General features: G+C 73.3%; 50 protein-coding genes and 1 pseudogene (1 of these 51 only partly in view). 23 read left to right on the top strand and 28 right to left on the bottom strand.

The annotated features are described in order from the left end of the window. On the bottom strand, positions 1 to 134 hold the start of the coding sequence (locus IF29_RS0128590) for an ROK family protein (protein ID WP_030260846.1). Its footprint begins 1,075 nt before the window's first position; the window shows 134 of its 1,209 coding nt (coding positions 1-134); it begins with the start codon at positions 132 to 134; its stop codon lies off the left edge, out of view. A 17-nt stretch (positions 135 to 151) separates the two neighbouring features. Here IF29_RS0128590 and IF29_RS0128585 point away from each other — a divergent pair, with 17 nt between their 5' ends. Beyond that, the gene (locus IF29_RS0128585) at positions 152 to 1,414 is read left to right on the top strand and encodes an MFS transporter (RefSeq protein ID WP_037597018.1); all 1,263 of its coding nucleotides are present in this window, start codon (positions 152 to 154) and stop codon (positions 1,412 to 1,414) included. Positions 1,415 to 1,554: 140 nt separating this feature from the next. On the opposite strand, the gene IF29_RS0128580 is transcribed toward IF29_RS0128585, so the two are convergent. From IF29_RS0128580 to IF29_RS0128565, 4 genes are all read right to left on the bottom strand, one after another. Further along, complete coding sequence (locus IF29_RS0128580) at positions 1,555 to 2,337, bottom strand: acyltransferase (protein ID WP_380524797.1); 783 nt, start codon at positions 2,335 to 2,337, stop codon at positions 1,555 to 1,557. A 65-nt stretch (positions 2,338 to 2,402) separates the two neighbouring features. After that, positions 2,403 to 2,918 carry an NUDIX hydrolase gene (locus tag IF29_RS0128575; protein WP_030260841.1) on the bottom strand — a complete coding sequence of 172 codons (516 nt, stop codon included), beginning with the start codon at positions 2,916 to 2,918 and terminating at the stop codon, positions 2,403 to 2,405. Positions 2,919 to 2,974: 56 nt separating this feature from the next. After that, positions 2,975 to 3,739 carry an enoyl-CoA hydratase family protein gene (locus IF29_RS0128570; RefSeq protein WP_030260833.1) on the bottom strand — a complete coding sequence of 255 codons (765 nt, stop codon included), beginning with the start codon at positions 3,737 to 3,739 and terminating at the stop codon, positions 2,975 to 2,977. An 85-nt stretch (positions 3,740 to 3,824) separates the two neighbouring features. Further along, positions 3,825 to 5,492, bottom strand: a complete 1,668-nt coding sequence (locus IF29_RS0128565; protein ID WP_051726138.1) for an LCP family protein — start codon at positions 5,490 to 5,492, stop codon at positions 3,825 to 3,827. Between the two features lie 205 nt (positions 5,493 to 5,697). On the opposite strand from IF29_RS0128565, the gene IF29_RS0128560 reads away from it, so the two are divergent. The 6 genes from IF29_RS0128560 to IF29_RS0128535 all read left to right on the top strand — a co-directional run bounded on the left by IF29_RS0128560 (position 5,698) and on the right by IF29_RS0128535 (position 13,342). After that, positions 5,698 to 7,698, top strand: a complete 2,001-nt coding sequence (locus tag IF29_RS0128560) for a mannosyltransferase YkcB-related protein (RefSeq protein ID WP_051726137.1) — start codon at positions 5,698 to 5,700, stop codon at positions 7,696 to 7,698. A gap of 78 nt (positions 7,699 to 7,776) precedes the next feature. Beyond that, entirely contained in the window at positions 7,777 to 9,087 is a 1,311-nt protein-coding gene (locus IF29_RS0128555; protein WP_030260829.1) for a DUF6716 putative glycosyltransferase, read from the top strand. Positions 9,088 to 9,149: 62 nt separating this feature from the next. Then, positions 9,150 to 10,385, top strand: coding sequence for an acylneuraminate cytidylyltransferase (locus IF29_RS0128550; protein ID WP_030260827.1), 1,236 nt, complete (start codon positions 9,150 to 9,152; stop codon positions 10,383 to 10,385). Continuing rightward, positions 10,382 to 11,389, top strand: a complete 1,008-nt coding sequence (locus IF29_RS0128545; RefSeq protein ID WP_051726136.1) for an N-acetylneuraminate synthase family protein — start codon at positions 10,382 to 10,384, stop codon at positions 11,387 to 11,389. The genes IF29_RS0128550 and IF29_RS0128545 overlap by 4 nt, the downstream gene beginning before the upstream one ends. Further along, on the top strand, positions 11,386 to 12,429 hold the full coding sequence (locus tag IF29_RS0128540; protein WP_030260816.1) for a hypothetical protein: 1,044 nt from the start codon (positions 11,386 to 11,388) through the stop codon (positions 12,427 to 12,429). Before IF29_RS0128545 ends, IF29_RS0128540 begins: the two co-directional genes overlap by 4 nt. A gap of 1 nt (position 12,430) precedes the next feature. Then, a complete protein-coding gene (locus IF29_RS0128535) occupies positions 12,431 to 13,342 on the top strand; it encodes an ABC transporter permease (protein ID WP_030260814.1) in 912 nt (303 codons plus the stop codon). A gap of 49 nt (positions 13,343 to 13,391) precedes the next feature. Here the strand turns inward: IF29_RS0128535 and IF29_RS0128530 are convergent, their stop codons facing one another. The 6 genes from IF29_RS0128530 to IF29_RS0128505 form a co-directional block, all read right to left on the bottom strand. Beyond that, on the bottom strand, positions 13,392 to 14,060 hold the full coding sequence (locus IF29_RS0128530) for a response regulator transcription factor (RefSeq protein ID WP_030260812.1): 669 nt from the start codon (positions 14,058 to 14,060) through the stop codon (positions 13,392 to 13,394). Continuing rightward, positions 14,057 to 15,301 (bottom strand): sensor histidine kinase, encoded by a 1,245-nt coding sequence (locus IF29_RS0128525; protein ID WP_051726156.1) that lies wholly within the window; start codon positions 15,299 to 15,301, stop codon positions 14,057 to 14,059. The genes IF29_RS0128530 and IF29_RS0128525 overlap by 4 nt, the downstream gene beginning before the upstream one ends. An 87-nt stretch (positions 15,302 to 15,388) precedes the next feature. Beyond that, positions 15,389 to 16,699, bottom strand: a complete 1,311-nt coding sequence (locus IF29_RS0128520; RefSeq protein ID WP_084715120.1) for a geranylgeranyl reductase family protein — start codon at positions 16,697 to 16,699, stop codon at positions 15,389 to 15,391. A gap of 11 nt (positions 16,700 to 16,710) precedes the next feature. Then, positions 16,711 to 17,565, bottom strand: a complete 855-nt coding sequence (locus IF29_RS47030; protein WP_030260803.1) for a DUF4184 family protein — start codon at positions 17,563 to 17,565, stop codon at positions 16,711 to 16,713. After that, positions 17,493 to 18,467 carry an EamA family transporter gene (locus tag IF29_RS47025; protein ID WP_037597015.1) on the bottom strand — a complete coding sequence of 325 codons (975 nt, stop codon included), beginning with the start codon at positions 18,465 to 18,467 and terminating at the stop codon, positions 17,493 to 17,495. Before IF29_RS47025 ends, IF29_RS47030 begins: the two co-directional genes overlap by 73 nt. Positions 18,468 to 18,550: 83 nt before the next feature. Next, positions 18,551 to 19,840 (bottom strand): MFS transporter, encoded by a 1,290-nt coding sequence (locus IF29_RS0128505; RefSeq protein ID WP_030260798.1) that lies wholly within the window; start codon positions 19,838 to 19,840, stop codon positions 18,551 to 18,553. Positions 19,841 to 19,937: 97 nt separating this feature from the next. Here IF29_RS0128505 and IF29_RS0128500 point away from each other — a divergent pair, with 97 nt between their 5' ends. The 4 genes from IF29_RS0128500 to IF29_RS0128485 all read left to right on the top strand — a co-directional run bounded on the left by IF29_RS0128500 (position 19,938) and on the right by IF29_RS0128485 (position 22,361). Then, entirely contained in the window at positions 19,938 to 20,444 is a 507-nt protein-coding gene (locus IF29_RS0128500; protein WP_030260796.1) for a MarR family winged helix-turn-helix transcriptional regulator, read from the top strand. A gap of 74 nt (positions 20,445 to 20,518) precedes the next feature. Beyond that, entirely contained in the window at positions 20,519 to 21,040 is a 522-nt protein-coding gene (locus IF29_RS0128495) for a DUF1990 family protein (protein ID WP_030260794.1), read from the top strand. Positions 21,041 to 21,129: 89 nt separating this feature from the next. Continuing rightward, positions 21,130 to 21,723, top strand: coding sequence for an RNA polymerase sigma factor (locus IF29_RS0128490; protein ID WP_232242589.1), 594 nt, complete (start codon positions 21,130 to 21,132; stop codon positions 21,721 to 21,723). After that, the gene (locus IF29_RS0128485; protein WP_030260790.1) at positions 21,720 to 22,361 is read left to right on the top strand and encodes a hypothetical protein; all 642 of its coding nucleotides are present in this window, start codon (positions 21,720 to 21,722) and stop codon (positions 22,359 to 22,361) included. The genes IF29_RS0128490 and IF29_RS0128485 overlap by 4 nt, the downstream gene beginning before the upstream one ends. On the opposite strand, the gene IF29_RS0128480 is transcribed toward IF29_RS0128485, so the two are convergent. The 6 genes from IF29_RS0128480 to IF29_RS0128455 all read right to left on the bottom strand — a co-directional run bounded on the left by IF29_RS0128480 (position 22,316) and on the right by IF29_RS0128455 (position 28,403). Continuing rightward, entirely contained in the window at positions 22,316 to 23,347 is a 1,032-nt protein-coding gene (locus tag IF29_RS0128480) for an NUDIX hydrolase (RefSeq protein WP_030260788.1), read from the bottom strand. The genes IF29_RS0128485 and IF29_RS0128480 overlap by 46 nt on opposite strands. 72 nt (positions 23,348 to 23,419) lie before the next feature. Beyond that, entirely contained in the window at positions 23,420 to 24,364 is a 945-nt protein-coding gene (locus tag IF29_RS0128475; RefSeq protein ID WP_030260785.1) for an ROK family protein, read from the bottom strand. A gap of 53 nt (positions 24,365 to 24,417) precedes the next feature. Next, positions 24,418 to 25,815 carry an acyl-CoA synthetase gene (locus IF29_RS0128470; RefSeq protein WP_030260782.1) on the bottom strand — a complete coding sequence of 466 codons (1,398 nt, stop codon included), beginning with the start codon at positions 25,813 to 25,815 and terminating at the stop codon, positions 24,418 to 24,420. Positions 25,816 to 25,916: 101 nt separating this feature from the next. Further along, positions 25,917 to 26,888: an electron transfer flavoprotein subunit alpha/FixB family protein gene (locus IF29_RS0128465; RefSeq protein WP_030260779.1), complete on the bottom strand. Its 972-nt coding sequence runs from the start codon at positions 26,886 to 26,888 to the stop codon at positions 25,917 to 25,919. A gap of 54 nt (positions 26,889 to 26,942) precedes the next feature. Beyond that, positions 26,943 to 27,728, bottom strand: a complete 786-nt coding sequence (locus IF29_RS0128460; RefSeq protein ID WP_030260777.1) for an electron transfer flavoprotein subunit beta/FixA family protein — start codon at positions 27,726 to 27,728, stop codon at positions 26,943 to 26,945. Between the two features lie 258 nt (positions 27,729 to 27,986). Further along, positions 27,987 to 28,403: a TlpA family protein disulfide reductase gene (locus IF29_RS0128455; protein ID WP_030260775.1), complete on the bottom strand. Its 417-nt coding sequence runs from the start codon at positions 28,401 to 28,403 to the stop codon at positions 27,987 to 27,989. A gap of 212 nt (positions 28,404 to 28,615) precedes the next feature. Here IF29_RS0128455 and IF29_RS0128450 point away from each other — a divergent pair, with 212 nt between their 5' ends. From IF29_RS0128450 to IF29_RS0128440, 3 genes are all read left to right on the top strand, one after another. Next, positions 28,616 to 29,089 carry a DUF4395 domain-containing protein gene (locus IF29_RS0128450; RefSeq protein WP_030260773.1) on the top strand — a complete coding sequence of 158 codons (474 nt, stop codon included), beginning with the start codon at positions 28,616 to 28,618 and terminating at the stop codon, positions 29,087 to 29,089. A gap of 150 nt (positions 29,090 to 29,239) precedes the next feature. Then, complete coding sequence (locus IF29_RS0128445) at positions 29,240 to 30,040, top strand: lysophospholipid acyltransferase family protein (protein WP_051726134.1); 801 nt, start codon at positions 29,240 to 29,242, stop codon at positions 30,038 to 30,040. Between the two features lie 94 nt (positions 30,041 to 30,134). Then, entirely contained in the window at positions 30,135 to 31,139 is a 1,005-nt protein-coding gene (locus IF29_RS0128440; protein WP_051726133.1) for a lysylphosphatidylglycerol synthase transmembrane domain-containing protein, read from the top strand. Positions 31,140 to 31,204: 65 nt separating this feature from the next. Here the strand turns inward: IF29_RS0128440 and IF29_RS0128435 are convergent, their stop codons facing one another. The 6 genes from IF29_RS0128435 to IF29_RS0128410 form a co-directional block, all read right to left on the bottom strand. Continuing rightward, positions 31,205 to 31,495: a YiaA/YiaB family inner membrane protein gene (locus IF29_RS0128435; RefSeq protein WP_030260768.1), complete on the bottom strand. Its 291-nt coding sequence runs from the start codon at positions 31,493 to 31,495 to the stop codon at positions 31,205 to 31,207. A 98-nt stretch (positions 31,496 to 31,593) separates the two neighbouring features. Further along, complete coding sequence (locus tag IF29_RS0128430) at positions 31,594 to 32,253, bottom strand: GTP-binding protein (RefSeq protein ID WP_084715118.1); 660 nt, start codon at positions 32,251 to 32,253, stop codon at positions 31,594 to 31,596. Next, complete coding sequence (locus tag IF29_RS0128425; protein ID WP_084715116.1) at positions 32,234 to 32,740, bottom strand: DUF742 domain-containing protein; 507 nt, start codon at positions 32,738 to 32,740, stop codon at positions 32,234 to 32,236. Before IF29_RS0128425 ends, IF29_RS0128430 begins: the two co-directional genes overlap by 20 nt. Positions 32,741 to 32,759: 19 nt before the next feature. Next, complete coding sequence (locus IF29_RS0128420) at positions 32,760 to 33,191, bottom strand: roadblock/LC7 domain-containing protein (RefSeq protein WP_030260762.1); 432 nt, start codon at positions 33,189 to 33,191, stop codon at positions 32,760 to 32,762. Further along, on the bottom strand, positions 33,163 to 35,904 hold the full coding sequence (locus tag IF29_RS0128415) for a nitrate- and nitrite sensing domain-containing protein (RefSeq protein ID WP_051726132.1): 2,742 nt from the start codon (positions 35,902 to 35,904) through the stop codon (positions 33,163 to 33,165). Before IF29_RS0128415 ends, IF29_RS0128420 begins: the two co-directional genes overlap by 29 nt. Positions 35,905 to 36,016: 112 nt before the next feature. After that, positions 36,017 to 36,817, bottom strand: a complete 801-nt coding sequence (locus IF29_RS0128410; protein ID WP_051726152.1) for an MHYT domain-containing protein — start codon at positions 36,815 to 36,817, stop codon at positions 36,017 to 36,019. 209 nt (positions 36,818 to 37,026) lie between these two features. Between IF29_RS0128410 and IF29_RS0128405 the strand changes: the two genes are divergently transcribed. Then, entirely contained in the window at positions 37,027 to 37,791 is a 765-nt protein-coding gene (locus tag IF29_RS0128405) for a MerR family transcriptional regulator (protein WP_030260755.1), read from the top strand. A gap of 67 nt (positions 37,792 to 37,858) precedes the next feature. On the opposite strand, the gene IF29_RS0128400 is transcribed toward IF29_RS0128405, so the two are convergent. Further along, positions 37,859 to 38,728 (bottom strand): SCO6745 family protein, encoded by an 870-nt coding sequence (locus IF29_RS0128400; RefSeq protein WP_037597012.1) that lies wholly within the window; start codon positions 38,726 to 38,728, stop codon positions 37,859 to 37,861. A 155-nt stretch (positions 38,729 to 38,883) separates the two neighbouring features. Here IF29_RS0128400 and IF29_RS0128395 point away from each other — a divergent pair, with 155 nt between their 5' ends. Further along, a complete protein-coding gene (locus IF29_RS0128395) occupies positions 38,884 to 40,446 on the top strand; it encodes an MFS transporter (RefSeq protein ID WP_051726131.1) in 1,563 nt (520 codons plus the stop codon). Between the two features lie 136 nt (positions 40,447 to 40,582). On the opposite strand, the gene IF29_RS0128390 is transcribed toward IF29_RS0128395, so the two are convergent. Continuing rightward, positions 40,583 to 42,004 (bottom strand): ATP-binding protein, encoded by a 1,422-nt coding sequence (locus IF29_RS0128390; RefSeq protein WP_030260748.1) that lies wholly within the window; start codon positions 42,002 to 42,004, stop codon positions 40,583 to 40,585. Between the two features lie 120 nt (positions 42,005 to 42,124). Between IF29_RS0128390 and IF29_RS0128385 the strand changes: the two genes are divergently transcribed. From IF29_RS0128385 to IF29_RS0128370, 4 genes are read left to right on the top strand one after another with little or no spacing between them, the layout of a single operon-like run. Then, entirely contained in the window at positions 42,125 to 42,766 is a 642-nt protein-coding gene (locus tag IF29_RS0128385) for a DinB family protein (protein ID WP_030260745.1), read from the top strand. A gap of 46 nt (positions 42,767 to 42,812) precedes the next feature. After that, positions 42,813 to 43,976 (top strand): exonuclease SbcCD subunit D, encoded by a 1,164-nt coding sequence (locus tag IF29_RS0128380; RefSeq protein ID WP_030260742.1) that lies wholly within the window; start codon positions 42,813 to 42,815, stop codon positions 43,974 to 43,976. Continuing rightward, positions 43,976 to 46,960, top strand: coding sequence for an AAA family ATPase (locus IF29_RS0128375; RefSeq protein ID WP_030260731.1), 2,985 nt, complete (start codon positions 43,976 to 43,978; stop codon positions 46,958 to 46,960). Before IF29_RS0128380 ends, IF29_RS0128375 begins: the two co-directional genes overlap by 1 nt. Before the next feature lie 53 nt (positions 46,961 to 47,013). Next, positions 47,014 to 48,687 carry a glycoside hydrolase family 13 protein gene (locus tag IF29_RS0128370; protein ID WP_157623965.1) on the top strand — a complete coding sequence of 558 codons (1,674 nt, stop codon included), beginning with the start codon at positions 47,014 to 47,016 and terminating at the stop codon, positions 48,685 to 48,687. Positions 48,688 to 48,835: 148 nt separating this feature from the next. Here IF29_RS0128370 and IF29_RS0128365 read toward each other — a convergent pair whose 3' ends face one another. Next, on the bottom strand, positions 48,836 to 51,226 hold the full coding sequence (locus tag IF29_RS0128365; protein ID WP_030260726.1) for a Tex family protein: 2,391 nt from the start codon (positions 51,224 to 51,226) through the stop codon (positions 48,836 to 48,838). A 113-nt stretch (positions 51,227 to 51,339) separates the two neighbouring features. On the opposite strand from IF29_RS0128365, the gene IF29_RS0128360 reads away from it, so the two are divergent. Both IF29_RS0128360 and IF29_RS0128355 read left to right on the top strand, forming a co-directional pair. Beyond that, complete coding sequence (locus IF29_RS0128360) at positions 51,340 to 52,215, top strand: helix-turn-helix transcriptional regulator (RefSeq protein ID WP_030260724.1); 876 nt, start codon at positions 51,340 to 51,342, stop codon at positions 52,213 to 52,215. A 193-nt stretch (positions 52,216 to 52,408) separates the two neighbouring features. Next, on the top strand, positions 52,409 to 53,677 hold the full coding sequence (locus IF29_RS0128355; RefSeq protein WP_051726130.1) for a S53 family peptidase: 1,269 nt from the start codon (positions 52,409 to 52,411) through the stop codon (positions 53,675 to 53,677). 76 nt (positions 53,678 to 53,753) lie between these two features. On the opposite strand, the gene IF29_RS0128350 is transcribed toward IF29_RS0128355, so the two are convergent. Continuing rightward, positions 53,754 to 54,608: a thioesterase family protein gene (locus IF29_RS0128350; RefSeq protein WP_030260720.1), complete on the bottom strand. Its 855-nt coding sequence runs from the start codon at positions 54,606 to 54,608 to the stop codon at positions 53,754 to 53,756. A gap of 87 nt (positions 54,609 to 54,695) precedes the next feature. On the opposite strand from IF29_RS0128350, the gene IF29_RS0128345 reads away from it, so the two are divergent. Next, positions 54,696 to 55,496 (top strand): SDR family NAD(P)-dependent oxidoreductase, encoded by an 801-nt coding sequence (locus IF29_RS0128345; RefSeq protein WP_030260717.1) that lies wholly within the window; start codon positions 54,696 to 54,698, stop codon positions 55,494 to 55,496. 37 nt (positions 55,497 to 55,533) lie between these two features. Here the strand turns inward: IF29_RS0128345 and IF29_RS46310 are convergent. Further along, positions 55,534 to 56,340 (bottom strand): annotated as a pseudogene (locus tag IF29_RS46310) (glucose-6-phosphate isomerase); the annotation flags it as partial.

Here is a 56,340-nt window from a genome sequence, read left to right as displayed (position 1 = left end):
CCTGCTGTGGCCCGGGTGACACCGAGCTCGCCGGTCAGCACGGAGCGGGTCGGCGCCGCCCCGGTGTGGACGAGGGCGAGCGCCGGACCCAGGGCCGCACGGCCCCGCTCGGGACTTGTGTGAGTTGGCTGCACGCTTCTATTCTGACTTTGTGCCGCAAATATACAAAACACCTGCCAGCACCTCCGGCACCACCGACACCCCACGGACCACCGGGAACACCGGTGGCGGACGGCTCAGCGCCTGGCCGCCGGTCCGGATCGCGCTCACCGCCTTCTTCGCCCTCGACGGCTTCCTGTTCGCGGGCTGGGTGGTCCGCATCCCCGCCATCAAGTCCGCCGTGCACGCCTCCGCCGGGGAGTTGGGGCTGGCCCTGCTCTGCGTCTCGGTCGGCGCGGTGCTGGTGATGACCTGGGTCGGCCGGCTCTGCCTGCGCTTCGGCAACCACCCGGTGACCGTCGCCTCCGCCGTGGTGCTCTGCGCCTCCGTCGCGCTGCCCCCTCAGGCGCACTCGGTGTGGTCGCTCGGCGGTGTGCTGCTGCTCTTCGGCGCGGGCTACGGAGCGGTGAACGTCGGCATCAACAGCGCCGCCGTCGACCTGGTCGCGGCGGCCCGACGCCCCGTCATGCCCGCCTTCCACGCCGCCTACAGCCTCGGCGGCCTGATCGGCGCGAGCCTGGGCGGGCTGCTCGCGACCCACCTGTCGCCGGCCCGGCACCTCGGCCTGATGGCCGTCTTCGGACTCGCCGTCACCGTCGCGGCGGGGGTGCCGCTGGTCCGGCACCGGGTCACCGTCCCGGAGGGTCCGACCGCGGCCGAGCCTTCGGCCGAGTCCGCGCCCACGTCCGCCGCGGTCCGCGGTCCGATGCTGCTGGTGCTGCTGCTGGGCGTGGTCGCGCTCTGCGACGCCTACGGGGAGGGCGCGCTCGCCGACTGGGGCACCCTGCACCTCAGCGCGGACCTGCACGCCACCGCCTCGGTCGCGGCCGGCGGGTTCGCCGCGTACTCACTGGCGATGACCGCCGGACGGCTCAGCGGCACCCGGCTGGTGGAGCGCTTCGGCCCGACCCGGGTGCTGGTCACCGGCGCCGCGGTGGCCAGCGGCGGGATGCTGGTCGCGGCGCTCAGCCCGTGGCTGCCGCTGGTCCTGGCCGGATTCCTGCTGGTCGGACTGGGTCTGGCCAACATCTTCCCGCTGGCGATCGACCGCGCGGGGGCCCTGAACGGGCCCAAGGGCGTGGCCACGGCGTCGATGCTCGGCTACGGCGGGATGGTGCTGGGGCCGCCGATCATCGGCTTCCTGGCCCAGGGCGTTGGTCTGCCGACGGCGCTGGTCTCGGTGGCGGTGCTGGCCGGGTTGGCCGGGGTGGCGGCACTGGTGGTGCGGCGGGCTGCGGGAGTGTCCGAGGGATAGCAAGGTGCGGCGGGGTGCATGGCTGGTCGCGCAGTTCCCCGCGCCCCTAGGTAGGTGCAACTGCCCCACCGTGGTCCAGTTGCAGCCCCCCTAGGGGCGCGGGGAACTGCGCGACCAGCCATGCACCCAGCCGCACCCGGCTACCCCACCGGATCCGCCGCACCCGGCTCCTTGGGCAGTCGCAGGTCCCAGCCGATCAGCGCCACCAGTTCCTCATGGGTGATCCCCGCCGGAATCGGCTTGGGGGCCACCGTCCGGATCGGCGGCTGCCAGCCCTCCGCAGGAGTGAAGCGTCGGACGACGCGGGCCGGGGCGCCCGCGACCACGCTGTGGTCCGGCACCTCCCCCCGCACCACCGCGTTGGCAGCGACCACGACGTTGCGACCGATCACCGCCCCCGGCAGGATCACCGCGCCGGTGCCGATCCAGCTGCCGGAACCGATGGACACCGCCTCGTTCCGCGGCCACTGCTTGCCGATCGGCAGCTCGGGGTCGTCGTAGGAGTGGTTCTCGTCGGTGACGTAGACCCCGGGCCCGGTCCAGACGTCGTCGCCGAAGATGATCGAGTGGTGGCCGACGATATGGCTGTCCCGGCCGATCACACAGCCGTTGCCGATCCGCACGATCGGCTCCGGGCCCAGGTCCAGGCCGGGCAGGAAGCCGGCCGACATCGAGACGCCCTCACCGATGATGCAGTGGGTGCCCAGATGGATCCACTGCTCGTTGAAGACCGAACCCAGCGGGAAGGTCAGCCGGGTGCACTCCCCGATGGCGCCGAAGCGCAGCCGCCCGGGGCGGTCGGCGCTCACCGAGCCCGCCTCCTGGATCCACTGCCAGCCCAGGTGCACCAGCGAGGTGGCCGCCCGCCGGGCGCGGGTTCGCGCGGCAGCGACGGTCTTCTCGGCGAAGGACGGCATCAGCATCGGCATGCGGACACGGTAACCGGAGCGGCCGCGCTTGATCCTCCCGGGGTTACCCGCGGGTTCGGTCAGCCGTAGAGCGACTCGTGCAGCGGGAGCCAGGCCGCCCCCGCGCAGCGCCGGGCCACCTCGTCCCGTTCCACCCACTCCGCCGCGGCGCACTCCGACCCGGGGTCGGGGCTGACCGGCGTGCCCCGGTGGTCCAGCCGGACCACGTGGAAGGCCATGAACCCCAGCGCCGGGTACGCGTAGTCGGCCGGCGGGGTCCCGAATATGGTGATCTGCTGCCCGCCGAAGAACTCCACCTGCTCGGGCAGCACCACCAGCCCCGCCTCCTCCGCCAGTTCCCGGACCGCCGCCTGCAACGGCGACTCCCCCGGGTCCAGGTGCCCGCCGGGTACCTCCCAGCCGCGCCCGGGCCGGTCCACCAGGGTCAGCAGGGTCCGTCCGTCGGCGTCCAGGGCCAGCACGAACGCCGTGGAGGCCTGGTACCCCTCCGGCACGGCGGGCGTCCGGACCACGTCCATCCGGTGCGGCAGCGGGATCCAGGGCACGGTCAGCGTCGAGAGCACGGTCGTCGTCATGACCGGCATCCTCGCAGCAGCGGCTGTGCCGACCTCCCGTCGGGTCAACGCCGGGCTCACTCCGCCCAGTTGGGAGGCCGCCGCTCCAGGAAGGCGCGCATGCCCTCGCGCGCCTCGTCGGAGCCGAAGAGCAGCGCGGACTGGGCGACCATGGACTCGCCGTCGCGTGCGAAGGTGCGCAGGACGTCGGCGGTGACCAGGCGCTTGGTCTCGGCCAGGCCCTGCGGGGAGGCCAGCCGCAGCGCCTCCAGCAGCGGCTCCAGCGCCGCCGCGGTGTCGTCGGCGGCCTCGGTGAGCAGCCCGATGCGCTGGGCCTCGGCCGAGTCGAAGACCGATCCGGTGAGGTACCAGCGGGCCGCGCCGCGCGGGTCGAGGCGGGGCAGCAGCGCCAGCGAGATCGCGGCGGGGGCCAGTCCGAGGCGCACCTCGGTGAAGGCGAAGGTGCCCTTGGGCCCGGCGACGGCCAGGTCGCAGGCGCCGACCAGGCCCAGGCCGCCGGCCCGGACATGGCCGTCCACCTGGGCCAGGACCGGCTTGGGCAGCTCCACCACAGCCCGCATCGCGGCCACCAGGCGACGCGGGTTGGCGGTGGGGTCGCCGTTGGTGGCCTCGGAGAGGTCGGCCCCGGCGCAGAAGGTGCCGCCGGTGTGGGTGAGCACCACGGCCCGGACGGACGGGTCCTTGGCCGCGTCGGCGAGCCCCTGTTCGAGCTCGGCGACCAGGGCGCCGGAGAGGGCGTTGCGGTTGTGCGGCGAGTCCAGGGTGAGGGTCGCGACGGCGCGGTCCACGCGGTAGCGGACCAGCGGCTCGGTGGCGGTCATCGGCTTCTCCTCGGAGGGTGGCGGGAGGGCTGTACTGCCTGGTGACGTTACCGCGCACCTGTCGGAAGCCGCCGCCCACCTGCCGCTACCAGATGTAGATGTACTTCCCGTAGCTGTTCTTGGCCGGGTTGACCGTCATGCACTGGCTGCTGTCCGCCGCGTTCTGGGAGACCGTGGTGCTGGGGACCGTGCCGGACTTGGGCAGGGTCTTGGCGTAGTCGGTTCCGGTGCTCCAGTCAGTGCCGATGACCAACGTGAGCTTGGTCGCGGTGCTGGACCCCTTGAGCTCCGCCGACTGGAGTCCCAGCGCCGACGCGACGGCCTGGGCCTCGGCCTTCTGACCCGAGGGGTAGGTCAGGGTGGTCGCCGTCGCCGTGACGTCGGTGGTGTCCACCGTGGCCTTGCTGAAGCCCTTGCCGTTCAGGTACTTGGTGATCGCCGTGCCGCGGCCGTCAACGGTGCCGCCGTTCCGCACCGCGAGGTCCACCTTCGACTTGTCCACCGCGGCCGCGGCGGCACTCGCACTGGCGGAGGCGCTCGCCGCGGCCTCCTTCGCGGCGGAGGCGCTGGCGGCGGCACTCGCACTCGCCGTCTTGGAGGTGCTGGTCGAGGTGAGCGAGGTGTCGTTGCGGATCATCGAGAAGAGCTTGTACGCCTCGCTGGTGGGCTGGACGTGCGCCGGGTCGGAGGCGATGTAGGAGAACGGCATGGTGGTCATGGTGATGTTCTTGGTGGGCACCTTGTTGATGTCCACCGCGAGCGCCGCCAGCTTGGAGATGCTGGCGATCTCGTTGCTCACCGTGAGCGCCTTGGTGGCGGCCTCGGCGAGCGCGTCCACCTTCAGCGGGTTGGCTATGGTGTTGGCTGACTTCAGCTTGCGTATCAGCGAGTTGAGGTAGAGGTGCTGCGCGTGGGTGCGGCCGATGTCGGTGCCGTCCTCGAAGGCGTGCCGGGTGCGCAGCCACTCCAGGGCCTGCACCCCCTTGATGGTGGTGGTGCCGGCCTTCAGCTTGAGGTGCGACCCGTCGGTGTCCTGGACGTTCTCCTTGGTACACACCGGGACCCCGCCGACCGCGTCGGCCATCTGCACCACGCCGGAGAAGTCCACGGTGATGTAGTGGTCGATGCTGATGCCGGTCAGCTTCTCCCAGGTGCCGACGGTGCAGCCGGCCCCGCCGTGCTCCATGCTGTCGGTGATGATGTCGTAGCTCGCGGCGTACGACTTGGTCCCGGTGGAGTCCTTGCAGGCGGGTATGGAGACCTTGGTGTCCCTGGGGATGCTCAGCACCGTGGCGTTGCTGCGGTCGGCGGAGACGTGCAGCAGCATCTCGACGTCGGCGTGGCCGTACCCGGTGTCGCCGCAGGCGCCGCCGAGCTTGCAGTCCGCCGCGCTGGAGCGCGAGTCGGTGCCCAGGATCAGGATGTTGATCGGCTTCTGTCCCGCGGCGTTGGCCTTGGGCTTGGCCACCGTCACCGTGCTGGTGTTCAGCGCACCGTGCTGGATGTTCTTGTTCAGGTGCTGGTAGTAGGCGTAGCCCCCGGCCGCACCGACCACCAGCGAGACTCCCAGCACCCCGGAGGTCCAGCGCAGCACCCGGACCGAACGGCGGGCGCGCTTGCGGCGGTTGCCCCGGCGCCCGCGACCGCGGCCGGAGGGCGCGTCCTGGTCGTGCGGGTGCGTTCCTTCGTCGGGGTCAGCCTGGTCGTGCGGGTGCGCTTCGTCGTCGGCGGGGAGGTGAATCGGCATCGGCATGGGAGTCTTTTCGCCGTCGGTGTTCCGGTCCTGGATTTTGTCGGTGAGCAGCGCGACATGGGCACCGCTCCGGAAACCATAGGCGATGAATTGACCCGGGGAAGCTTAGAGTTTCCCGTGATTTCGCTCCCTTTGCCTTTCGAGTGAGATGGCATTGAAATGTAATTCAGCTGGAACTCACAGCTGAATGCCACAGCATCCTGCCGTGACCACCACTGCAACCGTCGCCGCACCGGCCCTCCCGGAACCCCGGGTCCGCCCGCGGTACGCCCGCCCCGCGCTCCTGCTGATCGCCGCCCTCGCGGCGCTGCTGTACAGCTGGGACATCGGCGACTCCGGGTACCACGCGTTCTACGCCGATGCCGTCCGCAGCATGTCGCTGAGCTGGAAGGCGTTCTTCTACGGCTCCTTCGACCCGAGCAGCTCGGTCACCCTGGACAAGCTGCCCGGCTACCTGTGGCCACAGGCCCTGACGGTGCGTCTGCTGGGGTTCCACACCTGGACCCTGCTGCTGCCCCAGGCGGTCGAGGGCGTGCTCTCGGTGCTGGTGCTGCACCGTGCGGTACGGCGCTGGACCGGTGAGGGCGCCGCCCTGGTGGCGGCCGCCGCCTTCGTGGTGACCCCGACGGTGGCCGGGCTCTTCCGTACCGTGACCGAGGACGCCCTGTTCACCCTTCTTCTGCTGCTGGCCGTGGACGCGGTGCAGCGGGCGGCCAGCACCGCTCGGCTGCGCCCGCTGCTGGCAGCAGGGGCCTGGATCGGTCTCGGCTTCCAGGCGAAGATGATCGAGGCCTGGGTGGCGCTGCCGGTGTTCGGCCTGGTCTACCTGGTGTGCGCGCCGACCCGGCTGCGCCGGCGACTGCTGCACACCGCGGCGGCCGGGGTACTGGCACTCGCGGTGTCGCTGTCCTGGATGACCGCGGTCAGCCTGACCCCGGCCGCGGACCGGCCGTACGTGGACGGGACCACCGACAACTCGGTGTTCAGCATGGTCGTGGGCTACAACTTCCTCAGCCGGTTCGGCGGCCTGGGCGTGAACGCGGCCAGCACCGGCAGCGTCACCGCCGGCGTCGGCCACGACGCGGGCTCGACCGCGACCGGCACATCGGCCGGCACCGCGAACCGAGCCAGAGCCGGCGCCGCGGACCGGACCGACCGGGTCGCGGCCGAGTCCCAGGACCGGTCCGGCTGGTCCAAACTGTTCGTCAAACCCCTCGGCTCACAGGTCGGTTGGCTCTACCCGTCGGCGCTGACGGGTCTCGTCCTGGGCCTGTGGCGGCGGCGCGGCCGGCCGCGCACCGACCGGCAGCGCTCCGGCCACCTGCTCTGGGGCGGCCTGGCCGGCGTCTTCCTGCTGGTGTTCAGCGCCGGCGCGGTCGACGGCCACACCTACTACCTGGGGGTGGTCGCCGCGCCGCTCGCCGCGCTCACTGGCGCCGGGTCCACGCTGCTGCGGCGCGCCCACCGGGCCGGCGGACGGGCCGCGCTGGCGCTGCCCGTGACCGTGGCGGCCGGCCTCGCCTGGGCCTTCGCGGTCTCCCGGGAGTACCCCGGCTTTCTGCCCTGGGCCTGGCCGTCCGCGCTGGCCCTGGGCCTGCTGTCGGCCGTGCTGCTGCTGTGGCAGCGGCTGCGTCCGACGACGCTGCGGCCGGCGGCGGCCCGCCGGATCGCCGCCCTGGGCCTGGCCGCGGCGCTCGCGGCCACCCTGGTCAGCCCCGCCGCCTGGTCGGCCAGCGTGCTCTCGCACCGCTACGGGCACTCCTGGCTGGGCACCGTCGGAGCGCCCGCGCTGAAGTCCACCGGAGCGCGGGCCACCAGCGGCAGCGGCGTCTCCTCCACGCTGACCAGGAGGCAGCGCGAGCTCTACGCCTATCTGACCGCGCACCGGGACGGCGCCGAGTACCTGATGGCCGTGGAGAGCTGGCAGCAGGCCACCCCCTACATCCTCGCCGAGGGCGCCTCCGTGCTGGCCGTCGGCGGGTACACCGGCCTGGCCCCCACGCCCACCGCCGCGCAGTTGGCCTCGCTGGTGGCCGAGGGCAAGGTCCGCTACGTCCTGCTGCGGCACAGCGGCCACCGGACCGCTCCGCGAGCCTCCGTCAGCACCTGGGTGCATACGAACTGCACCCTGGTCCCGGCCGCCGGTTACGGCGGGAGGTCCACAGGGGGCTCAACGGATCTGTACAGCTGTTCAAACCATTTCTAGGCGGATCCACAGAATCGGAAATGCCCCTGCCAGCCGTTCTTAATAGTTTATAAAGAATGGATCCATACCTTCAGGGACATGCCGATGATCAATCCGCCGCGGCGCGTCTCCGTACTGGCCGACTCGGACAGCCGCTGGAAGTGGGGGGCCGCCCTGGCCCGAAGAATCGCCCCCGAGGCGACGCTGGACGCCTACTTCCTGAACGGTCGGGCCACGCCCACCGAACGGCAGCTGGCCGAAGTCGGCGTCGTCCCCGACTCCTCCTGCGAGGTGACCGTCGCCGAGTTCCTCGCCGACCCCAGGGTCGCCGAGGCGGACGTGCTGATCCTCGCCCTGGTCGGCGGGGGCGCACAGGCACTGCTGCACGGAACGGCGCGGGCCTGGTCCGCCCTGCCCAGCCGACCCGTCGTCATCACCGGCTATGTCGGCGTCGTCTACGAGAAGCTCACCGACGGACTGCTGCTGCGGGCCGGCTCCGACATCGTGCTCGCCAACACCACCGCGGACGCCGAGCGCTTCCGCGAGGTGCTGGCGGGGGTCGGCGCCGACCCGGGAAGCGTGGTGGAGACCGCCCTGCCGTTCCTCGGCGGCGAGCAGTACGTGCCTGCCCCGGATTCACGCCGTTTCACCGTGTGCTTCGCCGCGCAGCCGTCGGCTCCGCGCAGCAGATCGGCCCGGAGGGCACTGCTGGAGCGCGCCGCCCAGCACGCCCGGCGCTACCCGGACCGCGACGTCCTGGTGAAACTGCGCAGCCTACCCGGCGAGCAGACCACCCATGTCGAAGACTTTCCTTACCAACGGCTGCTGCACGAGCTCACCATCCCGGCCCCGTTCAACCTCGACCTGGTGTACGGGCACATGAGCGACGTACTGGACCGCACCGACCTGCTGGTCACGGTCAGCTCCACGGCCGCGCTGGAGTCGCTGCACCGCTCCATACCCACCGCCGTGCTCACCGACTTCGGCGTCCGCGAGCCGCTGGGCAACCACTACTTCATCGGCTCCGGCTGCCTCACCTCCTGGGACGAGCTGGACGCCGGGATCGTCCCGGTCCCCGACCAGCAGTGGCTGCGGCGGCACGGGGTGATCGCCGACCAGCCCTACCTGGCCCTGCAGCAGCGGATCAGCGAGCTCCGCAGCCTCCCCGAGATGCCCTCGCTGGTGCCCTACTACTCCGAGTCGCGCGCCAGCGGCTACCAGCCGGCGCTGCTGCGCCGCTACGGCCTGGATCCCAAGGGCGCGCCGCTGGTCGAGGCGCCGCCACCGGACGCCCGCTCCGGAGCGCTCACCCGAATCGTCCGCCGCACCGTCCGCCGTTCCGCCCGCCGCTGCTACCGGCTGGGTGCCCAGCGGGTGGCGCCCGTCATCCGCCGCTGGGGGCAGCTGTGACCCTTGACCAGCCCGAGAACCATCCTGCCGAGAACCGTCCCACCGAGAACCGTCCCGCCGACGTGCCCGACGGCCGTCCCGACGTCCTGGTCGTCATCCCCGCCCGCGGCGGCTCCAAGGGCGTCCCGGGGAAGAACCTGGCGCCGGTCGGCGGGGAGCCGCTGGTGGCCCGTGCGGTCCAGGCCTCGCTGCGGGCCCGCCGCACCACCCGGGTGGTGGTCTCCACCGACGACGCCGGGATCATGCGGGCGGCCGGCGCCGCCGGGGCCGAGGTGGTCCGGCGTCCGGCCGACATCGCCGGCGACACCTCCAGCAGCGAGAGCGCGGTGCTGCACGTCCTGGACGAGCTCGCCCGCAGGGAGGGCCTGGACCCGGAGGTGGTGGTGCTGGTCCAGTGCACCAGCCCGTTCCTGACGCCGGAGGAGATCGACGGCGTGGTCGCGGCCGTGCTGGACGACGGCGCCGACTCGGCGCTGACCGCCGCGCCGTTCCACGGCTTCCTCTGGCGCACCGATGGCCGGGGCGCTCCCTCCAGCCACGGCGTCAACCACGACCACGCCCACCGGCCCAGACGGCAGGACCGCCCCGAGGACCTGCTGGAGACCGGCGCCGCCTACGCGATGCGGGCCAGGGGCTTCCGGGCCGCCGGGCACCGCTTCTTCGGCAACGTCGCGCTGGTGCGCACCGATCCGGCCCGGGTGCTGGAGATCGACGAACCGGACGACCTGGTCCGGGCGCAGGCACTGGCCCCGCTGTTCGTCGACCCGGCCGCCCTCGAACCGGCGCTCCCCGAGCCGCTCGCCCCGGTGCGGCTGCCCGGCCGCGAGGACATCGACGCCGTGGTGCTGGACTTCGACGGCACCCAGACCGACGACCGGGTCTGGATCGACGCGGACGGCCGGGAGACCGTGGCCGTGCACCGCGGCGACGGCCTGGGCGTGGCCCGGCTGGTCCGCGCCGGGCTGACCGTGCTGATCCTCTCCACCGAGGCCAACCCGGTGGTGTCGACCCGGGCCCGCAAGCTCAATGTCCCGGTCCTGCAGGGCATCGCCCGCAAGGACCACGCCCTCGCCCTGTGGGCCGAGACCCATTCGATCGACCTCAGGAGGGTCCTCTACCTGGGCAACGACGTGAACGACCTGTCCTGCTTCAGCCTTGTCGGCTGGCCCACCGCCGTCGCCGACGCCCAACCAGAAGTGCTGGACCGCGCCCGCACCGTGACGGAACGTCGCGGCGGCCACGGCGCAGTCCGCGAAATAGCCTCCTGGCTCCTTGGAAAGGAACTCCTCCACCCATGATCACCAACCGCACCGACGCCAAGCCCGTCGAGACCAAGCTCGCGGACACCACCCGGCTGCGCCCCCTCGGCGACAAGCTGGCCGGCCCCGGACAGCCCGTCTACGTCGTCGGCGAGATCGGCATCAACCACAACGGCGAGCTGGACAACGCCTTCGCGCTGATCGACGCCGCCGCCGACGCCGGCTGCGACGCGGTCAAGTTCCAGAAGCGCACCCCGGAGATCTGCACCCCGCGCGACCAGTGGGACATCGAGCGGGACACCCCCTGGGGCCGGATGACCTACATCGACTACCGGCACCGGGTGGAGTTCGGCGAGGACGAGTACCGCGCCATCGACGCCCACTGCAAGAAGCGCGGTATCGCCTGGTTCGCCTCCCCCTGGGACGTCCCCAGCGTGGACTTCCTGGAGCAGTTCGACCAGCCCGCGTTCAAGGTCGCCTCGGCCAGCCTCACCGACGACGAGCTGCTGCGCCGGCTGCGCGAGACCGGCCGGACGATCATCATCTCCACCGGGATGTCGACGCCCCGTCAGATCCGGCACGCGGTCGAGGTGCTGGGCAGCGAGCGCATCCTGATGTGCCACACCACCAGCACCTACCCGGCCCCCACCGACCAGCTCAACCTGCGGATGCTGGAGACCCTGCGCCGCGAGTACCCCAACGTGCCGATCGGCTACTCCGGCCACGAGATCGGCCTGCAGACCACCCTCGCCGCGGTGGCGCTGGGCGCCGTCTTCGTCGAGCGGCACATCACCCTGGACCGCGCCATGTGGGGCTCGGACCAGAGCGCCTCGGTGGAGCCCGGCGGCCTGGAGCGCCTGGTGCGCGACATCCGCGTGGTCGAGGCGGCCCTGGGCGACGGCGTCAAGAAGGTCTACGACGCCGAGCGCGCCGCCATGGCCAAGCTGCGCCGGGTGCCGGGCAACCTCAGTGCCCTGCCCCAGCAGCGCGGCAACGAGGACAGCACCGGCCCGCAGACCGCAGAGTCGGCAGTCGCGTCGTGACCCCACCCGCGCTCGCGCTGGTGGAGAGCCCGGCCCAGCTGCTGAACGTGCTGGAGTGGGCTCTCGGTGACCGCCGCGGGGCGGACGAGGGGCCGGTGGCCGTCGCCGTGCTGCTGCCCCAGGACGAGCCGACCCGGCGTCAGCTCGCCGCCGTGTCCGGTCTGGCCCGCTCCGCCGGGCTCCGGGTGAGTGCGTACGAGGTGCGCGGCAGTGCCGCCGCCCTGGCCGGCTGCTGCGCCCTGCTGGCGCCGCGGCTGGCCGGGGCCCGCCGGCTGATCCTGGGCGACCCCTTCTCCCGGCTGGTGCAGCTGCTGCTGCCGCTGTCGCCGGCCAGGGAGCTGGTCCTGGTCGACGACGGCACGGCGACCCTGGAGCTGTCCGAACTGCTGCTGGCCGGGCGCCCGCTGGTCCGCTGGCACCGCAGCGGGGCGGCCCGGGCGTCCGGCGCCGCCGACCGGACCACCCGCCGGCTGCTGCCGCGCCGGGGGCACCGGTTGGAGCTCTTCACCGCCATGAGCGGCCCGCTGGAGCTCCCCCCGGGCACGGCGACGAGCTCCAACCAGTACAGCTGGGCGCGCGGACGGTTCGGCCCGCCCACCGTGCTCCCGCTGGTGGACCTGGCCGGCTGCTCGCTGGTGGAGACCGGTCTGATCACCGCCGCGCGCTATGTCGAGGGGGTGGCCCAGCTGGCCCGCCGGCTCGGCGTCTCCCGCTACCTGGCGCACCGCCGGGAGGAGCCGGAGAAGCTGCGGCAGCTGGAGCTGGCGGCTGAGCTGGAGATCGTCCAGCCCCGGCTGCCACTGGAACTGGCGGTACTGACCGAGCCGGTGGGCGGCACGGTGCTCAGCTTCCCGTCCACGATCCTGCACACCCTCCCCAGGATCCTGCGGGGCCACCCGGTCGAGATCACCGCCTGCGAGGAGATCCGCGGCTGGCTGCGCCCCGACGCCCCGGCGCACGCCTCGGCCTTCCTGCACCGGGTCACCGGACTCACCGGACTCACCGCAGTAGACACCGCAGCGGTCAGGAGGCCGCACTGATATGAGCAGCCAGACTCTCGACGCGGGCCCGGCCCGTCCCGAGCGGCTCGTCGAGCCGAGCTCCGCCGAGGTCGCCGCCCGGTACGGGCTGACCGTCCCCGGGCAGCGGCCCCCGTTCTGGTCCTATGTGCGCTCGCTGGTGGCCTACCGGCACTTCACCTTCGCCTACGCCCGGGCCCGGGTCGCCAGCGTCTACTCCTCGGCCCGGCTGGGACCGCTGTGGAACGTGCTGACGCCGCTGCTCCACATCGGGGTCTACTACCTGGTGTTCGGCTGGATGCTGGACCGCAAGGCCGGTTCCGGCGAGAGCTACATCGGCTTCCTCTCCATCGGCGTGTTCGTCTTCAGCTACACCCGCGAGGCCTTCGCGGTCGGCACCAAGTCGGTGGCCGACCGGATGACGCTGATCCGCGCGCTGTCCTTCCCCCGGGCGCTGCTGCCGCTGGCCACCGTGGTGCAGCAGCTCATCATCCTGGGCTTCTCGCTGGGCATCGTGGCCTGGATCCTGGTCGCCGTGGGCCAGATCCCGTCGACCCGGTGGCTGCAGATCCTGCCCGCCCTGGTCCTGCAGACCCTGTTCAACGTCGGTGCGGCCCTGGTCATGGCCAGGATCGGCGCGGTCCTGCGGGACATGCGCGAGCTGGTCCCCTGGGTGCTCCGGGTGTGGATGTACACCTGCGGCGTGATGTACAGCCTCAACAAGCTGACGGCGCACGCCCCGCACTGGGTCCGACTGATGCTGGAGTTCAACCCCGGCGCCATCTACATCGAACTGTCCCGCCACGCACTCCTCGACGGCTACGGCCAGACCACCCCGCACGCCTGGTCCGCAGGCCTGTTCTGGTCCCTGCTGTCCCTGGGCACAGGCCTGGTCTTCTTCTGGCGCGCCGAACACCGCTACGGCCGCGGCTAGCGGAACTCTGCTGCGTCGTCTACGTGCCTTGTCGCGGTCTGCACCTGGGTCATCCGCCCAGCCAGCCCGGGCGGACCAGGCCTGACTCGTAGGCGAGGACGACCAGTTGGGCGCGGTCGCGGGCGCCGAGTTTCACCATGGCGCGGCTGACGTGGGTTTTGGCGGTGAGTGGGCTGACGACCAGTCGGCCGGCGATCTCCTCGTTGGAGAGGCCCAGGCCGACCAGGGCGACCACCTCGCGCTCGCGTTCCGTCAGCCGGGCCAGGGCGGTGGAGCGTTCCGGCTCCTTGGAGCGGGCGGCGAACTCCGAGATCAGCCGGCGGGTCACCCCCGGTGACAGCAGACCGTCGCCGCCGTGCACCGCCCGTACCGCGCGGACCAGTTCGGCCGGCTCGGTGTCCTTGACCAGGAACCCGGCCGCGCCGGCCCGCAGCGCCTCGAACACGTACTCGTCCAGTTCGAAGGTGGTCAGTACGACCACCTTGATCCGGGCCAGCGCCGGATCGCCGGTGATCGTCCGGGTCGCGGCCAGGCCGTCCTGCCCGGGCATCCGGATGTCCATCAGCACCACGTCCGGCCGCAGTTCACCGGCCAGCCGAACGGCGGCGAGGCCGTCGTCGGCCTCGGCGACCACCTCGATGTCGGGCTGTGCGTCCAGCAGCGAGCGGAAGCCGGCCCGGACCAGCACCTGGTCGTCGGCGAGCAGTACGCGGATCATGGCAGCTCCTGGGCGGTGGAGGGCCGGTCGGCCCGGTGCAGCGGCAGTTCGGCGTGGACGCGGAAGCCGGTTCCGGACGGGGCGGCGCTGACGCTGCCGCCCAGCGCGGCGACCCGTTCCCGCATCCCGGTGAGCCCGCTGCCGGACCCTCCGGCGCGGGGCCCGCCGGTGGCCGAGAGCGGTCCGGGGTCCTGGACGTCCAGGGTCAGCGCCTCGTCCGCGAAGACGAGACCGACCTGCGCGGTACGGGCCGAGGAGTGCCGGATGACATTGGTCAGCGCCTCCTGGACGATGCGGAAGGCAGCCAGTTCGACGCCCTGCGGCAGCGCCCTGCGGGTGCCGGTGGTGTGCAGCGCGACGTCGAGGCCCGCGGAACGGGCCTGGGCGACCAGCTCGTCCAGGCGGTCCAGGCCGGGCGCCGGGGTGCGCGGGGCGGCGTCGTCCCGGCCCGGGGTGCGCAGCGTGCCGAGCACCTGGCGGACCTCGCCCAGCGCCTCCTTGCTGGTCTGCTTGATCGTGGTGAGCGCGGTCCTGGCCTGCTCCGGATCGCCGTCCAGCAGTTCCAGCGCCACCCCCGCCTGGATGTTGATCAGCGAGATGCTGTGCGCCAGCACGTCGTGCAGCTCGCGGGCGATGGCGAGGCGCTGCTCGTCGGCGACCCGCTGCTCGCGCTCGGCCCGGACCTGGCGCCGCTGCTCGCGCTGCTCGACCCGGCTGCGGACCACCTCCGCGGCCAGCACCACCAGCAGCAGCCAGGCGATCGTGCCCAGTTCCCTGGCCCAGTCGCGGGCGTCGTTCCAGTGCAGGTCCCCGGTGGCCAGAGTCAGCGTCAGATGGGCGAGGTAGAGTCCGGCGACCGAGATCCAGGCGGCCCTGCGGTGGCCGGTGAGGATCGCGTTGACGAAGCCGACCACCACGCTGAGGAAGATCGGCCCGTACGGGTAGCCGACCAGCAGGTAGACCACCACCACGGCGGCGGTCCCGACGCAGGCGGCGACCGGCAGCCGGTTGCGCAGCAGCAGGATCGCCGGGCCGAGCAGCAGCAGCACGAAGCCGAAGGGGTCAAGCTGGTGCGCCTGCGGCTGGCCGTGCTGGGCCGCGCGGGTGCCGACCACCTGGATCAGGGCCAGCCCGATGCTGCTGAACACCAGCGCGCGGGAGGGCAGCGGGCGCCCGCCGGCGCCGCGCCGCAAGGGCTCCCTGCCCTCCCGGCGCTCCCTGCGGGCTCGGGGATGGTCCATGCCGTCACGGTAGGTCATCATCGGGCCCGGCGGCGTCACCCCGGGGCGGACAGCCGTGCTACTCCCCGGGGAGTACGCGGACGGCGCTCAGGACCGGGTGAGCAGGTCGATGGTCGAGCGGCCGAGGCCCTGCGAGCGGGCCAGCCCGGCGAAGGTGGTGTGGCCCTGGGTGACCCGGGCGAAGGCCCGCCAGGCCGGGCGCAGCCCCAGCGCGGCGAAGTGGAACGCCCGCGGGCGGCTCTCGAAGGCGGTCATCAGCTTGCGGCCGATGCGCATCTCCTCGCCCAGGTCCGCCTTGATGGCGAAGGCGTAGTTGAGCGCCTGCCGGCGCACCTCCACCGGGTCCGGGGCGGCGGCGAGCCTCGCGGCCCACTGCCCGGCCAGCCGTCCGGAGCGCAGCGCGTAGGAGATGCCCTCGCGGGTCCACGGCTCCAGCAGTCCGGCCGCGTCGCCGGCGACCAGGACCCGGCCCTTGGCCAGCGGGGAGTCCTCGGAGCGGCAGCGGGTCAGGTGGCCGGACTCGATCGAGGGGGTGAAGCCGGCCAGGCCCAGCCGGGCGATGAACTCCTTAAGGTAGGCGCGGGTCTCGGCACCCTGGCCCCGGGCGGCGATGACGCCCACGGTGAGGCTGTCCCCCTTGGGGAAGACCCAGCCGTACGAGCCGGGGACGGCGCCGCCCCAGTCCAGCAGCACTCGGCCGCGCCAGGCCGCGGCGACCGAGTCCGGGACCGGGATCTCGGCCTCCAGGCCCAGGTCGACCTGGTCGAAGCTGACGCCCACGTGCGCGCCGATGCGTCCGGCGCTGCCGTCGGCGCCGACCACGGCCAGGGCCCGCACGGTACGGCCGTCCTGGAGGGTGAGCACCACGCCCTCGTCGCCGTTCTCCTGCACGCCGCTGACGGCCACTCCGGTGGCCAGCACCGCACCGGCCTTCTCCGCGCACTGCACCAGCCGCTGGTCGAACTCGTCCCGGTTGACCAGCCCGAACAGCATCTTCTTGGAGCGGCGGGTGCGCTGGAAGCGGCCGTCAAGGGCGAAGGTGATGGCGTGGACGCGGTCCTTCAGCGGCAGCACGAAGCCGGGCGGCAGCGCGTCCCTGGAGGGGCCGATGATGCCGCCGCCGCAGGTCTTGTAGCGGGGCGGGGCGGCCTTGTCGATCAGCAGCACCCGCGGCGAACCGCCGTTCGCACCGGTGGACGACGCGGCCTCGTAGGCGGCGGAGGCGCCGGCCGGACCCGCGCCGACGACCACGACGTCCCACACCCCGCCGAGCTCGCCGCTGCCCTGGTCGCCGTGGCCCTGCTCATCGGTGTCGAGCTGGGAGCCGCTCGGAACGCCGGGAGCCGACGTGTCGGTGCTGGGGGCCTGGTCGCCGCTGGGGCGCTGCGTCTGCGTCACACTTCCTCATATTAGAGGGCGTCGCCGTGAGCACCCGCACCCGCCGGTCGCGCCTGGTCCGGACGGGTCGTCAGCCGGACGGCCAGTGCCACCGCCGCGGCTCCGACGGCCGCTCCGGCGCCGCCGCCGAAGGACGCGGCGGCGACCAGCTCCGCCGGGGCGAGCCGGCCGCCGGACCTCGGCAGCTCCCGCGCGGTCCGGTGCACCGCGCCGAGGACGGTGCTCGCCGCGACGGCGGCGACCGCAGCCCTTCTGACGCCGGGTCGCAGGGTGATCCGGCGCGGCTGCGGCAGCTCCCGGCGCCGCAGCGCCGCGCTCCCGGAGACGGCGATCAGGCCCAGGCCGACGGCGGAGGTGCCCCACTGCAGCGCGTGGTAGACCGGCATCCCGCCGACCGTCCGGCGCAGCGCAGGGAACCGCCGGACCCCGGCCCGGCCGTGGTGGGTGAAGGCGTCCCAGCCGACGTGGCTGAACGCGCCCAGCGCCGCCGAGGCGGCGAACCACGCGGCGTCAGCGGGTTGGCAGGAGCCGAAGCGCCCGGGCCCGGGCTTGCGGCTGGGGGCGGTGAGCGCGTCGGCGCGGTCGGCCCAGGGGTCGGGCAGCAGCGCGACCAGCGGTTCGCGCAGCAGCCCGTGCCAGCCGACGACCAGCCCGGCGGCGATGGCCACGTCCAGGGTGGGCACCGCCCACGCGCGGTGGGCGGTGCCGCCGAGGCCGTAACTGCCGGGCAGCAGGCTCTCCAGGAAGAAGGGCACGTCCGGTGCCAGCGATCCGGCGACCATGGCCGAGGCGATCAGCGGCCCGCGGCCGCGGCCGTCGGCGATGAGGGGGAGGACGGCTGCGGGGTGGCTGAGGGTGAAGGGCACGGGGCCATCCTGCCGGGCCCGGCCCCCTTCGGCACAACGGCACGCGGTCCGGCCAGGGCGCCCAGCAGGGTCCCGGCGAGGGCCAGCGCCATGCCGGTGAGCTGGACCGGTGTCAGCCGCTGGTCCAGCAGGGCCCAGCCGATGACGGCCGCGGCGAGCGGGCTGAGCAGGCCGAGGAAGGCGACCGAGGGGGCGTCCAGCCTGGCGATGCCGCGGAACCAGAGCCAGTAGGCCAGCGCGGTGTTGGCGGTGGCCAGGTAGGCGTAGCCGAGCAGTGCCGTGCCGCCCAGCGCCGGGACCGGGCCCTCGACCGCGAGGGCCACCGGGAGCAGCAGCAGGCCGCCGGCGGTGAGCTGCCAGCCGGTGAAGGGGAGCGCGCCGACGCCCTCGGGACGGCCCCAGCGCTTGGCCAGGACGGTGCCGGTGGCCATGCAGGCGGCTCCGCCGAGGCCGGCCAGCACCCCGACCGCGTCCAGTCTGGCGGTGGCCTGGAGCACCACCAGCGCCACCCCGAACAGGCCGGTGACACCGCCCAGCAGGGCGCGGCGGCTGGGCAGCTGCCCGAGCAGCGGGATCGCCAGCGCCGCGGTGAGCAGCGGCTGCACCGCGCCGAGGACGGCGGCGATGCCGCCGGGCAGGCGGTAGGCGGCCAGGAACAGCAGGGCGAAGAAGACCCCGATGTTGAGCGCACCGAGGACCCCGGCGCGCCACCACCAGGAGCCGTGCGGCAGCCGGCGGGTGGCCAGGAGCAGCAGCAGTCCGGCCGGGAGCGCGCGCAGGGTGGCGGCCAGCAGCGGACGGTCCGGCGGGAGCAGCTGGGTGGTGACCGCGTAGGTGGAGCCCCAGGCCAGCGGGGCCAGCGCGGTGACGGCGAGGGTGCCGACGGCGGTGGTTCGGGGCATGACTGCGACTCCTCGGGTCGGTGCGGCTCGGTGCAGCTCGGTGACGGGTGGTCAATCCGACGGATGGTCGGACCGACGGATGGTCAGGCCGCGGTGGTGGCGACGGCCTGCCCGCGTGCGGCGACGGTCCGTCCGGGGTGGAAGCCGACGGCGTCGGCCGGGAGGGTGCGCTCCAGTCGCAGCAGCAGGGCGCCGCCCAGCAGCGCCGCCGCGGCGACCACCAGCCAGGGCAGCCGCCCGTCGACGGTGACCAGCAGGGTGAACAGGGTGGGCGCCAGCACATTGGCCAGCGACCAGGAGAGCTGGTAGGCGGCCAGGTAGCGGCCGCGCAGCGGCGCCGGCGCGGCGGCCTGGGACAGCGCGCCGGCGGCCGGGCTGTGCACCAGCTCGCCGGCGGTCGCCACCACCACGGCCGCCAGCAGACCCGCCATCAGCAGCGGGACGCTGTGCGGACGGAGGGTGCCCAGCACAGCCTGTCCCAGGAAGGCGACCGCGAACAGTACCGCCCCGGTGGCGGCGGCCCGGTTGCGGGTGGCGAAGCGGCGGCGGGCGAAGGCGGCGACCGGGACGCCGAGGGTGGCGCAGAGCGCGGTGTTCACCGCGAAGGTGATCCCGGTGAGGCCCTGCGGCAGGTGCAGCCAGCCGGTGGCGAAGACCGGCAGCAGCACGCTGAGCGAGGCATAGCCGAGAGCCAGCAGCAGATTGGCGAGGGTGAGCCCGAGGAACGGGCGGTCCCCGGCGACCAGCCGGTAGCCGCCGCTGCGGTCGCCCCGACCGCCGGCGCCCGGCGCGCGGACCGGGGTGCACACCGGCGTACGCGCGGCCAGCAGCGCGGCGACGACGAAACTGGCGGCGTTCAGCCAGGCGGCGGCGAGGTAGCCGGAACCGCCGGCAGTGGCGATCAGCAGCGAGGCGACCAGGGTGCCGGCGCCGAGGCCGGCGTTGCTGAGGCTGCGGGTCAGCGCCTGCATCCGCTCCCGGTCGGCGCCGTCCACCAGCTCGGCGAGCCTGGCCTGCTGGGCGGCTGGGAAGGCCCGGGTGCCGACCGCGGTGACCAGCGCCACCGCGGCGAAGGCGACCAGCCCGTGGGCCAGCGGGTAGCAGGCGAAGCCGGCTCCGCGCAGGACGTACAGCGAGAGCTGCATCCGACGGGCGCCGAACCGGTCGACGGCGGCGCCGGCCAGCGGCAGCGCGACCATGCCGACCAGCCCGGTGCCGGTGAGCACCAGGCCGATCAGCGGCAGCGGCAGCCCGGTGACATGGCGGAAGAAGACCAGGCTGAACGGGACGTACATACCGGAGCCGAGCGCGTCGACGGCGATCCCGGCGACGAGGGCGCGTTCACCGGGGAAGCGGGGGCGCAGCGAGGGCATCGGATCTCCTTGGTTAGCTCGACGGTGATTAGCTTAGCACTAAGCTACTTAGATGTAAGCCACTTCCGACCAAGCGATCCTCTGGCACAATCGGTGCATGGACAGCGAGGCAGCCGACCGCGACCGGGTGGACGCGATCATCGACCAGTGGGCCGCCGTCCGGCCCGACCTGCGGACCGACGCCATGGCGGTCTTCGGCCGGATCAACCGGATCGCGGCCGGCATGGGCCGCCGGATGGACACCGCCTACGCCCGGTACGGCATCAGCCGGGGCGAGTTCGACGTACTGGCGACGCTGCGCCGCGCCGGCGAGCCCTACACCCTCTCCCCGCGCGAGCTCACCGCCACGCTGATGCTCACCACCGGGGGCATGACCGGGCGGCTGGACAAGCTGGAGCAGGCGGGCCTGGTCCGCCGCAACCCGGACCCCAGCGACCGCAGGGGCCTCCGGGTCTCGCTGACCCTCCCCGGGCTGCGGGTGATCGACGAAGCGGTCGGCACCGGCCTGGAGGTGCAGACCGCCGCGCTGGCCGCGCTGGATCCGGCCGACGCCGCCGAACTCGACCGGCTGCTGCGGCTGCTGCTGCCCGCCAGCGAGGACTAGGGACCGTACGTCGGGGCAGACACCCGACGCGGTCCGTCCGCGACACCCCGTCAGGATGCGGAGGCCTTCGCCCGATGAGCGACTTCACCTACCCCGAGGTGGGAGCGACCCTGGAGGGCCCGCCCCTGCCCACCGGCTACGCCCTGCTGGCGCACCGCACCCCGCTGGGCGCCGGACCCGAGGCCTTCGCCGCCGCCGGCGAGGCCGTGCTGAGCTGGCGGCTGCACCGCGCCGCGGGCGTCGGCATCGACGCCACCGCCGAGCGGGCCGCGCCCGGTGTCCGGGTCAGGGTGGTGCTCGGAGTCGGCCGGGTCGGGCTGACCGCCCCCTGCGAGGTGGTGTGGACCCTGGAGGAGCCCACCAGGGCCGGCTTCGGCTACGGCACCCTGGACGGCCATCCGGAGCGCGGCGAGGAGTGCTTCCTGGTGGAACTCGCCGACGACGGAGCGGTCTGGTTCACCGTCACCGCCTTCAGCCGCCCGGCCGCCTGGTACGCCCGCGCGGCCGGACCGCTGGTACCGCTCTTCCAGCACCTCTACGCCCGGCGCCTGGGCGCGGTGCTGCGCCGGATCGCCGAACGCGCGGAGCGGAAGTAGCGCCGGGCTGAAGTAACGCAGTCGGCCCGCGGAGCCAAGTAGGGGTGTAGACAGTCCGTCAGCTCCTATACCGTTCCGAGGAGATGCTTGTGCCCCCGGATCCGTCCCCGGCACCACCCGTGCACGACCCCGACGGTTTCTCCGCCTTCTACGCCGCGCACTTCGACGCGGTGCTGGGCTTCGTCACCAGGCGCACCGACGACCCGCACCTGGCCGCCGACCTCACCTCGGACATCTTCCTGACCGCGCTCGAACACGCCGCCGACTACGACCCGCGCCGCGGCGCACCGATCGCCTGGCTCTACGGCATCGCCCGCAACGTCCTGGCCGCGCACTTCCGCGGCACCGCCCGCGAGTCCCGCGCGGTGGCCAGGATCAACGGCCGCCGACTGCTGGACGACGAGGACATCGCCGCGCTGGAGGAACGGATCGACGCCTCCCGGGCGGCCCGGCAACTGCTCGCGGCCCACGCCGCACTGTCCGAACCGCTGCGCGCCGTCCTCGACCTGGTCGCGGTGGACGGCCTCACCCCGGTCGAGGCCGCGCAGGTCCTCGACATCACCCCCACCGCCGTCCGGGTCCGGCTGCACCGGGCCCGGAGGCTGCTGCGGCACGAGGCCGCGACCCTGCCCCTGCTCTGCCCCGAGCCCTCCCCCGACCACGCTCTGGAGGCCGCACCGTGAACACCCCGACGCACTTCCGGCAGCGCCTCGACGCCGAACTCCGGGAACGGGCCGCCCAGCTCTCCGCCAAGTCGGCGCCGACCCCGGCCCGGCGGTTCCGCCCGCCGCGCCGGATGCTGATGGTCGCGGCCACCGCGGCAGCGGCGGTGGCCGTGGCGCTGGCCGTCCCGCTCTCCACCGGCGACGGCACAAACGGTGCTTTCGCGGTGACGCCACATCCCGACGGCACAGTGAGCGTCCAGTTGTTCGACCCCAAGGCCATCGGCGACTTCCAGGCGGCCCTGCGCAAGCTGGGCATCCCGGCCACGGCGATGGTGACCACGCCGGGATGCACCACAAAACTGTCGGGGACCGCCGGACCTCTGGACAACGTGCTGCTCGGCCCGGAGCACACCTACCCCGAGCGCATGCTGATCCGCCCGAGCGCCATCCCGCACGGAGAGACCCTCCTGTTCGCAGTGAGCGAGGTCCCCATCTACGCGATTGCCGGCCACGGATATGTTCCCTCGGGCCAGAGCGGCGTCGCCTTCGAGTTCCGCCTCGTGTCCAAGGTGCCCTTGTGCGTCGCGCCGATCCAGGCGTACAGCGTTCCTCAGGACCGCTCCGGTCCCCGGGCGGGTTCCACCGCATCCAAGTAGCCGACGACGCGCTCCGCGCGGCAGCGCAGGGCCGCGTCCAGGCGGTCGCGCTTGTTGGCCGGGAGCAGCGCCGCCCACTCCTCGCGGGCCATGAAGCGCCAGCCGCGCAGCTCGTCCTCGGGCAGCGCGAGCCGCCCGCGCTGCTCGGCGTCGAGCGTCCCGCCGTCGAAGACCAGCCGCAGGCCGCCCGAGCGCGGCCCCCGGTGCGGCTCCCAGTCGGTGAGCAGCAGCCGCAGCCGCGCGGCCGGGACGGCGAGCCCCAGCTCCTCGGCGATCTCGCGCACCGCCGCGGTCCGGGGCGACTCGCCGTCCTCGACCACCCCGCCGGGGAACTCCCACCCGGGTTTGTAGACCGGGTCGACCAGCAGCACCCGCTCGTCCTGGTCGAAGAACAGCACCGCCGCGGCCACCGTGTCGCGGCTGCCGCCGACCTGCTCGACGATCCGGCAGCGGGCGGCGCCCGACCGCACCAGCCCGGCGATCCGCTCGGCCGCCTGACGCGGCGTCAGCACCGTGGTGTCCACGGTCACCGCGTCCTGCTCCAGCCAGGGTCTCCCGCGCCGGTAGTCCTCCAGGTGGTCCAGCCGCCACTGCAGGGCCTGGCGCTCGGCCCGGTCACCCTCGATCCGCTTCCGCAGGATCGTTTCCTCGGCGTGCAGCAGCAGATGGTGCACCGGGATGCGCCGCGCGGCCAGCGCACCGAAGATCTCGTCGCGGTAGTCCTGCCGCAGCAGGGTCATCGGCACGATCAGCGTCCCCGGATGCTGCGCCAGCAGCGCGGCCGCGACATCCGGGACCAGACTGCGCCAGGCCGGCAGGTCCTGGAAGTCGGAGACCGCCGCGAAGTCCTCCTCGGGCAGCAGGTGGCGCAGGTAGACGGCCACCGTCTCCGGGTCGAACACCGTGCTGTCGGGGAGGAGTTCCTGCAGCTCCCGTGCCGTACTGGTCTTCCCCGCCCCGAATGTGCCGTTGACCCAGACGATCACTCTGCCCCCGTTCGTCGACTGCTCGGTGCATGGTACGCAGAGGCCACGGGCGGCCGTCGAGGGTGCCGGTGGTCAGAGCCAGCCGTCCAGCCCCAGTTCCTGGGCGGCCGCCGCGGCCGCGCCGACCAGGCCCGCGTCGGTGCCCAACTCGGCTGGGCGCAGCTCCAGGTGCCGGACGAAGGGCAGCGTCGCGTAGTCGTGCAGGGCCTCCCGCAGCGGCGCGAACAGGGTCTCGCCGGACTTGGCGACCCCGCCCCCGATGACCACCACGTCCAGCTCGACCAGGGTGGCGGTGGCCGCGATCCCGGCCGCCAGGGCCTGGGCGGCCCGCGCGAAGGCGGCCAGCGCGATCGGGTCGCCCTCGGCCGCCGAGGCGGCGACGGCCCCGGCCGACGCGTCGTCACCGCGCGGCTGCCAGCCGTCCCGCAGCGCGCGCCGGGCGATGGAGGTCCCCGAGGCGATGATCTCCACGCAGCCGCGCGAACCGCAGGGGCACGGGTCGCCGTCCAGGTCGACGCTGATGTGGCCGATGTGCCCGGCGTTGCCGCTGGGGCCGGGGTAGAGCGCGCCGTCGAGGACCAGTCCGCCGCCGACGCCGGTGGACACCACCATGCACAGGGCGTTGCGGAACCCCCGGGCCGCGCCCTGCCAGTGCTCGGCCGCGGTCATCGCCGGGCCGTCGCCGGTGAGCACCACCGGAAGGTCGTCGGCCAGGTGCTCGCGCACCGCGTCCACCAGCGGAAAGCCGCGCCAGGCCGGGATGTTGACCGGGCTGACCGCGCCCTTGGGGGCGTCCACCGGTCCGGCGCTGCCGATGCCGACGCAGCGCACCGCGGACCACTGGGGGGCGGCGGCCAGTTCGTCGAGCACCTCGGTGACCGCGGCCAGCACCCGCGCCGCGTCCTCCTTAGCGGGGGTCGGCCGCTGGCACTGGGCGAGCATCCGCCCGCCGCGGTCCACCAGAGCGCCTGCGATCTTCGTTCCGCCGATGTCGACGGCTGCCACCATCTCGTCCATGCCGGGAAGTCTCTGCGGACGCGACGGCGTTTGTCCAGTTCAGCCCAGCCGGGTCAGCCCAGCTTCGCCTTGAGGACCTTGCCCATGGCGTTCCGCGGCAGGTCCTCCACCAGCACCACCCGGCGCGGCCGCTTGTGCACCGAGAGCCGCTCGGCGACGAAGGCCGTCAACTGCTCCCCGGTCACCGGCCCGTCCGGAATCACATAGGCGACGACGACCTGCCCCAGGTCGGGGTCGGGCGCGCCGACCACCGCGGCGTCGGCGACGGCCGGGTGGTCCCGCAGCGCCGCCTCCACCTCGCCGGCGCCGATCCGGAAGCCGCCGCTCTTGATCAGGTCCACCGAGGCGCGGCCGACGATCCGGTGGAAGCCGTCCGGACCGATCACGGCCACGTCGCCGGTGCGGAACCAGCCGTCGGCGGTGCGCGACTCCGCGTCGGCGTCGGGTCGGCCGAGATAGCCGTCGCTCAGCATCGGTCCGCGGACCTGCAGCTCGCCCAGCGTCTCGCCGTCGTACGGCACCGGTCCGCCGTCCTCAGCGACCAGCCGGGTGCGCACCCCGGCCAGCGGCAGCCCCACACTGCCGGGACGGCGCTCGCCGTCGGCCCGGGTGCTCAGGGTGATCAGCGTCTCGGTCATGCCGTAGCGCTCGACCGGGGCGTGCCCGCTGAGCGCCCGCAACCGCTCGAAGACGGTCACCGGCAGCGGCGCGCTGCCGGACACCAGCAGCCGCGCCCCGGCCAGCGCCTTGGCGCTCGGCTCGTCGCCGGCCACCCGCGACCACACCGTGGGCACCCCGAAGTACAGCGAGCCGCCGGCCTCCGCGTACGCCTGCGGGGTGGGACGGCCGGTGTGCACCAGCCGTCCCCCGGTGCGCAGCGGGCCGAGCACGCCCAGGATCAGGCCGTGCACATGGAACAGCGGCAGCCCGTGGACCAGGGTGTCCTCGGGCGTCCAGGCCCAGGCCTCGGCCAGGGCGTCCAGCCCGGCGGCGACGGCGCTGCGGCCGAGGACCACGCCCTTGGGCGCGCCGGTGGTGCCGGAGGTGTAGAGCACGAACGCCGCACCGTCGGCGGGCTCCGCGGGCGCGTCGCCGCGCTCGGCCGGATCCACCGTCAGCACCCGCGCCCCGTACGCCTCCACATCACGGTCGGCGGCGGCCACGGCGAGCAGCGGCGCGCCGGAGTCCCGCAGGATGTGCTCCCGCTCCTTGGGCCCCGCATCGGGCGGCACCGGCACAACCGGCACTCCGGCCAGGAGACCCCCAACGGTGGCGATCACGGTCTCCACGGACGGCCGCGCCAGCACGGCCAGCGCGGGCGCTCCCACGATCCGTGCCGCGACAACACCTGCCGCACCGAGGAGTTGCTCCCGCGAAAGGGTCACCCCGTCGACGGCAATGGCATCGGGACCGTCCCCGTAACAACCGTCAAGCGCCTTGAGCAGCACCATGCCCACCCTCCTCAGACACCACAGGGGCGCGGGGAACTGCGCTGCCAACCATGCACCTCCGTAGAGGGCCGGTCGCGCAGTTCCCCGCGCCCCTGAACAACTCAGCCCTTGCGGGCCTTGACCTCCGCGGTCAGCTGCGGCACCACGTTGAACAGGTCACCGACCACGCCGTAGTCGGCCAACTCGAAGATCGGCGCCTCGGCGTCCTTGTTGACGGCGACGATGGTCTTGGAGGTCTGCATCCCGGCGCGGTGCTGGATCGCGCCGGAGATCCCGTTGGCGATGTACAGCTGCGGCGACACCTGCTTGCCGGTCTGGCCGACCTGGTTGCTGTGCGGGTACCACCCGGCGTCGACGGCCGCGCGGCTCGCGCCCACCGCCGCGCCCAGCGAGTCGGCCAGCTCCTCGACCACGCCGAAGCCCTCGGCCGCACCGACGCCGCGACCGCCGGAGACCACGATCGCGGCCTCGGTCAGCTCGGGACGGCCGGTGGACACCCGCGGGGTGCGCGAGGTGACCTTGGTGCCGGTCGCGGTCGCGCCGAAGACGACCTCGACGCCCTCGACCGCGCCCGCGGCCACCGAGGCTTCGGGGCTGGTCGCGTTGGGCTTGACGGTGATCACCGGCACCCCGCGGGAGACCCGCGAGAGGGTGGTGAACGAGGCGGCGAACGCCGACTGGGTGGCGACCGGGCCGCTGTCGCCGGCGTTGAGGTCGACGGCGTCGGTGATCACACCGGAGCCCAGCCGCAGCGCCAGCCGGGCCGCGATCTCCTTGCCCTCGCCGGAGGAGGTCACCAGCACGGCGGCGGGCTCGCCGGCCGCCTTGGCGATCTGCTCCAGCGCGTCCACCTTGGGCACGACCAGGTAGTCGGCGAACTCGGCGGCGTCGGCGGCGTACACCTTCGCGGCGCCGTACTCGCCCAGCTTGGCGGCGATGTCCGCGGCGGCGGAACCCGCGCCGAGGAGCACGGCCGAGGGCTCGCCGATCCGGCGGGCCAGCGTCAGCAGTTCGAGGGTCGGCTTGCGGACGGCACCGTCCACATGGTCGACCAGGACGAGGACTTCACCCATTGCTCAGCTCTCCAGAAGAAATGTCGGACGTGAAGGATGTGGTGAGCGCCGGGCTCAGATGAACTTCTGCGAGGCCAGGAACTCGGCGAGCTGCTTGCCGCCCTCGCCCTCGTCCTTGACGATCGTGCCGGCGGTGCGGGCCGGGCGCGCGGTGGCGCTGTCGACCGCGGTCCACGCGCCGGCCAGGCCGACCTCGTCCGCCTCGATGCCCAGGTCGTCCAGGTCCAGGGACTCCACCGGCTTCTTCTTGGCGGCCATGATGCCCTTGAAGGACGGGTAGCGCGCCTCGCCGGACTGGTCGGTGACCGACACCACGGCCGGCAGCGAGGCCTCCAGCAGCTCGGTGGCCGCGTCGCCGTCGCGGCGGCCCTTGACGGTGCCGCCGTCCACCGAGACCTCGGAGAGCAGGGTGACCTGCGGGACGCCCAGGCGCTCGGCCAGCAGCGCGGGGATGATGCCCATGGTTCCGTCGGTCGAGGCCATGCCGCAGACCACCAGGTCGTAGCCGGTCTTCTCGATCGCCTTGGCCAGGATCGCCGAGGTGCCGATGACGTCGGTGCCGTGGATGTCGTCGTCGTTGACGTGCACGGCCTTGTCGGCGCCCATGGACAGCGCCTTGCGCAGCGCGTCCTTGGCGTCGTCCGGGCCGACGGTGAGCACGGTGACCTCGGCGTCGCCGGAGGCCTCCGCGATCTTCAACGCCTGCTCGACGCCGTACTCGTCCAGCTCCGAAAGGAGCCCGTCCACCGAATCCCGGTCGGTCGTGTTGTCATCCGCGAAGCGACGGTCACCGGTCGCATCGGGCACGTACTTCACACAGACAACGATCCTCAAGCTCACGGCCTGTCTCCTGTACTGGTACTGGTCACGTCGTTTTCGCAGGGTAAAAGATGTGGAGCACGGGCAGCCGTGTTCTTGCTACCCGCCAGTAGCTTACGCCCTGGCTCAGGTCCCTTTGCCGCTCCGGCATGCTCCCAAACCAGTGGTGCACCGCCGTCGCCCCATACTCCCCCACGCAAGAGCATCAGGAGCCGCACCGCAACGCGGAGTCACTGTGACGTTGCACCTATTGACCACGCAGGGAACCCGACCGGAGAGTCAGGCGACGGCCTCGCCCAGCGCCGCGATCACGTCCGCCCGGCGCGGCTGGCCGACCGCACGCCGCACCAGCGCGCCGTCCGCGTCCAGCACCAGCACCGTCGGAGTGCTCAGGATGCCCAGCTGCCGCACCAGCTCCAGCCGGGACTCGGCGTCGATCTCGATGTGGGCCACGCCCTCGACCATCCCGGCGACCTCGCCCAGGATCCGCTTGGTCGCCCGGCACGGCTGGCAGAAGGCCGAGGAGAACTGCACCAGGGTGGCCCGCTCGCCGAGCTCCGCACCCAGCTCGCCCGCCTCCAGCCGCACCCCGCCGTCACGCCCGCGCATCTTCAGCCTTCCCCGCCCACGCATGCGCAGCAGGCCGAAGGCGCCCGAGAGCGCCAGTACCGCCAGGCACACCACCAGTCCAGTCATGCCCCCAAGGATGCCTGCTCACGGCGCCGAAGTGCGCGTAGCATCTCGATCCATGGACCCCAACGGACGGAACGAGGCCGCAGGCCTCACCCGGCGCCTGGTCATCGACCTGTGCCGGGCCGCCGCGTCGCGCTGTCGCTGACCCCTCGCGACCGCCCGCCACCTCCCGTTCCGCTCCCCCGCGACACCCCCGTGACACCCCGGAGTCCACCATGTCCAACCCCACGCCCGCCCCCGCCCGCATCGATCCACGCGGCCCCCGCTTCGCCGCCTCGCTCACCACCGTGGTCCTCGCCGTCGTGCTGATCACCGGCAGCGGCTGGCTGCTGGCGGCGCAGGCGGTGGTGTTCGCCCTCGGCGCCCTGGCCGGGCTCGGCCGTTCGCCCTACGGATGGCTTTACCGCACCTTCGTCCGCCCCAGGCTCGGCCCCCCGACCGAGCTGGAGGACGCCGCCCCGCCGCGCTTCGCCCAGGGCGTCGGACTGGTGTTCGCGCTGATCGGGACGGTCGGCTACCTCTCCGGTGCGACCTGGCTGGGCCTGGCTGCCACCGGCTGCGCGCTGGCCGCGGCCTTCCTCAACGCCGCCTTCGGCTACTGCCTCGGCTGCGAGGGCTATCTGCTGCTGCGCCGCGGCCAGGACCGGCTGCGCACCGTCGGCGCAGGTGGGAGCGGTACCGGACAATAACGGTCCAGAACGTAGGGTGGGAGGCGGTGATGTGACCGCCGTCTCCCCAAGTGCTGGTGCTCCCCGGAGTGACACGGTGCTGTCGGGCAGGGGACGATACATCGACATACCGTCGGACCGGGCGCCAGCCCTTGGGAAGTAGGACAAACCGTGGCTGATCTCGTGTACCCGCCGATCATCGGGGCCGCGCTCACGCTCTTCCGGGCGCTGGACCTCAAGATCGACATCATCGGGGCGGAGAACGTGCCGCGGACCGGCGGGGCCGTCCTGGTCAGCAACCACGTCAGCTACCTCGACTTCATCTTCGCCGGCTGGGGCGCGCTGAAGGCCGGCAAGCGCAAGACCCGGTTCATGGCCAAGGACGACGTCTTCCGGCACAAGGTGTCCGGGCCGCTGATGCGCGGTATGAAGCACATCCCGGTGGACCGCTTCGACGGCCAGCCCGCCTACGACGCCGCGGTCAAGGCGCTGAAGGCCGGCGAGGTCGTCGGCGTCTTCCCGGAGGCGACGATCAGCCGCTCCTTCGTGCTGAAGAAGTTCAAGACCGGGGCGGCCCGGATGGCCGCCGACGCGGGGGTGCCGCTGCTGCCCGTCGCGCTCTGGGGCACCCAGCGGCTGTGGACCAAGGGCCGGCCCAAGACGCTGACCCGCCGTCACACCCCGATCACCATCATCATCGGCGAGCCGATCGTGCTCACCCCCGAGGACAAGCCGGTGATGGTCACCAGGCGGCTGCGCGCCGCCATGACCGAGCTGCTGGACCGCGCCCAGACCACCTACCCGGACGCCCCGGCCGGCCCCGAGGACACCTGGTGGCTGCCGGCCCACCTCGGCGGCAGCGCGCCGACGCTCGAGGTCGCCGAGGCCGAGGACGAGAAGGAGACGGCCGAGAAGGCCGCCCGCCGCGCCGCCCGCGACCAGGCGGCGCGGGACGAGGCCGACGGCGCCTGAGTAGCCGCTGCGGAACGGCAGTGCGGGCGGAGGTTGCGGACCTGCCTCGGACGGGTAGCTGGTAGACGCGTCGAGGCACGGGGGAGCCGTCCGCATGCCGGAAGCAGTGCAGCAGCAGGACCCGCCGGAATCCGCCGAACCGCGCCGGCCGCAGCGGCGACGGCTCCGGGCGCTGCTCGCGCTCTTCGGCGGGGCCGCAGCCGGCTATCTGCTGGTGCTGCAGCTCACCAGCCCCAACAACAACCCGCTGGCCCCGCTGGCCCGGGCCCGCCCGGAGTGGGTCGCCCTGGCACTGCTCTGCGCCCTGGGCGGTCTGGTGGCGGCCACCATGAGCTACGCCGGCTTCGTCCCGGAACGGCTCGATCCCTGGCGGACCTTCCTGCTCCAGGTCGCCGGCGGGTTCGCCAATGTGGTCACCCCCGTCGGCCTGGGCGGACTGGCCATCAGCACCCGTTTCCTGCAACGGATCGGGATCAGCCCCGGGCAGGCGGTGTCCAGCATCGGCGTCGCCCAGGCGGTCGGACTGGTGCTGCACCTGCTGCTCACCGGGGTGTTCGGCTATCTGACCACGGTGCACTACCGGGCCTCGACGACACACGTGTCACCGCTGCTGGTCGATCTCGTCCTCGCCGTGCTGGCCGCCGCCGTCCTGCTCACTCTGGTCGCAGTCGCGGTACCGCGGCTCCGGCGGTGGCTGGCCGGCCGGGTCGCTCCCCTGCTCAACGGGGTGCTGCCGCGGCTGCGCGACCTGCTGCACCAGCCGGGGAAGCTGGCCGTCGGCGTCAGCGGCCAGCTGCTGGTGTCGCTGGCCGCGTCCTCCTGCCTCTACTGCTGCGTCCTGGCGCTGGGGCGGCACCCCGGCTTCGCCGCGGTCGCGCTGGCCACCCTGGTCGGCGGTGCGCTGGGATCTGCGGTGCCCACGCCGGGCGGCATCGGCGGGGTGGAGGTGGTGCTGGCCGGGGCACTGGCGCAGACCGCCGCGCTGTCCTACGACACCGCCCTGGTGGCCGTACTGCTCTACCGGCTGCTGACGCTCTGGCTGCCGGTGCTCCCCGGCTGGCTGGCCTTCGTCTGGCTGCAGCGGCACGAACGGCTCTGATCAGGGCTTATCGATATCAGGGCTTATCGATATCAGGGCTTATCGATATCAGGGCGTGTCGATGATCAGGGCGTGTCGATCCGGAACGGGTCGTGCTCGGCGAGCAGCTTGTCCAGCCGGGCCTGGTCGACCCGGGAGACGACCAGGTCCTCGTCCTGCCGGTCCCTGATCACCTTGGCCAGGGTGAAGGCGGAGGTGACCACGTAGAGCAGGCCGAGGGCCAGGAACGCGCGGATCCAGGCACTGGCCGACAGGTAGGCGATCCCGATCCCCATCGCAAGGACCGAGACGGCGAAGGAGATGATCGCCTGCGCGTAGTAGGCGGCGGTGGTGCTGCGTCTCACGGGAGCAGTCATAGCCGTATGGTCCCCGCCGGGCACCCGCCCGGCATGAGTACGGATACTCAGATCTGATACTCGCTCAGATCAGCTGCCCTACAGATCCGGCTGCCCGGTCAGGCCAGCAGCCTGGCCGTGTGCAGCCGGCTGGCGTGCTCCACCAGCTCGACCAGCACCCGCTTGCCGGACTCCCGCTCCCTGGCGTCGCACAGCAGCACCGGGGTCCCCGGTTCCAGGTCCAGCGCCCTGGCCACCTTCTCCTGGGCGTGCTGCCGCGACCCCTGGAAGCAGTTGACGGCGACCACGAACGGGATGGCCCGGCGCTCGAAGTAGTCCACCGAGGGGAAGCAGTCCTCCAGCCTGCGGGTGTCGGCGAGCACCACGGCACCGAGCGCGCCGAGCGCCAGCTCGTCCCAGAGGAACCAGAACCGGTCCTGCCCGGGGGTGCCGAAGAGGTAGAGCGACAGGCCCTCGCGGATGGTGATCCGGCCGAAGTCCATGGCCACCGTGGTGGTGGTCTTCTGCTCCACTCCCCCGGTGTCGTCCACGCCGCGGCCCGCCTCGGTGAGGCGCTCCTCGGTGCGCAGCGGCCGGATCTCGCTGACCGAGCCGACCAGCGTGGTCTTGCCCACCCCGAAGCCGCCCGCCACCAGTATCTTGAGGGCGAGCGGCGGCTCGCCGCCGGCCACGGTTCCCGGGGCGCGCCGCACCGGTACCGCGGAACCGCGGCCGGGCGCCGTGTCGTCGGCTGTCGGGTCAGAGTGCTCGGAGGCCATTGATCACTTCTCGCAGGATGCGCTCGTCGGGGAGCTGGGCGGGGGAAACCGGACGGCTGACGCGGATCAGTCCCGCGTCCAGCAGGTCGCCGAGGAAGACCCGGACGACACCAACGGGCAGGTCGAACTCGGCGGCGATCTCGGCGACGGACTGGGTCCGGCTGCGGCACAGCTCCAGGGCGGCCGCGGGCTCGGGGGTCAGCCCGGGCACCGGGGCGTAGGGGCCGGCGCCGGCGTGGGCGGGGTGGTCGGGGTCCACGGTGATCAGCGCGATCAGGTCGAACGGCTCCCCGGCGGTCCTGGTCCGCCCCCGGGTCAGCGCGTAGGGGCGGACCACGGGTCCGGCGTCGTCGTCGTACCAGCGGCTGTCGTCGCCGTGCTCGACCGGTTCCTGCTGGTCCCAGCCGTGCGGCGGGTCCCAGCCCGAGGTCTGGTCCCAGCCCGGGGCCGGGTCCCAGCCCTGCGGCGGGAACGGATAGTCGTCCATGTCCAGGTACCGTTCCCGGTCAGCCCGCTGCGGGGTCGTCGGCCGCGTCGGGGCCCGAGCGCGGCGGGGTGTGCAGGTGCTCGCCGACCCGGCGCACCATCCGGGCCATCTCATAGGCGACCAGGCCGATGTCGGCGTCGGCGCCGCTGAAGACGGCCAGGCAGGTGCCGGAGCCGGCGGCGACCACGAAGAGGAAGCCGCCGTCGAACTCGATCATCGTCTGGTGCACGTCGCCGGCCTCGAAGTGCCGGCCCGCGCCCTTGGCCAGGCTGTGGAAGCCCGAGGCGACGGCCGCCAGGTGCTCGCCGTCCTCGCGGGTCATCCCGGCCGAGACGCCGAGCGCCAGGCCGTCCCCGGAGAGCACCACCGCGTGCCGGATCTGGCCGACCCGGGACACCAGCTCGTCCAGGAGCCAGTTGAGCTCACCGGAGTAGTTCATCGTCACGGGCATCGGTCGTCTCGCTCTCCTGCTGGATTCTCAGATGGCGCCGGGGCGGCGCGGGTTGTTGCGGCATCGGCGAGGTCCGGCCCCTGGCCCAGCCCTCGGCGAGGGCGGTCATGGTGGCCCGGGCGCCCTCGGGGCTGCGGGCCGTCCCGGTCGCGCCGGCGTTGCGGGCCGGGCGGTCCTTGGGGGCCTCCCGCAGCTGGCTCGCCAGGCTGGCCTGGCGGACCCGGTGCGGCAGTTCGTCGTCCCCGACCGGGGCGGCGGCCGCCGCGGGACGGGAGGCCGGCGGCGGGGCCGCGCCGGGGCCGCGCACCTGCGCGGGCCGGGGGTCCGGCCCGTTCGCCGGATCCGGCACCGCCCGCGGCACCGGTCCCCCGGGGGCCGCACGGTCGGAGCCGCGGCCGCCGGACCCGGGACCGACCGGTCCCGAAGCGACCGGCTCGGGGCTTCGCGCCCCTGGGACGCCTGGCGCGGGGCCGCGCGGCACCGAGGCCGCCGCCGCGGTGCGAACCGGTCCGGAGCCGCCCGGCACGGCGGCACCCGGCCCGGCGTCCCCGGCCCCGGGGCCGTCCGACGCGAAGGCGCCCGCCAACGGGCCCGGTCCGGCGTGCTCGCGCACCGCCCGCTGCGGCGGCCGCTGCTCCGGTCGCCCGCGCCGGCTCTGCCCCGGCTCCTCCAGCAGGGCGTTCGGCAGCAGCACCACCGCCGTGGTGCCGCCGTAGGCGGAGGTCCGCAGCGAGACCTGGATGTCATGGCGCTTCGCCAGCCGGCTCACCACGAAGAGGCCGAACTGGTCGGTGTCGAACAGGTCGGCCTGCCGAGCGTCGGCGATCCTGCGGTTCGCCTCGGCCACCGCGTCCCGGCTCATGCCCAGGCCGCGGTCCTCGATCTCCAGCACGTAGCCGGTGCCCACCTGCTCGCCGCCGAGGACCACCTTGGTGTGCGGGGGCGAGAAGCTGGTCGCGTTCTCGACCAGCTCGGCGACCAGGTGGGTCAGGTCGGCCACCGCCTTGCCGACCACCGACGCCCCGGGCAGGTCGCGCACCTCCACCCGGGCGAAGTCCTCGACCTCGGCGACCGCCGAGCGGACCACGTCCAGCAGCGGGACGGCGCGCCGCCAGGCCCGTCCGGGGACGGCGCCGGACAGGATGATCACGCCCTCGGCGTGCCGGCGCATCTGGGTGGTGAGGTGGTCCAGCCGGAACAGCCCCTCCAGCTCGGCCGGGTCGTCGGTGGCGCGTTCCATCCCGTCCAGCAGCGAGAGCTGACGGTGCACCAGCACCTGGCTGCGCCGGGCCAGATTGACCAGCACCCGGGCCACCCCGGCGCGTTCGACGGCGGCCCGCAGCGCGGCCCGGTGGACCGTGCCGAGCGCCTCGCCGACCTGCCCCAGCTCGTCGCTGCCGGCCTTGACCTGCGGTGCCTCGGCCTCGACGTCCACCTCGCCGCCGGCCCGCAGCCGGCCCAGCGCGTCCGGCAGCCGGCGCAGCGCCAGGTCGAGCGCGGAGTTGCGCAGCCCGACCAGTTCCTGCACCAGGTCGCGTCCGATCCGCACCGACACCACCAGCGAGACGACCACCGCCAGCAGCCCGAACAGCATGGCCGCGCCGTTGGTGCTGAGGAAGCCGATGCTGTAGGGGTTGGCGCTCGCGGTGGCGCTGGCGCCCGCCGCCGTCTCCACGGCCGCGTACTGCTGCCGGACGTCGTGGACGGTGGCGGACCAGCTGTCCGCGGGGATCTGCCGCACCGGTCCGGTGCCGGCGCCCTCCGTCCTGACCGTGGCCTCCAACTGCGCCAGCGCCTTGGCCTGACCACCGTTCAGCACCGCTGCGAGGCGGTCCCGGTCGGCCGGGCGCAGATCGGCGACGGCGCCGCCGAGCAGGGCCTGCCGGGCGTAGAGCGCACCAGTGAACTCCTGGTACTGGGCCGGGCTCATCCGCCCCGCGGCCTGGGCCGCCTGCTCGGCGGTGTCCTCGCGGGCCAGCAGTTCGTCGGCCCTGGCGAGCTCCAGCAGCACCCTGGGGTCCGAGGCGACCGCGGTGTTCTGCACCGTCCCCTGCTGGACCTCCGCCAGCGCGCCGTCGACCCCGAAGGCGGCCTCGATCACCGATCCGTACCCGCCGGCGATGTCCTGCCAGCCCGCGACCCGGCCGGTGACCTGGCGCCGCAGCGCGGCCAGCCCGTCGGTCGCCGTGCCCAGCGCGTCCAGCCGGGACGGCAGTGTGGGGCTGAGGCCAGCGCTGGCCGCGGCGCCGACCCGGATGTCGGTGTCCAGCACGGCCATGGTCCGGTCGGTGACGGCGGAGGCCGCCGCCAGCGCCGAGGCACGCGCCGGGACGGGGTCGGCGGCGTAGGCGGCGGCCGCGGTGCGCTCGCCCTGGAGCGCGCCGACGGTGGCGCCGACCGGTGTCAGCAGGGTCGCGTCCACCTGCTTCAGCCGTACCAGTGCGTCGACGTCCTGCGCGGTGGTGACGGTGGCGAAGCCCCACAGCGCGATCAGCGAGACCACCGGGACCATCAGCAGGCAGATCACCCGGGCCCGCACCGACCTGGGCGCAAGCGACCGGCGGGGGGCGTCGGCGGCGGGCGGCACCGGGGCGGGCGGCGGCAGCGGCGGCGGCTCGTCGGCGGCGGGCGGGCCGGCGTGGGCGGGGCGGGGACGGCCTCCACGGTCCGGGCCCGTGTCGGTGACCGGGGCAGCCCCCCGTGGTCGGCGCATTCGATCCTCATCTCGCTTCATCGGCTGGTCGGTTGGTGAACCCGGAGGGTGTCGCCCGGACGGCGTGGCTCGGAGGGCGTGGTTCGGAGGGCATGGTTCGGAGGGCGCCGGCTCAGAGCGATGGCGAGGCCGAGGCGGTCGCGGGCGCGGCCTGCGCCCGCAGCTGCTCGGCGCCGGCCGCGGCGGCCCGCTCCCGCGCGGTGGGCGACAGTGCGACGAACGCCGCGGTCAGGAAGAGGAACGAGCCCAGTCCCACCGTCAGCGGGAAGACGAACTGCATCACCGTCGCCCCCGGCAGCGTCCCCTGCTCGGGGCGCAGCGCGACGGTGACCGCGGCCATCCCGGTGTAGTGCATGGAGCTGACGGCGACACCCATGACCAGCGCCGCGGCGCCGGCCGCCACCGGGCCGTGGATGTTCAGCCCGGCCCACAACGCCGCCGTCGCGGCCACCACCGCGATCAGCACCGAGACGGCGACCACCGTCGGCCGGTAGCCGACGGTGCCGTGCAGATGCAGCGCGTACATGCCGAGGTAGTGCATGGCGGCAACGCCGAGCCCGGTGGTGAGACCGCCCAGCAGCAGCGCCCGGCCCCGGTGCCGGCCGTAGCCGACGGCGAAGACGCCCAGGGCCACGAAGCCCACCGCCACCAGCAGGCTGAGCACGGTGAGCGGGACGTCGTAGCGGATCTCCGAGCCGGTGACGGAGAAGCCGAGCATGGCCACGAAGTGCATGGTCCAGATCCCCGACCCGATCGCCGCCGCGGCGGTGAGCAGCCAGTTGCGCTTGGAACGGCCCTCGGCCGCCAGCGCGCGGACCGTGCAGCGCAGGCCGAGCGCGGAGCCCAGGACGGCCATCGCGTAGGACAGGATCGGGGTGAGCCAGCCGTAGCCGAGCTCGGTCATGCTTCCCATTCCGGCCATCACGGCTCCCTGCGTCTCGGGCGTACGCCGGTACGGCGGACTGCTGCACCGGGCGCCGGGGACGCTACTCGCCGTGTTCGCCCGATTACCTGAATTCCGGCGAAAGTTCGGCGCGACCGCTCCGCTTGTGCTGCACTGGTGTGCTTCCGCCGGTGCCGGTGTGCCCGGCGGCCCCGCCCACAAGCACTAGGCTCGTCCGGGTGAGCGACACACCGGCGCACCACCAGCACGAGTTCCGCACCGAGGACCTGGCCAAGGAGGCCGGGATCCCGGTCCGCACCCTGCGCTTCTACCGCGAGAAGCGGCTGCTGCCCCCGCCGCGGCGCGAGGGCCGGATCGCCTGGTACTCCGAGGACCACCTGGCCCGGCTGCGGATCATCGCCGACCTGCTGGAGCGCGGCCACACCCTGGGCGGCATCGCCGAGCTGCTCGCGGCCTGGGAGAACGGCCGCGACGTGGCCGAACTGCTGGGCCTGGAAGCGGCGATAGCCGCCCCGTGGTCCGAGGAGACGCCGGTCCCGCTGACGCTTCAGGAACTGGACCGGACCTACTCGGGCCAGGCCGACGCCGAGGCCCTGGCCGAGGCCGTCGCGCTCGGCTACCTGACCGTGGACGGCGACCGGGTCAGCCACATCAGCCGCCGGCTGCTGGACGCCTCGGCCGAACTGGTCGCCGAGGGCATCCCGCTGAGCGCGGTGCTGGAGGCCGCCCACGGCGTCCGGGCCAGCGCGGACGCCCTCGCCGACCTCTTCGTCGAGCTGGTGGACAAGCAACTGCTGGACAAGCTGGGCACCCGGCTGACGGCGGGTGAGACGGCACGCCTCGCCGACACCCTGGCCCGGCTGCGCCCGGTGGCCAGGACCGTGGTCGACGTGGAGTTCGCGCTGGCGATGGACCGCCGGGTGCACGGCGAGCTGGGCGCGGTGCTCAGCCGCGCGGCACGCGAGGACCCGGCGCCGCGCTGACCCCGGCGCACCCGGCCGGTCCGCCCAACCGATCTGCCCGGCCGATCCGCCCGGCCGGTCTGCCCCGTCAGGCCTCGGGGAAGTCTCCGACCGGCATCCGCAGTCCCATCGACTCGGCCACCCGCGCGCTCAACGGCGCGGCCAGTGCGTGCAGCCGGCGGCAGCGCTCCGGGCCCAGGGCCCGCCAGGGCGCGGCGGCCAGACGGTCCGTCATGGACTCGACCTGCTCCCGCAGTTCGGCGCCGGCCGGGGTCAGCCCGCCCTCCGCGGTGAGCAGCCCGCGCCCGACCAGCCGGTCGATCCCAGCCTGCCAGGCGGCGTCGTCCCAGCCGCGCCGCGGCTGCAGGCTCCGGCGGCGCTCGGATCCGGTGGCGACGATGCTGGTCAGCGCCTCGACGCCGTCCAGCTCCGCGGCGAGCAGCGCGGTGTTGTGGCCGTCCCCGCGCCATTCGCGCAGGGTGGTCGCCGCCTGCCACAGCGCCAGGTGCGGCTGGTCCGGCACCGGCAGCGCCGCGTTGGCCGCGCCCAGCGGGCGTCCGTAGGGCGCGGCGGCGCAGGCAGCCGCGGCCTCGACGGCGAGCTCGGCCGCCTCGGCCAGCTGCGGCGAGGCGAGCAGGTCCGGCTCGAAGGCCGCGCGCAGCCCGGCGTCCACGGCCTCCAAACGCAGGGCGAGCAGCTTCTCCGCGTCGGCCGCACGGATGTGTCCCAGCTCCAGCCCGGTCAGCGCGGGGTCGAAGTGGTAGAAGACCGCGTCGACCACCGAGGTGCTGACCTCGCCGAGCGGTGCGACGCGTCCGGCGAAGTAGGGGCTCCAGGGGCGGTCCAGGCCGGCCTCCTTGAAGACGGCCAGCGCGGCCGGCGCGAAGACCACGGCCAGGTGGTAGGGCTCCAGCAGGTCGCGCATGGCGCGGGCGATGCGCAGGTCCAGGGGTCGCATGGGGGTCAGCGTAGGACAGGTGCTTCGGCATGTGAACACTTTCCGCACTGAACCTTTTAACTTGACTACCTAAAGCATCGGGCCTAAGGTCCTCTTTATTGCTTGATGAACTAAAGCATCCAGTACCTGAACCTTCCGAAGGACCGCTGCCCACCATGAGCCATGCCGTCTCCCCCTCAACCGCCTCCGCGCCGGCGTCCGCGCGGCGCGGCAGCACCCCGCTGATCGCCGCCCTGGGGCTGGCGGCCGTGGTCGTCGCCATGGCGCAGACCCAGGTCATCCCGATCCTGACGCTGCTCGGCACCGACCTGCACGCCGGTGCCGCCGGCATCAGCTGGGTCACCACCGCCACGCTGCTCTCGGCAGCCGTGTTCACCCCGCTGCTGGGCCGGGTCGGCGACCAGTACGGCAAGAAGCGCACCCTGCTGGCCGTGCTGGTGGTCATGGTGGCCGGCTCGGTGCTGGCCGCGGCCACCACCTCGCTGGCCCTGCTGATCGTCGCCCGGGTGCTCCAGGGCTCGGCCACCGCGATCTTCCCGCTGGCGCTGTCGATCATCCGTGACGAGGTCCCCCGGGAGAAGCTGCACGGCGCGATGGCGCTGGTCAGCAGCACCCTCGCCTTCGGCAGCGGCCTCTCCCTGGTGGTCACCGGACTGCTCACCCAGGGCGCCCACCCCGACTACCACTCGGTGTTCTGGTTCTCCACCGGCGTCTCGGCGCTGGCCCTGGTCGCCGTCGCCCTCCTGGTCCCCGACGGCGGTGTCCGCACCGGCGGCCGCATCGACTTCCTGGGCGCGAGCACGCTGGCCGTCTTCCTGGTCCTGCTGCTGCTGGGCATCTCCCAGGGCCACACCTGGGGCTGGTCCTCGGGTCGGATCATCGGCTGCTTCGTCGGCGCCGTGGTGATGGCGGCGGTCTGGGTCCTGGTCGAGCGCAAGGTCGCCAACCCGCTGGTGGACATGCGGATGTTCGCGCACCGCCAGGTCGCCTTCACCAACGTCGCCGGACTGTTCGTCGGCTTCGCCTCCTTCGCCATGTTCATCGGCGTCTCCTACCTGGTGCAGATGCCGGCCCAGCTCACCGGCTACGGCTTCACCGCGTCGGTGCTGCGCGCCTCCACCGAGTACCTGCTGCCCAGCACCCTGGTCTCGCTGGTCGCCGCGCCGGTCGGCGGCATCCTGGTCCGCCGCATCGGCGCCCGCTACACCCTGGCCGCCGGCTCCCTGGTCGGCGTCGCCGGCTTCGCCTGGCTGGCCTGGGGCCACGGCTCCACCCCGAACGTGATCGCCGCCGGAATCCTCGCCGGTATCGCCATCGCCTTCGGCTACGCCTCGATGCCGGCCCTGATCGCGGCCAGCGTCCCGGTCGAGCAGACCGGGATCGCCAACGGCATCAACTCCATCTCCCGATCGGTCGGCAGCTCCATCGCCTCCGCCGTGGTGACCTCGCTGCTGGCCTCCAAGCTGATCAGCGGACTCCCGGCCGGCGTCCCCCCGCTGCCCGCCGAGAGCCAGTTCACCACCAGCTTCGTGCTGGCCGCCGGCGCCCTGCTGCTCACCATCGCCGTCGCCCTCTTCGGCCTCACCCGCCACAGCCGCCCGATGGCCACCACCCCGGTCGCCACCGCGGTCCTCACCGAGGCGGCAGCCGAACTCAAGGCCGAGGCCCACGCCGAGGCCCTGGAGGACGCCCCGGTCCAGGCCGACGCCAAGGCCTGACATCGGCCCGGCTCCACACCCGACGCCCGCTGCTCGCTCCCCCTCACACCCGAGGGCCGCGGGAAGCGGGCGTCTTTCTAAGACAAGTGGATCATGGCATCGATCCGAACCTGCCAGCGACCAGAGCGAGCCACAGTCAGCGAGCACGCCAGGCGCCGAGCAAATCTTCTGGGCCGTAGCTCGCCTGCAGCCCCGAGCAGCTGACGCCGTTTCGGGAGACCGCGACGAGTGGGATCGGATCGTCGCTGAGCGCGGCTCGGTGCTTGTGCAGTGCGGCCAGGTCATGGGCATCGAAGCTCGATGCCTCCAGCCACTTGACCGACCCCAGGAACAACAACTGCTTGGCCACCGGCTGACGGTCGGCCCCGACGATATCGATCTCGACGTCGTTGCTACGGGTCCAATAGCCGCCGACGACGGGTGCAGCAGGCAGGTGACCGTCCGGCAGGATCCGAGCCAGCGATTCGCGGATCAGGGGTTCGACGGCGCGGCCCCGCCAGCTCGTCCACTGCTCCCTTATCCGGGTCAGGGTGAGGTCTCCTCGCATTCGTTCGATCTCCGCCATGTGCGGATCGAGGAAGGCCAGCCAGAAGCGCAGATAGGGATCCGCCACCCGGTAGCGGCGCTCCTTGGAAGGGTGCAGCGAGATCGGGAGCTCTGCCGCGACGACGCGTTTGTCGATCAGCAGGTCGGCCGCCCGGGTGAGGGTGCTGTGGGAGATGCCACCGGCGGCCCGGGCGATATTGGTGAAGGTCCGCTCCCCCGAGCCGATCGCCCGCAGCACTTCCCTGCCCATCGCCTGCGGAGGGAACTCCGCTGCCAGCGACCGTTCCGCCGAGACCAGCAGGGCCGAGATCGGGTTCTGCAGGGCCGTGTCGAGGAAGTCCCACATGGACGTCCCGGCCTGCCACTCACGACAGATCAACGGCAGCCCTCCGGTGATCAGCGCGGCGTCGAAGGCGTCGGCGGGACCGAGCTGGAGCATCTCACCGATGTCAGCCGGGTTGAGGGGGCCCACCACCATCTCGCGCCCCCGCTGGTGGAACGGACGGTCGTAGCTGTCGAGTGCTTCCATCATCGACAGGTCCGAGCCGACCAGCAGCAGCAATACGGGTTTGCGACTGAGCAGTCGATCCCAGGCCCGTTGCAGCATTCCCTCGAAGGCCTCGATGCGCTCCATCAGATAGGGCACCTCGTCGATCACCACCACACTCGGGGTGTCGTCAGGGAGGACCTCCGCGAGCAGGCGAAAGGCCGCATTCCACTGGTTCGGCGCCTCCTCGGCGAAGAGGGAGCGATCCGGCAGCGAGGAACTCAGCACGGCGTCGAGCAGTTCTGCCAGCTCGTCCTCCGAGGAGCCGCCGGCAGCGGTGAAGAACAGGTTGGGCACCCCCTCCCGCCGGAGGAACTCCTCAACCAGGGTCGATTTGCCAACACGCCGTCGACCGCGCATCAGCACGCACTGGCCGGGCTTGGCCGAACCGAGGGCTGCACGAACCTCACCCAGCGCATGGCGCAGCGTCTGCAGCTCGCGGTCCCGACCGATGAAGCGTTGCATGAGAGGAAATCCTGTCGCAGCAGTCCGAGAACCCTAGCCCCTTAGATAGTATCGCAAGAGATACTATCTGCAGAGATAGTATTGCCGGGGATCCGGGGGCTTCGCGGTACGGTCCTGGGCATGACTCGATCTTCAGTGGGTCCGGTGACCCCGGACGACCTCGACCTTGCGGTGCGGCTGGCGGTGCAGCTGCTTCGCGGGGCACCGGCGGCTGCCTGGGACGGGGAGGCCGGGTCGTTGGAGTGGAGTTGCTGGGAGACCGTCGAGCATCTGGCTGACGATCTGTTCGCCTATGCGGCGCAGCTCGGGCCGCGTACGCCGCCGTCGGAGCGGGAGGTGCCGTTCGTGTGGCAGCGGCGGCGGCCGGAGGGGCCGGCCAACGTCGTGTTCGCGGACCGGGAGGCCGGGCCGGACGGGCTGCTGCAGGTGCTGGAGGCCTGCGGGGCGCTGCTGGTGGCGATGGTGCGGGTGACACCGGCGAGCGTCCGGTCCCATCACGTCTTCGGGAAGGCGGACCCGGAGGGCTTCGCCGCGATGGGCGTCGTGGAGACCCTGGTGCACACCCACGACCTGGCCGCCGGGCTCGGCCTGGACTGGCGGCCCCCGGCAGATCTCTGTGCCCGCACCCTGGCCAGGCTCTTCCCCGACGCGCCCGCGGACGCCGACCCCTGGACGGCGCTGCTCTGGTGCACCGGGCGCACCGAACTGCCCGGACGGCCCCGGCTCAGCACCTGGCGCTGGCACGGGGAGCCCGGGTACTGAGCGGTACGGAGTCCGTTGTCAGTGGCGGTTGTTACTGTCGTTGACCATGCGACTGCTGCACACCTCCGACTGGCATCTGGGGCGGACCCTCCACCGGGAGGACCTGCTTCCGGCGCAGCGTGCCTTCCTGGACCACCTGGTCGCCACGGTGCGGGCCGAGGCGGTGGACGCCGTGCTGGTCGCGGGCGACGTCTACGACCGGGCCATCCCCGGGCTGGGGGCGGTGGAGCTGTTCGACCGGGTGCTGCGGGAGCTGGCCGGGCTCGGGGTGCCGGTGGTGCTGATCGCCGGGAACCACGACTCGGCCCGGCGGCTCGGGGTGGCCGCCCGGCTGATCGAGCGGGCCGGGGTGCACCTGCGGACCGACCCGGAGCGGTGCGGTGAGCCAGTGCTGCTCGCCGACGAGCACGGTCCGGTGGCGGTCTACGGACTGCCGTACCTGGAACCCGCGCTGGTGGGGGCCGGGCTGGGGGCCGAGAAGGTGAGCCACGCGGCGGTGCTGGCCGCGGCCATGGCGAGGGTCCGTGCGGACCTGGCGGACCGTCCGGAGGAGACCCGCTCGGTGGTGCTCGCGCATGCCTTCGTGGTGGGCGGCGAGGTGAGCGACAGCGAACGGGACATCGCCGTGGGCGGGGTGCCCAGCGTGCCCGCCTCGGTGTTCGACGGGGTCGACTACGCGGCGCTGGGGCATCTGCACGGGTGCCAGACGATCAGCGAAAGGGTGCGCTACAGCGGATCCCCGCTCGCCTACTCCTTCTCCGAGGCGGCGCAGCGGAAGACCATGTGGCTGGTCGATCTCGGCCCCGGGGGCGAGGTGGCGGCCCGCCGGATCGACTGCCCGGTGCCGCGGGCCCTGGCCTGCCTGCGCGGCCGGCTGGACCAGCTGCTGGAGGATCCGGAACTGGCCCGGCACGAGGACTCCTGGGTGCAGGCGGTACTGACCGATCCCGGACGTCCCGACCGGGCCATGGAGCGGTTGCGAGCCCGCTTCCCGCACGCCCTGCAGCTGGCCTTCGAGCCGGAGGGCGAGCTGGGCGACGGGCTCCCCTCCTATGCCGCGCGGACCCGGGGGCGCAGCGACACCGAGATCGCGCTGGGCTTCGTCCGGCACGTCCGGGGCAGCGGTCCGGGGCCCGAGGAGGAGCTGCTGCTGCGCGAGGCCACCGAGGCCGCGGGCGCCGCCGCGCTCGCCGAGGGGGGTGGACGCTGATGCGGCTGCACCGTTTGGAGATCACCGCGTTCGGCCCGTTCGCCGACACCCAGACCGTGGACTTCGACGCCCTGGCCGCCGGCGGCCTGTTCCTGCTGCGCGGGGCGACCGGCGCGGGCAAGAGCAGCGTCCTGGACGCCGTCTGCTACGCCCTGTACGGGACGCTGCCCGGCAGCCGCCCGCGGACCCGGCTGCGCAGCGACCACGCCGCGGCCGACGTCCGCACCGAGGTGGTGCTGGAACTCACCCTGGGCGGCCGCCGGTTGGAGATCACCCGCAGTCCCGAGCAGGTGCGCGCCAAGAAGCGCGGCCAGGGGGTGACCACCGACAAGGCGCAGACGCTGCTGCGGGAGAGGGTGGTCGACAGCGCGAGCGAGGACGGTGTGTCCTGGCGGGCCGGCAGCCGGGCGCACCAGGAGATCGGCGCCGAGATCCAGCAGCTGCTGGGCATGAGCCGGGAGCAGTTCTGCCAGGTGGTGCTGCTCCCCCAGGGCGGCTTCGCCCGCTTCCTGCACGCCAGCGCCCCGGAGCGGGCCGAGCTGCTCGGGCGGCTGTTCGACACCGCCCGCTTCGGCGCGGTGGAGGGCTGGCTGGCCGAGCGCCGCCAGCAGTCGGAGAAGGCCTGCCAGGCGGTGCGCGGGGAGATCGGCTCCCGGCTGGAACGGCTGCGCGAGGCGGCCGGGACGGACGACCCGGCGCCGGTGGACGTGGACGCGGACGGTCTCGGCTGGGCGGCCCGGCTCCGGGTGGAGGCCCGGGAGCAGCTGGCGGTGGCCCGCTGCTGGCACCGGCTCGCGGTCGAAGGGCGCGAGCTGACCGCCGAACGGGCCCGGGCGGTCGAGGTACTGGCGGACCGTCAGCAGCGGCACCGGCGCGCGGTCCGGCAGGCGCACGCTCTGGAGCAGGGCGCCGCCGATCAGTCCGCGGCGGAGGCCCGGCTGGAGCGGGCCCGCCGCGCCGAGGCCGTGGCCCCGCTGCTGACCCTGCATCAGCAGGCGCTGCTGACCCGGCGTCGGCTGGAGGCGGCCGAGCAGCAGGCCCGAGCCGCGCTGCCCAGCGGCGACGGCCGGAGCGACGCCGAGCAGTTGGCCGCCGCCGAGCACGCGACCCGCGAGGAGCTGGGCGGCCTGCGGGCACTGCTGCCGGCCGAGCAGCAGTTCCACGGCAACGAGCGCACCCGCCGCCGGCTGGAGGCCGAGCGCGACGACGCCGAGGGCCGGCAGGCCGAGGCGGTGGAGTGGTTGGAGCAGTGGCCCGCGCTCCGGGAGCAGGCCGCCGCGTCGCTGGACACGGCCAGGCTGGCGGCGGCGCGGGCCGAACAGCTCGACGCCCGGCTCGCCGAGCTGCGGCAGCGCTGCGAGGCCGCCGAGCGGGCCGAGGGGCTGGGCAACCGGCTGTCGGGGTTCGAGCAGCGTGAGCTGGCGCTGCGGGAGAGTGCGGCGCGGGCCCACGAGGACTGGCTGGAGCTGCGCGAACGGCGGCTGCAGGGCATGGCGGCCGAGCTGGCGGCCCGGCTGGCCGAGGGCGAGGCCTGCCCGGTGTGCGGCTCCGCCGAGCACCCGGCACCGGCCAGGAGCGGTCCCGGGCAGGTCACCCGGGAGCAGGAGCAGCAGGCCGAGCGGGCGCACCGGGATGCGGCGGCCCGCGCCGAGACGGCCCGCGAGGACGTCCAGGAGCTGCGCCGGCAGATCGGTTCGCTGGCCGCCGTCGCCGGCGACCGTCCCGCCGCCGAACTGCGCCGGGAAGCAGAGCAGTTGAGCGCCGAACAGGCCGCGGCCCAGCAGCAGGCGGCGGTCGGGCTGCGGGCCCAGGAGGAGCTGGACCGGCTCCAGCACGAGCAGGTCCTGCGCAGCGAGGCCGCGGTGCAGGCCGCCGCGATGCTGGCCGCCCGCACCGCGGGCCTGGACGCCCTGGCCGTGGAACAGGCCCGGCTGGCGGCCGAGTTGCAGCGCGGGCGCTCCGGCGCCGAGTCCGTGGCCGCGCGGGTGGCCGAGCTGGAGCCGCTGGCCGAGCGGCTGAACCGGGCGGTGGCCGCCGTCCGCGAGGCGGCGGCCGGCGCACAGGCGGTCGCCGCCGCCGAGGCCTCGGCCCGGGCCGCCGCCGAACGGGAGGGCTTCGCCGACCCCGGCGAAGCCGAACGGGCGGCGCTCCCCGCCGCCGAGGCCCAGCGGCTGCGCACCCAGGTGGAGCGGCACCGGGCCGAGGTGGCCCGGGTCCGTACCGAGCTGGCCGACGCCGACCTGCTGGCCGCGGTACGGCTGCCGGAGGCGGACCCCGAGGCCGAGCAGGCCGCGGACCGCGCCGCCGAGCAGCGGCTGCGGCAGGCCTACGCCCGGGAGCGGGCCGCCGCCGACCGCTGCGCCGCGCTGGACCGGCTGAGCGACGGGCTGGCCGACGAGCTGCGCCGGCTGGGACCGCTGGCCGCCGAGCACGCCACCGTCGCCGGACTGGCCGGGCTGGCCGCCGGGACCAGCAGCGGCAACCGGTTCCGGATGTCGCTGGAGACCTATGTGCTGGCGGCCCGGCTGGAACAGGTCGCTGCGGCGGCCGGGGCGCGGCTGGCGGTGATGTCCCAGGGCCGCTACTCGCTGGCCCACACCGACCTGCGGGCCAGGGGTGGCGGCCGTTCCGGCCTGGGCCTCAGCGTGCTGGACGCCTGGACCGGCCAGGAGCGGGACACCTCCACCCTCTCCGGCGGCGAGAGCTTCTTCGCCTCGCTGGCCCTTGCCCTGGGCCTGGCCGACGTGGTCACCGACGAGGCCGGCGGGATGCCGCTGGACACCCTGTTCATCGACGAGGGCTTCGGCTCGCTGGACGAGGACACCCTGGAGGACGTCCTGGACGTGCTGGACCGGCTGCGCGAACGGGACCGGGCGGTGGGCATCGTCAGCCACGTCGCCGACCTGCGCGGGCGCATCCCCACCCAGCTGGAGGTCCGCAAGGGGCGCGACGGTTCGACGTTGCGGCAGCATGTCACCGGGTAGGTCACCGGGTAGGTTCCCGGGCGGGCCGGGACGGCTCGGTCCCGACCCTGGGCATGGAGGAGACGACTTTGACGGATCAGGTGGCGGAGCAGGTGACGGAGACTCAGCCGTGGTGGCGCGGGGCGGCCATCTTCCAGGTGTACCCGCGCAGCTTCATGGACGGCAACGGCGACGGCACCGGTGATGTGGCCGGCATCCGCAGCCGGCTGCCGTACCTGGTGGAGCTGGGCGTGGACGCGCTGTGGATCTCGCCCTGGTACGTCTCCCCGCTGGCGGACGGCGGCTACGACATCGCCGACTACCGCGACATCGACCCGGCCTTCGGCACCCTCGCCGAGGCCGAGGCGCTGATAGCCGAGGGCCATGAGCTGGGGCTGCGGACCATCGTCGACCTGGTCCCCAACCACTGCTCGGACCAGCACCCCTGGTTCCGGGCGGCGCTGGCGGCTGCCCCGGGCTCGGCCGAGCGGGCGCTGTTCCACTTCAGCCCCGGGCGCGGGCCGGGCGGCGACCTGCCGCCCAACGACTGGCAGGCCCACTTCGGCGGCTCCGCCTGGCAGCGCACCACCGACGCCGAGGGCCGGCCCGGCGAGTGGTACCTGCACATGTTCGCGCCCGAGCAGCCGGACTGGAACTGGGACAACCCGGCGGTCCGGGCCGAGTTCGAGTCCATCCTGCGGTTCTGGCTGGACCGCGGCGTGGACGGCTTCCGGATCGACGTCACCGACCACCTGGTCAAGGAGCAGGGCCTGCCCCACTCCGCCGGGCACCACGGCCGCCCCGACCCCTGGCGGGACCAGGAGGGGGTGCACGAGATCTACCGCAGCTGGCGCGCCATCACCGACTCCTACCCCGGCGAGCGGATGTTCGTCGCCGAACTCTGGGAGAACAACCCGGCCCGCTTCGCCCGCTACCTGCGCCCCGACGAGTTGCAGACCGCCTTCAACTTCCCGCTGCTGAAGTCCGGCTGGGACGCGGCCGAGCTGCGCGGGGTCATCGACGACACCCTGTCCGCGCACGCGCTGGTGGGCGCCCCGCCGACCTGGGTGCTGTCCAACCACGACACCACCCGCCACGTCACCCGCTACGGCCGCGCCGACACCACCTACGACTTCGACCGGGCCGGGCGCTTCGGCCGCCCGGTCGACCTGGACCTGGGCACCCGCCGCGCCCGCGCCGCCGCGCTGCTGACCTTCGCGCTGCCCGGCGGCGTCTACGTCTACCAGGGCGACGAGCTGGGCCTGTGGGAGGTCGAGGACATCCCCGACGAGCTGCGCCAGGACCCCACCTGGCTGCGCTCCGGCCACGTCGACCGGGGCAGGGACGGCTGCCGGGTCCCGATCCCGTGGAGCGGCACCGGGCGCCCGTTCGGCTTCAGCGCGGGCGACGGGGACGCGCCGCCGTGGCTGGACGTCCAGCCGGCGGCCTGGAAGGAGCACACCGCCGCGGCCGAGTCCGGGGTGGCCGGATCGCATCTGGAGCTTTACCGGGCCGGGCTGCGGCTGCGCCGCGCGGAGCCCGGGCTCGGCGACGGCCCCATGGCCTGGCTGCCGTCCGCACCGGAGGTGCTGGACTTCACCCGGCCCGGCGGCTTCCGCTGCGTGGTTAACCTGGGCCCGACCCCGGTCGCCCTGCCCGGACAGGTCGAGCTGCTGTTGGCCAGCGGCCCGCTGGACGGGGAACTGCTGCCCACGGACACGGCCGTCTGGCTACGTCAGGCCGGGTGACCCGGACCGCCAAAGCAGGAAGTCCCCTTCCGCACGGGGGAGCGGATGGGGACTTCCTTGGATCATCGTACGAGTGCGGCGCCGGACGCCCGGACCATTGGCGCACCAGGATCCACTGTGCCATCAGCCGATGGCAGCAACGCCCCGATCAGGGCCGCAGACCCGCCCTGCGCAGGGCGTCCGCCATCGCGCTGTTGGCCGCCGGCGCCGGCGCGGCGCCGCCCCGGGCGTTCTCCCGCCGGGGCTGCGGCGCCCTGCGGCCCTGGCCCTGCGGCCGCTGACCCTGCGTCGGACCCTGGCCCTGGCCCTGGTCCTGCCCCTGCTGCCGACCACGCGGCCCGCGCTCCTGCTTGGGCCCGGCCTCGTCGTCCAGCCGCAGCGTCAGCGAGATCCGCTTGCGCGGGATGTCCACCTCCAGCACCTTCACCCGGACGATGTCGCCGGACTTCACTACCTCGCGCGGGTCCTTGACGAAGGTCCTGGACAGCGCCGAGACATGGACCAGGCCGTCCTGGTGCACGCCGACGTCGACGAAGGCGCCGAAGGCCGCGACATTGGTGACGGTGCCCTCCAGCAGCATCCCCGGCTCCAGGTCGGAGAGCTTCTCCACGCCCTCCTTGAAGGCCGCGGTACGGAACGCCGGCCGCGGGTCCCGGCCAGGCTTCTCCAGCTCGCGCAGGATGTCGGTGACGGTCGGCACACCGAACTGCTCGTCGGCGAAGTCCGAGGGGCGCAGCCCGCGCAGCACCGAGCCGTTGCCGATCAGCGCCTTGAGGTCGCCGCCGGTGTTCGTCAGGATCCTGCGCACCACCGGGTAGGCCTCGGGGTGCACGCTGGAGCCGTCCAGCGGGTCGTCGCCGCCGGGGATCCGCAGGAAGCCCGCGCACTGCTCGAAGGCCTTGGGGCCGAGCCGGGCCACGTCCTTGATCGCCTTGCGGCTGCGGAACGGGCCGTTGGCGTCGCGGTGCGCCACGATGTTGTCGGCCAGGGTCGCGCCGATGCCCGACACCCGGGTCAGCAGCGGCGCCGAGGCCGTGTTGACGTCCACGCCGACGCCGTTGACGCAGTCCTCGACCACCGCGTCCAGCGAGCGGGACAGCTTGGCCTCGGAGAGGTCGTGCTGGTACTGGCCCACGCCGATCGACTTGGGGTCGATCTTGACCAGCTCGGCCAGCGGGTCCTGCAGCCGGCGGGCGATGGAGACCGCGCCTCGGATGGAGACGTTGAGCTCGGGCAGTTCCTGCGAGGCGAAGGCGGAGGCCGAGTAGACCGAGGCGCCGGCCTCGGAGACCACGGCCTTGGTCAGCTTCAGTTCGGGGTGACGCTTGATCAGGTCCCCGGCCAGCTTGTCCGTCTCCCGCGAGGCCGTGCCGTTGCCGATGGCGATCAGCTCGACCCGGTGCGCCGCGCACAGCCTGGCCAGGGTGTGGATGGACTCGTCCCAGCGGTTGGCCGGGACGTGCGGGTGGATGGTGTCGTGGGCGACGACCTTGCCGGTGGCGTCCACCACGGCGACCTTCACCCCGGTGCGGAAGCCCGGGTCCAGGCCGAGGGTGGCCCGGGTGCCGGCCGGGGCGGCCAGCAGCAGGTCGCGCAGGTTGGCGGCGAAGACCCGGACCGCCTCGTCCTCGGCCTCGGTGCGCAGCCGCAGCCGCAGGTCGATGCCCAGGTGCACCAGCAGCCGGGTGCGCCAGGCCCAGCGGACGGTGTCCAGCAGCCAGCGGTCGGCGGGCCGGCCGCGGTCGCTGATCTCGAACTTCTGCGCGATCCGGGACTCGTAGCCGCCGGGGGCCTCGGCGTCGGCCTCGTCGGCGTAGGGCTCCATCGTAAGGTCCAGGACGTCCTCCTTCTCACCGCGCAGCATCGCCAGCACCCGGTGCGAGGGCAGCTTGACGAAGGGCTCGGCGAAGTCGAAGTAGTCGGAGAACTTCGCCCCGGCCTCCTCCTTGCCGTCGCGGACCTTGGCCGACAGCCGGCCGCGGCCCCACATCCGCTCGCGCAGCTCGCCGAGCAGGTCGGCGTCCTCGCCGAAGCGCTCGACCAGGATCGACCTGGCGCCCTCCAGCGCGGCCGCGGCGTCCGCCACGTTCTCGCCGAGGTAGCCGGCGGCCTCGGCCTGCGGGTCCCGGGTCGGGTCGGCGAGCAGCAGCTCGGCCAGCGGCTCCAGCCCGTTCTCCCGGGCGATCTGGGCCTTGGTCCGGCGCTTGGGCTTGTAGGGGAGGTAGATGTCCTCCAGCCGGGCCTTGGAGTCGGCGGCGCGGATCTGCGCCTCCAGGGCCTCGTCCAGCTTGCCCTGGCTGCTGATCGACTCCAGGATCGCGGTCCGCCGCTCCTCCAGCTCGCGCAGGTAGCGCAGCCGTTCCTCCAGGGTGCGCAGCTGGGCGTCGTCGAGCTCGCCGGTGGCCTCCTTGCGGTAGCGGGCGATGAAGGGCACGGTCGCCCCGCCGTCGAGCAGGTCGACCGCCGCCTGCACCTGACCGGCCCGTACACCGAGCTCCTCGGCGATGGTCTGCTGGATGGACGCTGTCTGAAGGGTCACGCGCGGTTACCACTCTCTCGCAGGGATGCCACCTGCATTCTGCCGCGCGCAATGGGCTGGGGAAAACCACGGGTCCCGGCGGGTTGTCAGTGGTGTGCGGCACGATGGATCGCATGACGACTGCCCCCGCTCGTCGCACCGAGCTCGCCGCCTTCCTGCGCAGCCGCAGGGCCAGGATCACCCCGGAGGAGCTGGGCCTGCCGCCCGGCCCCCGGCGGCGCACGCCCGGGCTGCGCCGGGAGGAGGTCGCCCTGCACGCCGGGGTCGGCGTGACCTGGTACACCTGGCTGGAGCAGGGCCGCCCGATCAACGCCAGCCCGCAGGTGCTGGACGCGATAGCCAGGACGCTCCGGCTGAACCAGCCGGAGCTGAGCCATCTCTACCGCCTCGCCGACATCCGCACCGCACCCGCGCCGCCGCCCTGCGACGACCTGGACCCGACGGTCCAGCGGATCCTGGACGACTTCGGCACCTTCCCGGCCTGTGTGATCAACTCCCGGCTGGACGTACTGGCCTGGAACGCCCCGTACGCGGCGCTGTGGCCCCGGTTCCGGGGGTCGCGCGGGCGGAACCTGCTGTGGCTGAGCTTCACCGTCCCGGCCTGCTGCAGCTCCCTGGTCGAGCGGGAGGTCGACCTGCCGCTGCTGGCCGCGCTGTTCCGCACCCACTACGTCCGGCACCTCGGGGACCCGGACTGGGAGGGCCTGGTGGACGACCTGCTGGCGGTCAGCCCCGAGTTCACCGAGATCTGGTCGCGCCAGGACGTGGCCGGCGTGAGCACCCGGACCAAGCGCCACCAGCATCCGGCCGTGGGTGAACTGCGGGTGGTGGTGAGCAACTTCGAGATCCTCGGGGCCACCGACGTCGAGCTGGTGGTCTACACCCCGGAGGACCCGCAGAGCCGCGAGCGGCTGCAGTGGCTGCTGGACCACCCCGAGGCCCCCGGCTACGCGCACGACCACCCGGACGTCCTCTACGTACACGAATAGAGGGTTTTCCCTTGCTCGCAGGCTGTGAAGGGCCTGTCATCCGCGGGAGAAATCGCCAAGAACGGCGCACATCTGTGACGCGCAGGTAAATCCCACTGAGGCCACCTTGTTGTCGATGGTTCGTCAACCTTAGCTTCGGTGCGATTCAGCACGGCCCCCGGTTCCCCCGAGCACAACTCCTGGAGGCAGCGCCTTGCGCAAGCTACTGACCACCCTGATCGGCGCGGTGGCCCTCACCGTGTCGGCCCTCGCCGTGTCGGCCCCCGCCGACGCCGGCACCATCGCCGCGACCCCCAAGATCGGCGTCACCTGGACCAACGTCTGTGCCGCCACCCCCGCGGCCGGGTACGCGTCCTGCAACGCCAAGCGCGTCACCGGCGGCACCACCGCCTACATGGCCGCGAAGGCCGCCAGCCAGGGCAAGAGCGTCGCCCCGCTGGCCAGCACCTCCAGCCCGTCCGGCTTCGGCCCGACCGACCTGCAGAGCGCCTACGGCCTCGCCTCCGCCGCGGCCAGCAACGGCTCCGGCGAGACGGTGGCCATCGTGGACGCCTACAACGACCCCAACGCCGCGGCCGACCTGGCCGTGTACCGCTCCTACTACGGCCTGTCCGCCTGCACCGTGGCCAGCGGCTGTTTCAAGCAGGTCAGCCAGACCGGCAGCACCACCTCGCTGCCCACCAGCGACTCCGGCTGGGCCGAGGAGATCTCGCTCGACCTGGACATGGTCAGCGCCGCCTGCCCGAACTGCAACATCCTGCTGGTCGAGGCCAGTTCGGCGTCGTACGCCAACCTGGGCACCGCGGTGAACGAGGCGGTCAAGCTCGGCGCCAAGTACGTCTCCAACAGCTACGGCGGCTCCGAGTCCTCCTCGGAGACCAGCTACGACACCTCCTACTACAAGCACGCCGGTGTCGCGATAACCGTCAGCTCCGGTGACTCCGGCTACGGCGTCGAGTACCCGGCCGCCTCCCAGTACGTCACCGCCGTCGGCGGCACCAGCCTGGTCAAGGCCACCTCCACCACCCGCGGCTGGACCGAGAGCGTCTGGAAGACCAGCAGCACCGAGGGTGCGGGCTCCGGCTGCTCCAAGTACGAGACCAAGCCCACCTGGCAGACCGACACCGGCTGCACCAAGCGCACCGTCGCCGACGTCTCGGCCGTGGCCGACCCGGCCACCGGAGTCTCGGTCTACGACACCTACGGCGTCAGCGGCTGGTACACCTTCGGCGGCACCAGCGTCGCCTCGCCGTTCATCGCGGCGGTCTACGCGCTGGCCGGCACCCCGTCCACCAGCTCCTACCCGGCGTCCTTCCCCTACGCCCACACGTCCTCGCTCAACGACGTGACCAGCGGCTCGACCTCCACCTGCTCCCCGGCGTACCTGTGCACCGCGGAGACCGGCTACGACGGCCCGACCGGCCTCGGCACCCCGAGCGGCACCACCGCCTTCGCGGGCTGACGGTCCGTCACTGACAGTCCGTCACACGAACGGGGAGGGCACCGACCGCCGGGTCGGTGCCCTCCCCCACGTCAGATCACGCCGGCCGCGGCACGACCGCCAACTGCCGGGACTGGGCCACCAGCCGGCCGGAGGCGTCCCACACCTCGGCGTCCTCCTCCAGCAGCCCGCCGGCCAGGTTCCGGGTCGAGTGGACCACGCGCAGCCAGCCGGGCACGGGCCGGGCCCGAACGTGGACGGTGAGTTCCAGGGTCGGGGTCCAGCCGAAGAGGCCGAGGTCGAAGGTGACCGGCGGCAGCGCGTCCACGGCGAACAGCAGCATCAGCGGATCGGGCTCGCGGCCGTCCGCCATCCGCAGCCAGCCCTGGATCCGGCCCTCCCCGGAGGGCTTGCCCAGCGCCCAGCCGACACAGGCCGGGTCGAGCCGCAGCTCCAGCCGCTTCAGCAGCGCGGCCTCGGTGAGGAAGTCCGGGGGCGCAAGCTCGGAGCTGATGCACTCCTCCACCGGCGGCAGTTCCGGCGGGGTGGCGCTGGTGCGGACCTCGCCCTTGGCGGCGTCGAGGTCGCCGTAGGAGGCGAGCACCCGCAGCCGCTCCACCATGGCGCCCTGCTCGTCCGGTTGGAGCAGGGTGGCGGCGCCCGTGCTGAAGGTGCGTCCGCGCCGTACCGCCTCGGTACGGATCTCGCCGGGGCCGGGACGGGCGGCGGAGATGTAGTAGGCGCTCATCGAGAACGGGTCGCCGTGGCCGTTCACGGCGCCCAGCTCCTGCCGCAGGGCGTTGCCGACCAGGGCGAGCAGCAGCCCGCCGTTGATGCCGCCGCCGATGCGCCAGCCCGGGTCCAGCGCGGCGTCGTACACCGAGGGCACACCGGGGCGTGCCGTGACGGCGATCCCCCGGTCGAACTCGGACACCTGATCCGCTGCCGTCATACCGGTCGCTCCTCAATAAGTTACTTGCCAGTAGCTAACTGCACTGTCGCTTCCAAAGTCAAGGCGACGCTGGTAGTCATCGGTGGCATGACGGACAGCGAGACAGCGGACCCCTTCGGCCTGACCGACCGGGTCGCCGTGGTCACCGGCGCGGGAAGCGGCATCGGCCGGGCCACCGCACAGGTACTGGCCGCCGCGGGGGCCTATGTGGTGTGCGCCGACGTGAACGGGGCGGCGGCCGGGGCCACCGCCGAGAGCATCGGCAAGTCGGCCGGCGCCGCGACGCTGGACGTCACCGACCGGGCGGCGGTCTTCGCCCTGATCGAGAACACCGCCGCCGAACGCGGCCGGCTGGACATCCTCTGCAACATCGCCGGCATCATCCGCACCGGCCGGGTGCTGGACGTGCCCGAGGCCGACCTCGACGCCGTACTCGCCGTCAACTTCAAGGGCACCTTCCACGCCTGCCAGGCGGCGGCCAGGATCATGTGCGCCAACGGCGGCGGCAGCATCGTCAACACCGCCTCCGGAGCCGTGGACACCGCCCAGCCCGAGATCATGAGCTACTCGGTGTCCAAGGCCGCCGTGGTGCAGCTGACCCGCAACCTCGCCGCCGAGGTGGGCCGCTACGGCGTCCGGGTGAACGCGGTGGCACCCGGCCTGGTGCGCACCGCGATGACCGGACGCCACTACCTGCGGCCCGACGGCAGCATGGACGAGACCGCCCGCGCCGCCGCCGAGAAGCCGCTGCGCCGACTGTCCCCGCTGGGGATGATCGGCGAACCCGAGGACATCGCCTACGCCGTCCGCTACCTGGTCAGCGATGCCGCCCGGTTCGTCACCGGACAGATCCTGCGTCCCAACGGCGGTGTGGCGATGCCCTGGTGAGTGGGCGTCAGTGGGGTCGGTGTCAGCGGGGTGGGTGTCAGCGTCCGCGCAGGGTGCGGTAGCGGGTGGCCAGGGCGGCGGTGGAGGAGTCCAGCGCGTCCAGACCCGCACCCTCGACCAGGACCGGCTCGATCCTCTTGGCCAGCACCTTGCCCAGCTCCACGCCCCACTGGTCGAAGGAGTCGATGTTCCAGATCGCGCCCTGCACGAACACCTTGTGCTCGTACAGCGCGATCAACTGCCCCAGCACCGACGGGGTCAGCTCCTTGGCCAGGCTGGTAGTACGCGTGCTGCCCGTTGGTGCCCGGCGTGCCCCACACCACCGGACCGGTCTGCCACCGCACCGACTGCCCGTCGCGGTCCACCGACTTGCCGTTGGACTCCATGTCCAACTGCTGCAGATAGGCGGTGAACTTGGACAGGTAGTGCGAGTACGGCAGCACCGCATGCCGCGATCATCAGCGACAGGCCGATCGCCGAGTCGTAGGAGTACCGGCCCCCCACCCAGTCCCAGAACTCGAACATGTTCGCCACGTCGATGCCGAAGTCGGAGACCCCGGCGGCGTTGGTGGACAGCGCCACGAAGTGCTTGGCGACCGCGTCCTTGCCCGCGCCCAGCCCGTCCAGCAGCCAGGTGCGCGCCGAGGTGGCGTTGGTGATGGTCTCGATGGTGGTGAAGGTCTTGGAGGCGACGATGAACAGCGTCTCGGCCGGGTCCAGGTCCCGCACCGCCTCGTGCAGGTCCGCGCCGTCCACGTTGGACACGAAACGCACCGTCAGGTCCCGGTCGGTGAACGAGCGCAACGCCTCGTAGGCCATCGCCGGACCCAGGTCCGAGCCGCCG

The sequence above is a fragment of the Streptacidiphilus jeojiense genome (assembly GCF_000719095.1).
Lineage (GTDB): Bacteria > Actinomycetota > Actinomycetes > Streptomycetales > Streptomycetaceae > Streptacidiphilus > Streptacidiphilus jeojiensis.
Note: the sequence above shows the minus strand (reverse complement) of the source record. Positions and strands in the feature narration are given on the sequence as shown.

Coding starts and splice junctions, on each gene's coding strand:
- IF29_RS0128435 (WP_030260768.1), bottom strand. CDS start 31,495: ATGACTGCTCCCGTGAGACGCAGCACCACCGCCGCCTACTACGCGCAG.
- IF29_RS0128345 (WP_030260717.1), top strand. CDS start 54,696: ATGACGGACAGCGAGACAGCGGACCCCTTCGGCCTGACCGACCGGGTC.
- IF29_RS0128360 (WP_030260724.1), top strand. CDS start 51,340: ATGACGACTGCCCCCGCTCGTCGCACCGAGCTCGCCGCCTTCCTGCGC.
- IF29_RS0128475 (WP_030260785.1), bottom strand. CDS start 24,364: ATGGACGAGATGGTGGCAGCCGTCGACATCGGCGGAACGAAGATCGCA.
- IF29_RS0128430 (WP_084715118.1), bottom strand. CDS start 32,253: ATGGCCTCCGAGCACTCTGACCCGACAGCCGACGACACGGCGCCCGGC.
- IF29_RS0128505 (WP_030260798.1), bottom strand. CDS start 19,840: ATGCCCTCGCTGCGCCCCCGCTTCCCCGGTGAACGCGCCCTCGTCGCC.
- IF29_RS0128420 (WP_030260762.1), bottom strand. CDS start 33,191: ATGCCCGTGACGATGAACTACTCCGGTGAGCTCAACTGGCTCCTGGAC.
- IF29_RS0128425 (WP_084715116.1), bottom strand. CDS start 32,740: ATGGACGACTATCCGTTCCCGCCGCAGGGCTGGGACCCGGCCCCGGGC.
- IF29_RS0128580 (WP_380524797.1), bottom strand. CDS start 2,337: ATGCTGATGCCGTCCTTCGCCGAGAAGACCGTCGCTGCCGCGCGAACC.
- IF29_RS0128400 (WP_037597012.1), bottom strand. CDS start 38,728: ATGCGACCCCTGGACCTGCGCATCGCCCGCGCCATGCGCGACCTGCTG.
- IF29_RS0128470 (WP_030260782.1), bottom strand. CDS start 25,815: ATGGTGCTGCTCAAGGCGCTTGACGGTTGTTACGGGGACGGTCCCGAT.
- IF29_RS47025 (WP_037597015.1), bottom strand. CDS start 18,467: ATGCCCCGAACCACCGCCGTCGGCACCCTCGCCGTCACCGCGCTGGCC.
- IF29_RS0128565 (WP_051726138.1), bottom strand. CDS start 5,492: ATGCCGATGCCGATTCACCTCCCCGCCGACGACGAAGCGCACCCGCAC.
- IF29_RS0128385 (WP_030260745.1), top strand. CDS start 42,125: ATGACTCGATCTTCAGTGGGTCCGGTGACCCCGGACGACCTCGACCTT.
- IF29_RS0128455 (WP_030260775.1), bottom strand. CDS start 28,403: ATGACTGGACTGGTGGTGTGCCTGGCGGTACTGGCGCTCTCGGGCGCC.
- IF29_RS0128410 (WP_051726152.1), bottom strand. CDS start 36,817: ATGGGAAGCATGACCGAGCTCGGCTACGGCTGGCTCACCCCGATCCTG.
- IF29_RS0128570 (WP_030260833.1), bottom strand. CDS start 3,739: ATGACCGCCACCGAGCCGCTGGTCCGCTACCGCGTGGACCGCGCCGTC.
- IF29_RS0128380 (WP_030260742.1), top strand. CDS start 42,813: ATGCGACTGCTGCACACCTCCGACTGGCATCTGGGGCGGACCCTCCAC.
- IF29_RS0128415 (WP_051726132.1), bottom strand. CDS start 35,904: ATGCGCCGACCACGGGGGGCTGCCCCGGTCACCGACACGGGCCCGGAC.
- IF29_RS0128440 (WP_051726133.1), top strand. CDS start 30,135: ATGCCGGAAGCAGTGCAGCAGCAGGACCCGCCGGAATCCGCCGAACCG.
- IF29_RS0128555 (WP_030260829.1), top strand. CDS start 7,777: ATGCCGATGATCAATCCGCCGCGGCGCGTCTCCGTACTGGCCGACTCG.
- IF29_RS0128535 (WP_030260814.1), top strand. CDS start 12,431: ATGAGCAGCCAGACTCTCGACGCGGGCCCGGCCCGTCCCGAGCGGCTC.
- IF29_RS0128390 (WP_030260748.1), bottom strand. CDS start 42,004: ATGCAACGCTTCATCGGTCGGGACCGCGAGCTGCAGACGCTGCGCCAT.
- IF29_RS0128495 (WP_030260794.1), top strand. CDS start 20,519: ATGAGCGACTTCACCTACCCCGAGGTGGGAGCGACCCTGGAGGGCCCG.
- IF29_RS0128370 (WP_157623965.1), top strand. CDS start 47,014: ATGGAGGAGACGACTTTGACGGATCAGGTGGCGGAGCAGGTGACGGAG.
- IF29_RS0128530 (WP_030260812.1), bottom strand. CDS start 14,060: ATGATCCGCGTACTGCTCGCCGACGACCAGGTGCTGGTCCGGGCCGGC.
- IF29_RS0128450 (WP_030260773.1), top strand. CDS start 28,616: ATGTCCAACCCCACGCCCGCCCCCGCCCGCATCGATCCACGCGGCCCC.
- IF29_RS0128350 (WP_030260720.1), bottom strand. CDS start 54,608: ATGACGGCAGCGGATCAGGTGTCCGAGTTCGACCGGGGGATCGCCGTC.
- IF29_RS0128545 (WP_051726136.1), top strand. CDS start 10,382: ATGATCACCAACCGCACCGACGCCAAGCCCGTCGAGACCAAGCTCGCG.
- IF29_RS0128525 (WP_051726156.1), bottom strand. CDS start 15,301: ATGGACCATCCCCGAGCCCGCAGGGAGCGCCGGGAGGGCAGGGAGCCC.
- IF29_RS0128500 (WP_030260796.1), top strand. CDS start 19,938: ATGGACAGCGAGGCAGCCGACCGCGACCGGGTGGACGCGATCATCGAC.
- IF29_RS0128375 (WP_030260731.1), top strand. CDS start 43,976: ATGCGGCTGCACCGTTTGGAGATCACCGCGTTCGGCCCGTTCGCCGAC.
- IF29_RS0128395 (WP_051726131.1), top strand. CDS start 38,884: ATGAGCCATGCCGTCTCCCCCTCAACCGCCTCCGCGCCGGCGTCCGCG.
- IF29_RS0128465 (WP_030260779.1), bottom strand. CDS start 26,888: ATGGGTGAAGTCCTCGTCCTGGTCGACCATGTGGACGGTGCCGTCCGC.
- IF29_RS0128575 (WP_030260841.1), bottom strand. CDS start 2,918: ATGACGACGACCGTGCTCTCGACGCTGACCGTGCCCTGGATCCCGCTG.